The 57,671-nt window shown below is 60.5% G+C and carries 45 protein-coding genes (1 of these 45 running past the window's edge); 25 read left to right on the top strand and 20 right to left on the bottom strand.

Annotation, left to right across the window (positions count from 1 at the left end; translation table 11 throughout):
* The first annotated feature begins 138 nt into the window (after window positions 1-138).
* The 3 genes from ACZYGA_RS06385 (at window position 139) to ACZYGA_RS06395 (ending at window position 2,971) form a co-directional block, all read left to right on the top strand.
* Window positions 139-804 carry a hypothetical protein gene (locus ACZYGA_RS06385; RefSeq protein WP_479398634.1) on the top strand — a complete coding sequence of 222 codons (666 nt, stop codon included), beginning with the start codon at window positions 139-141 and terminating at the stop codon, window positions 802-804.
* A 95-nt stretch (window positions 805-899) separates the two neighbouring features.
* Window positions 900-1,553, top strand: a complete 654-nt coding sequence (locus ACZYGA_RS06390; protein ID WP_479398635.1) for a hypothetical protein — start codon at window positions 900-902, stop codon at window positions 1,551-1,553.
* 71 nt (window positions 1,554-1,624) lie between these two features.
* Complete coding sequence (locus ACZYGA_RS06395) at window positions 1,625-2,971, top strand: hypothetical protein (RefSeq protein WP_479398636.1); 1,347 nt, start codon at window positions 1,625-1,627, stop codon at window positions 2,969-2,971.
* Window positions 2,972-3,095: 124 nt separating this feature from the next.
* On the opposite strand, the gene ACZYGA_RS06400 is transcribed toward ACZYGA_RS06395, so the two are convergent.
* Both ACZYGA_RS06400 and ACZYGA_RS06405 read right to left on the bottom strand, forming a co-directional pair.
* Complete coding sequence (locus ACZYGA_RS06400) at window positions 3,096-3,266, bottom strand: hypothetical protein (RefSeq protein ID WP_479398638.1); 171 nt, start codon at window positions 3,264-3,266, stop codon at window positions 3,096-3,098.
* Between the two features lie 390 nt (window positions 3,267-3,656).
* Window positions 3,657-4,463 (bottom strand): sulfite exporter TauE/SafE family protein, encoded by an 807-nt coding sequence (locus ACZYGA_RS06405; protein WP_479398640.1) that lies wholly within the window; start codon window positions 4,461-4,463, stop codon window positions 3,657-3,659.
* Window positions 4,464-4,842: 379 nt separating this feature from the next.
* Here ACZYGA_RS06405 and ACZYGA_RS06410 point away from each other — a divergent pair, with 379 nt between their 5' ends.
* The 5 genes from ACZYGA_RS06410 to ACZYGA_RS06430 all read left to right on the top strand — a co-directional run bounded on the left by ACZYGA_RS06410 (window position 4,843) and on the right by ACZYGA_RS06430 (window position 10,397).
* The gene (locus ACZYGA_RS06410) at window positions 4,843-5,517 is read left to right on the top strand and encodes a response regulator (protein WP_077376839.1); all 675 of its coding nucleotides are present in this window, start codon (window positions 4,843-4,845) and stop codon (window positions 5,515-5,517) included.
* Window positions 5,495-6,829 carry an ATP-binding protein gene (locus tag ACZYGA_RS06415; protein WP_417285942.1) on the top strand — a complete coding sequence of 445 codons (1,335 nt, stop codon included), beginning with the start codon at window positions 5,495-5,497 and terminating at the stop codon, window positions 6,827-6,829. The genes ACZYGA_RS06410 and ACZYGA_RS06415 overlap by 23 nt, the downstream gene beginning before the upstream one ends.
* A 78-nt stretch (window positions 6,830-6,907) precedes the next feature.
* Window positions 6,908-8,698: a copper resistance system multicopper oxidase gene (locus ACZYGA_RS06420; protein WP_417285941.1), complete on the top strand. Its 1,791-nt coding sequence runs from the start codon at window positions 6,908-6,910 to the stop codon at window positions 8,696-8,698.
* 9 nt (window positions 8,699-8,707) lie between these two features.
* Window positions 8,708-9,490, top strand: a complete 783-nt coding sequence (locus ACZYGA_RS06425; RefSeq protein ID WP_479398642.1) for a copper resistance protein B — start codon at window positions 8,708-8,710, stop codon at window positions 9,488-9,490.
* Window positions 9,491-9,692: 202 nt separating this feature from the next.
* On the top strand, window positions 9,693-10,397 hold the full coding sequence (locus tag ACZYGA_RS06430; protein ID WP_417285939.1) for a c-type cytochrome: 705 nt from the start codon (window positions 9,693-9,695) through the stop codon (window positions 10,395-10,397).
* An 85-nt stretch (window positions 10,398-10,482) separates the two neighbouring features.
* Here the strand turns inward: ACZYGA_RS06430 and ACZYGA_RS06435 are convergent, their stop codons facing one another.
* The 3 genes from ACZYGA_RS06435 to ACZYGA_RS06445 form a co-directional block, all read right to left on the bottom strand.
* Window positions 10,483-11,706, bottom strand: a complete 1,224-nt coding sequence (locus ACZYGA_RS06435; protein WP_479398643.1) for a TauD/TfdA family dioxygenase — start codon at window positions 11,704-11,706, stop codon at window positions 10,483-10,485.
* A gap of 127 nt (window positions 11,707-11,833) precedes the next feature.
* Window positions 11,834-12,925 carry a GlxA family transcriptional regulator gene (locus ACZYGA_RS06440; protein ID WP_404625380.1) on the bottom strand — a complete coding sequence of 364 codons (1,092 nt, stop codon included), beginning with the start codon at window positions 12,923-12,925 and terminating at the stop codon, window positions 11,834-11,836.
* 207 nt (window positions 12,926-13,132) lie between these two features.
* On the bottom strand, window positions 13,133-14,524 hold the full coding sequence (locus tag ACZYGA_RS06445; protein ID WP_176493225.1) for a bifunctional diguanylate cyclase/phosphodiesterase: 1,392 nt from the start codon (window positions 14,522-14,524) through the stop codon (window positions 13,133-13,135).
* Between the two features lie 289 nt (window positions 14,525-14,813).
* On the opposite strand from ACZYGA_RS06445, the gene ACZYGA_RS06450 reads away from it, so the two are divergent.
* The 3 genes from ACZYGA_RS06450 to ACZYGA_RS06460 all read left to right on the top strand — a co-directional run bounded on the left by ACZYGA_RS06450 (window position 14,814) and on the right by ACZYGA_RS06460 (window position 21,657).
* Complete coding sequence (locus ACZYGA_RS06450; RefSeq protein WP_479398644.1) at window positions 14,814-17,231, top strand: DNA polymerase II; 2,418 nt, start codon at window positions 14,814-14,816, stop codon at window positions 17,229-17,231.
* 245 nt (window positions 17,232-17,476) lie between these two features.
* Entirely contained in the window at window positions 17,477-19,234 is a 1,758-nt protein-coding gene (locus ACZYGA_RS06455; protein ID WP_479398646.1) for a multidrug ABC transporter permease/ATP-binding protein, read from the top strand.
* A 359-nt stretch (window positions 19,235-19,593) separates the two neighbouring features.
* Complete coding sequence (locus ACZYGA_RS06460) at window positions 19,594-21,657, top strand: TonB-dependent siderophore receptor (protein WP_479398648.1); 2,064 nt, start codon at window positions 19,594-19,596, stop codon at window positions 21,655-21,657.
* 136 nt (window positions 21,658-21,793) lie between these two features.
* Here the strand turns inward: ACZYGA_RS06460 and ACZYGA_RS06465 are convergent, their stop codons facing one another.
* The 10 genes from ACZYGA_RS06465 to gloB form a co-directional block, all read right to left on the bottom strand.
* A complete protein-coding gene (locus ACZYGA_RS06465; protein ID WP_404625387.1) occupies window positions 21,794-22,981 on the bottom strand; it encodes a DUF1513 domain-containing protein in 1,188 nt (395 codons plus the stop codon).
* 16 nt (window positions 22,982-22,997) lie between these two features.
* Window positions 22,998-24,155, bottom strand: coding sequence for an imelysin family protein (locus ACZYGA_RS06470; RefSeq protein ID WP_479398649.1), 1,158 nt, complete (start codon window positions 24,153-24,155; stop codon window positions 22,998-23,000).
* A gap of 86 nt (window positions 24,156-24,241) precedes the next feature.
* A complete protein-coding gene (locus tag ACZYGA_RS06475; RefSeq protein WP_479398651.1) occupies window positions 24,242-25,714 on the bottom strand; it encodes a di-heme oxidoreductase family protein in 1,473 nt (490 codons plus the stop codon).
* A gap of 206 nt (window positions 25,715-25,920) precedes the next feature.
* Window positions 25,921-27,231 (bottom strand): imelysin family protein, encoded by a 1,311-nt coding sequence (locus ACZYGA_RS06480; protein WP_404625392.1) that lies wholly within the window; start codon window positions 27,229-27,231, stop codon window positions 25,921-25,923.
* A 286-nt stretch (window positions 27,232-27,517) separates the two neighbouring features.
* Window positions 27,518-29,161, bottom strand: a complete 1,644-nt coding sequence (locus ACZYGA_RS06485) for an ABC transporter ATP-binding protein (protein WP_417285952.1) — start codon at window positions 29,159-29,161, stop codon at window positions 27,518-27,520.
* 8 nt (window positions 29,162-29,169) lie between these two features.
* Window positions 29,170-30,279, bottom strand: coding sequence for an ABC transporter permease (locus ACZYGA_RS06490; RefSeq protein WP_417285933.1), 1,110 nt, complete (start codon window positions 30,277-30,279; stop codon window positions 29,170-29,172).
* Window position 30,280: 1 nt separating this feature from the next.
* Window positions 30,281-31,369: a microcin C ABC transporter permease YejB gene (locus ACZYGA_RS06495; RefSeq protein ID WP_084208776.1), complete on the bottom strand. Its 1,089-nt coding sequence runs from the start codon at window positions 31,367-31,369 to the stop codon at window positions 30,281-30,283.
* A gap of 170 nt (window positions 31,370-31,539) precedes the next feature.
* Window positions 31,540-33,435 (bottom strand): extracellular solute-binding protein, encoded by a 1,896-nt coding sequence (locus ACZYGA_RS06500; protein WP_479398652.1) that lies wholly within the window; start codon window positions 33,433-33,435, stop codon window positions 31,540-31,542.
* 371 nt (window positions 33,436-33,806) lie between these two features.
* Window positions 33,807-35,225 carry a LysM peptidoglycan-binding domain-containing protein gene (locus ACZYGA_RS06505; protein WP_404625398.1) on the bottom strand — a complete coding sequence of 473 codons (1,419 nt, stop codon included), beginning with the start codon at window positions 35,223-35,225 and terminating at the stop codon, window positions 33,807-33,809.
* 177 nt (window positions 35,226-35,402) lie between these two features.
* Window positions 35,403-36,191 carry a hydroxyacylglutathione hydrolase gene (gloB, locus tag ACZYGA_RS06510; protein ID WP_404625400.1) on the bottom strand — a complete coding sequence of 263 codons (789 nt, stop codon included), beginning with the start codon at window positions 36,189-36,191 and terminating at the stop codon, window positions 35,403-35,405.
* 420 nt (window positions 36,192-36,611) lie between these two features.
* On the opposite strand from gloB, the gene ACZYGA_RS06515 reads away from it, so the two are divergent.
* The 4 genes from ACZYGA_RS06515 (at window position 36,612) to nudC (ending at window position 39,852) form a co-directional block, all read left to right on the top strand.
* Window positions 36,612-37,457, top strand: a complete 846-nt coding sequence (locus tag ACZYGA_RS06515; RefSeq protein ID WP_404625401.1) for a methyltransferase domain-containing protein — start codon at window positions 36,612-36,614, stop codon at window positions 37,455-37,457.
* Between the two features lie 191 nt (window positions 37,458-37,648).
* Window positions 37,649-38,149 carry a ribonuclease HI gene (gene rnhA, locus ACZYGA_RS06520; RefSeq protein ID WP_240704129.1) on the top strand — a complete coding sequence of 167 codons (501 nt, stop codon included), beginning with the start codon at window positions 37,649-37,651 and terminating at the stop codon, window positions 38,147-38,149.
* A 156-nt stretch (window positions 38,150-38,305) separates the two neighbouring features.
* The gene (gene dnaQ / locus ACZYGA_RS06525; RefSeq protein ID WP_404625404.1) at window positions 38,306-39,079 is read left to right on the top strand and encodes a DNA polymerase III subunit epsilon; all 774 of its coding nucleotides are present in this window, start codon (window positions 38,306-38,308) and stop codon (window positions 39,077-39,079) included.
* Window positions 39,079-39,852 (top strand): NAD(+) diphosphatase, encoded by a 774-nt coding sequence (gene nudC, locus ACZYGA_RS06530; protein WP_077376771.1) that lies wholly within the window; start codon window positions 39,079-39,081, stop codon window positions 39,850-39,852. The genes dnaQ and nudC overlap by 1 nt, the downstream gene beginning before the upstream one ends.
* 118 nt (window positions 39,853-39,970) lie before the next feature.
* Here the strand turns inward: nudC and ACZYGA_RS06535 are convergent, their stop codons facing one another.
* Window positions 39,971-40,288, bottom strand: a complete 318-nt coding sequence (locus ACZYGA_RS06535; protein ID WP_077376768.1) for an SCP2 sterol-binding domain-containing protein — start codon at window positions 40,286-40,288, stop codon at window positions 39,971-39,973.
* A 329-nt stretch (window positions 40,289-40,617) separates the two neighbouring features.
* Between ACZYGA_RS06535 and sohB the strand changes: the two genes are divergently transcribed.
* Complete coding sequence (gene sohB, locus ACZYGA_RS06540) at window positions 40,618-41,712, top strand: protease SohB (protein ID WP_404625406.1); 1,095 nt, start codon at window positions 40,618-40,620, stop codon at window positions 41,710-41,712.
* 263 nt (window positions 41,713-41,975) lie between these two features.
* Here the strand turns inward: sohB and ACZYGA_RS06545 are convergent, their stop codons facing one another.
* The gene (locus tag ACZYGA_RS06545) at window positions 41,976-42,290 is read right to left on the bottom strand and encodes an ArsR/SmtB family transcription factor (RefSeq protein ID WP_077376763.1); all 315 of its coding nucleotides are present in this window, start codon (window positions 42,288-42,290) and stop codon (window positions 41,976-41,978) included.
* 507 nt (window positions 42,291-42,797) lie between these two features.
* On the opposite strand from ACZYGA_RS06545, the gene ACZYGA_RS06550 reads away from it, so the two are divergent.
* Window positions 42,798-44,768: an AMP-binding protein gene (locus ACZYGA_RS06550; RefSeq protein WP_479398654.1), complete on the top strand. Its 1,971-nt coding sequence runs from the start codon at window positions 42,798-42,800 to the stop codon at window positions 44,766-44,768.
* A 120-nt stretch (window positions 44,769-44,888) separates the two neighbouring features.
* On the opposite strand, the gene ACZYGA_RS06555 is transcribed toward ACZYGA_RS06550, so the two are convergent.
* Window positions 44,889-46,490 carry a Na+/H+ antiporter NhaC family protein gene (locus ACZYGA_RS06555; protein ID WP_404625410.1) on the bottom strand — a complete coding sequence of 534 codons (1,602 nt, stop codon included), beginning with the start codon at window positions 46,488-46,490 and terminating at the stop codon, window positions 44,889-44,891.
* A gap of 511 nt (window positions 46,491-47,001) precedes the next feature.
* On the opposite strand from ACZYGA_RS06555, the gene ACZYGA_RS06560 reads away from it, so the two are divergent.
* The 3 genes from ACZYGA_RS06560 (at window position 47,002) to ACZYGA_RS06570 (ending at window position 50,436) form a co-directional block, all read left to right on the top strand.
* The gene (locus ACZYGA_RS06560) at window positions 47,002-48,453 is read left to right on the top strand and encodes an alanine/glycine:cation symporter family protein (RefSeq protein WP_404625412.1); all 1,452 of its coding nucleotides are present in this window, start codon (window positions 47,002-47,004) and stop codon (window positions 48,451-48,453) included.
* Window positions 48,454-48,686: 233 nt separating this feature from the next.
* Window positions 48,687-49,352: a 7-cyano-7-deazaguanine/7-aminomethyl-7-deazaguanine transporter gene (locus ACZYGA_RS06565; RefSeq protein ID WP_077376751.1), complete on the top strand. Its 666-nt coding sequence runs from the start codon at window positions 48,687-48,689 to the stop codon at window positions 49,350-49,352.
* A 76-nt stretch (window positions 49,353-49,428) separates the two neighbouring features.
* Entirely contained in the window at window positions 49,429-50,436 is a 1,008-nt protein-coding gene (locus tag ACZYGA_RS06570; protein WP_404625414.1) for a ParA family protein, read from the top strand.
* An 82-nt stretch (window positions 50,437-50,518) separates the two neighbouring features.
* Here ACZYGA_RS06570 and ACZYGA_RS06575 read toward each other — a convergent pair whose 3' ends face one another.
* A complete protein-coding gene (locus ACZYGA_RS06575) occupies window positions 50,519-51,343 on the bottom strand; it encodes an inositol monophosphatase family protein (RefSeq protein ID WP_404625415.1) in 825 nt (274 codons plus the stop codon).
* A gap of 508 nt (window positions 51,344-51,851) precedes the next feature.
* On the opposite strand from ACZYGA_RS06575, the gene ACZYGA_RS06580 reads away from it, so the two are divergent.
* Both ACZYGA_RS06580 and ACZYGA_RS06585 read left to right on the top strand, forming a co-directional pair.
* The gene (locus ACZYGA_RS06580; RefSeq protein ID WP_255304417.1) at window positions 51,852-53,111 is read left to right on the top strand and encodes a pyridoxal-phosphate-dependent aminotransferase family protein; all 1,260 of its coding nucleotides are present in this window, start codon (window positions 51,852-51,854) and stop codon (window positions 53,109-53,111) included.
* Window positions 53,108-54,442, top strand: a complete 1,335-nt coding sequence (locus ACZYGA_RS06585; protein WP_479398656.1) for an allantoate amidohydrolase — start codon at window positions 53,108-53,110, stop codon at window positions 54,440-54,442. Before ACZYGA_RS06580 ends, ACZYGA_RS06585 begins: the two co-directional genes overlap by 4 nt.
* Before the next feature lie 25 nt (window positions 54,443-54,467).
* Here ACZYGA_RS06585 and uraD read toward each other — a convergent pair whose 3' ends face one another.
* Window positions 54,468-55,001, bottom strand: coding sequence for a 2-oxo-4-hydroxy-4-carboxy-5-ureidoimidazoline decarboxylase (gene uraD, locus ACZYGA_RS06590; RefSeq protein WP_404625419.1), 534 nt, complete (start codon window positions 54,999-55,001; stop codon window positions 54,468-54,470).
* Between the two features lie 293 nt (window positions 55,002-55,294).
* On the opposite strand from uraD, the gene uraH reads away from it, so the two are divergent.
* The 3 genes from uraH to ACZYGA_RS06605 all read left to right on the top strand — a co-directional run.
* On the top strand, window positions 55,295-55,651 hold the full coding sequence (uraH, locus tag ACZYGA_RS06595) for a hydroxyisourate hydrolase (RefSeq protein WP_136937878.1): 357 nt from the start codon (window positions 55,295-55,297) through the stop codon (window positions 55,649-55,651).
* 9 nt (window positions 55,652-55,660) lie between these two features.
* Window positions 55,661-56,908: a urate hydroxylase PuuD gene (locus ACZYGA_RS06600; RefSeq protein WP_479398657.1), complete on the top strand. Its 1,248-nt coding sequence runs from the start codon at window positions 55,661-55,663 to the stop codon at window positions 56,906-56,908.
* Window positions 56,909-57,003: 95 nt separating this feature from the next.
* Window positions 57,004-57,671 carry the start of a methyl-accepting chemotaxis protein gene (locus ACZYGA_RS06605; RefSeq protein WP_479398658.1) on the top strand. It continues 1,414 nt past the right edge of the window, so only the first 668 of its 2,082 coding nucleotides appear in the window; it begins with the start codon at window positions 57,004-57,006; the stop codon falls past the right edge of the window.

Genomic DNA, 57,671 nt, shown 5'->3' on the forward strand with positions numbered 1-57,671 from the left:
ATCAATAATTCAATATGTTAGGAGACCTGCGCCTGCTTGGGATAAGATTGTTGAACGCTGTGCTCGTTAAATTCAATATACGAGCGTACTGTCTAATACCTGTTAGCTTTTTCTGGGTCTCGTACCTTAAGGTGAAGGATGCAAAAAGAATATCACTCCCAAATTGAAAAAGAGTTTGCGGAATATCTTGTCACTCTTGGATATCCCAGAGACTCAATACTATATGAGCCTGCTTTTTTGGCTTCTGATGGCAGATGGCAATATCGCCCCGACTTTTTAATCGTTGATCCGGTTAAGAAGGAGAGGTTGGCGATTATAGAAATAAAAGGATCTGTCCAAATAAATGCTGAAAGAACCTATAACCAATTGAAGGCCTACAGCAAGTCAGTGAGTGAGGACAACATCCCTGTTTTCCTGGTTACGCCATCAAACAACCCAGTGTCCCCTTTCGACCTGTATATCTTTGACATTGATGGTGGGCTTATTCCTACTGATTTCGCTCTCTTTCCTACATTTCGAGCCCTAACTGCAGAGGACGCCGCAGATCGAAAGAACGGGTTGCGGACAGAAAAGGTCGACGCCGTTGAGTCGTTTCAGAAAGTTTCGTGGTTGTTGGCGTTTATCGTTTTTTCTATCGTAGTAGCAGATTTTTTCTGTGTGCAGAATGAAATAGTGTTACTTACGACCGAGCGGATGGCACTGATAGGTGCTGTAGTGGCTCTGATTGTTTTTCCCTTTGCCCAAAAATTTAAGGGGCTAGGAATTGAGTGGGAAAAGGCTACAAAAGATGATCATGGCAGCTAACAATCGCAGTCACTGCGACGCTTTTCCACTACGGCTTTTTCTTCATTATATAGGTCGCGCGTACTGCGGGCTTTATATTACAAGGAATATGGATAATGGAGTTTGTTAAAAAGTCCATAGCTTATATTTTTAGCGCCTTCGTAGGCGCCCTTGCATTGTTGGCATCAGTTGATCTATTTCCTTTGCTGACTGGCGTTGATACTAAAATTCTAGTTGCAGTAATCACCGTTGCAGGGACATTCATTACTGGCTTCGTGCTGGCTATCCTTAATCACAACAAAGCGAAAGTTAGAGAGATGGAGGGTCATAAAGCCATCTCGGAGAGAGAGTTACACGCTCAGAAACAGATTCGGGAAAGAGAGATAGAAGAGGCCCATAGGGAGCGAAAAGTACAAATTTACTTGGAGTTTGTACAAATGATTTCTAGTTTCATCCAGGGCGAGAACCCGGAAAACAAGAAAAAACCACTTTCTCAGCAGCAGATTCTCAATAAAATTGAAACATTCCAGAACGGAATCCTGCTATGGGGTGGCCCCGAGGTGCTAAAAGCATATTTGCACTATCGAACGGTAGCGAGCCAAGGTAACAAGGTCTTATTCGAATCTATTGATCAATTATACAAGTCCATTCGACAAGATATTGGTCTGTCTAACCAAGGTCTAGACGATATGGAAACTATCAGACTTTATCTGAAGAACCCTTCGGAGCTTAAGTTAATCGACGACATTACCAGTGCAGACAAGGGATGAGCTTGACGTCGCGCCTCTACTGCAAGCGTTAGTGATATAGTGAGCGTAAACAAAGATATTTTGGAGACGAAATGAATCGATGGAAAGAAGCCTTTGAGAAACATCCCGTACATGAAACTCTCTCGTGGCTCGATAATGCAGCTAGTTCAAATGCTGAAAACCTTTCTGAAGGCGAGGTTGAAGAACAGCGCCGTCTTAAAAAAATCATTGATAGGTACCGGACTGTCTTATCGTCGATTGATCCCGAAATAGTGCCGGTAAACCAGTTGGATGCATTAAATAATCAGCTACGCCATCAGAATATTACAAACCAAGTAAATACTTACCTAAAAAATCGAAATCCATCGAGTTTAGTCTCGGTTAATGATCATGTCTCCAAGCATCTTACCCCGTTATCCCTATTTCAGTCTCTTTCTGAAAGTTATGAGTTACAGGACAAAACTTCTTATGTAGATAGCGTGGTAGATAGCACAATTAATGGTTTAGCAGCCAAGAAAGTGGCGTTAGAGGAGCAGCTAGATCATGTCGAGTCATTAACGGAAGAGCAGACCAAAAAGCTAGAAGCATTTTCGGAAGAGATAAAGAAGAAGCAGCTAGAATTAACCAATCTTTCCTCAGATTGGCAGAATCAATTTTCTGCTTCACAGGAATCCAGGAGCCAGGAATTTAGTAAGTGGAGAGACGCCTTTTCCTCGGAGAAAAGCAAGGATGTTCAAAATATAATTGATGAATATAGTGAGATTCTTGATGGACAATCGGCTAGGAGTAAAGATGAGTTGGATAAGATTATCGTAGATTCGGAATCAAAGCACCAGTCGATACTAGGTCTATATGAACTAACTGCTGGAGATAGTGTTGGTGCGGCATATATTAAAAGTGCCGATGACGAAAGGGGGCAGGCGAATTTATGGAGGGGGGTGTCAGTTGTTTTTATAGTAATTACGGTTATATGGCTAGTATTTTCATTTTTCTATAACGCAGAAAAATGGAATATATTAGGCTCTAATACAGATGTCGTGGCTTCCCAAAACTATAACCCTTCTCAGGAGTCAAGTGAAGAGCTCTTGAATGTTCCTGATGTGGAAACGAAAAATAAGGACTTCCCTTGGCACATTATGCTAATTGCATTCTCGATATCTGGGGTTCTGTTGTGGGGGGCGGCTTACTCCGCTCAGCAATCAACCAAACATAGGAACAACGAGAAGCGAGCCAGATGGTTTGCGTTGGAAGTGAAAGCTTTTGACCCATTTATAAGCTCGTTGGAGCCTCAGCAGCAACAGGAACTCAAGAGGCAGTTAGCCGAGCGGATTTTTGGTCAAAATTCAACCGCAGATGAGGACTCCAAGGTGGTCGATGAACACGCGTTGAGAGCGGTTACTGACGCATTTGGAAAAGTGCTTTCAAAGTTGCCAAAATAATCACTAACAATCGGCTGCACGGCGAAGGCTCTTCCGCTGCTCCACAGCTCTAAATCGGCGCGTGAGCCAGGCGTTTTACATCAGGAAAATCTTAATGGCCGCTTCGGGCCGCAAGCGGCCCCGCCTACCATCCCTCCTGCGGGCAGTGGAATGATTTAGTCCTCGGTTTCACGAGCCAATATTCCACAGTCTTGGCACCATACTCTTCTTTCCACGCTTTCAGAGTCTTTTGGTCGCCACCGCGTGTTAAGCGACCTCTCCGGTATTTGGGGGCTTGTAAATTTTCAGCTTGCACTCGGCGCGGTTGACGTTTGTCGCTCTACCAGTCTTAGCGGCAGTGAGGGCGGGAATACTGGGCGAGGTCATCGAGCAGGCTGGCGAGGAGAGACATCTCGTCGGGACTGACTGGCATCCTATGCAGATAGCCAATGGTGGGAATGGGGCTCAGCCAGCCGACATGACGCATGTGCCGCCTGGCGGGCACGCAAGGCGACCGTGACAGAGAGGCTCTGCCCAGACGGATATGAGGATCAGGGGCTGAAGTGGGTGGGTGCGCTGGCTATGCGCATTCACACTCGCACTCTCTGGCCATCGGTATGCACTTGCAGAAGGGGCACGTTACCTCAGCCAGCACTGTGGTGTCCCCCGCAATAATGTCGCACCTCAGACCCTGCCTGGTGGCGGGTCAATGATTGATCAGAGAGACGCTACCCAGCCAGGCAAGCCTGAGCGCCAGCAATGACAGCGCCCATTTGAACAGGCCATCGAAGTGCCGGTTGGAGACACGATCCAGAAAACGCAGTCCAAGGCGGGTACCGATCAGGCCCGCACCGATCATCAGCACGATCAGGGGCAACCACTCCCGGAAGAGAAACCCTGCCATGCCGAAGATGAACGCCTTGGTCAGATGCTGCGCGACCATGCAGGCCGCGAAAGTCGCCACCTTGGTATGGCGCTCGCCGCCGCCTTGCTTGATGAAGCTCGCGACCAGTGGGCCGCTGGCACCGATCAGACTTGAAAGAAAGGTGGTGATGGCACCGGCGATCAAGGTGCCCGTGCGGCTCAAAGCTCGCTTGGGTAGTGCCGGCCCCCAGCAGGTGAACAGCACGAACAGCGCAATGGAAAGCTCCAGCACCCCTTCAGGCAAGCGGATCAACACCCAGGCTGCCACCAGCGCACCCAGCGCCACACCCGGCAGAAAGGCCAGCAGCCGGCGCATGTCGATATGGCGCCAGGTCATCGCCATGCGCCCGCCGTTGGAACCCAGCTGTACCATCCCATGGACAGGAATCAATGCAGCGGCAGGCATCAACTGCGCCATGATCATGATCAGCAACGTTCCACCGCCAACCCCGACAGCAGCGGACAAGGCTGACGTCAGCAGGGCAAGTAGCAGCAACGCGCAGACGATAGGCAGCGAGAGTGGGAAATACTGCGCGAGGCCATCGAGCAGGCTTGCGAGGTAGGGAATATCGGCGGGATTGGCGGGCATTGCAGGCATCCTGTGCAGATAGCCAATAAAGATGGATAGGGTCTCAGGCAGACGACATGATGCATGACCTGCCTGACAGGCTTGCAAGGCTACCGTGACAGAGAGGCTCTGCCCAGTATCTCAGGTGTCACCTGAGGGTGTTGCAGGCCCCCATGGAAGATTCATCCGCTGATAAGCTGGCAAGTGTCGGCTGACTTGGACATCAGAGAGGTGCTTTCCAAAGGCAATGGTGTAGTGTCCGGTGCCTGTCATTGCCGTGGCTGGCGCTTTTCAGCCAGCACTCAGCATATACCTACAGGATGGGGGGCTTTTCTGCAGATGTTGCGCTTGCCATGGGAGCGGTGTTCAGTGAAGGTCAGTGGGATAAAGGAGGGTAGGCATGAAGCTGTTGTTGCTTGAGGATGATGACCTGCTGGCAGAAAGCCTCGCTGAACTGCTGGAAGATAATGGCTATCGACTGGATGTCTCCACGAGTCTGCATGAAGCACAGGCTTTCATGGCGACGGAACAGTATGCATTGGTCGTTCTGGATCTCGGGCTTCCGGATGGTTCGGGGTTGGAATTGCTGAAACGCTGGCGACAGTCTCACGTGGATATTCCCGTGCTGATTCTTACGGCACGTGATACCTGGGAGGACAAGGTTGTGGGGTTGCGCAGCGGGGCAGATGATTATCTGACCAAGCCATTTCATGAAGCCGAGTTGCTGGCGCGACTTCATGCGCTGCTTCGGCGTCGCCAAGGGGGAGGCCATACGTATCTTGAGGTCAGCGGGATTCAGCTGGATGAGGAGTCGCAACGTGTCCGTTGCGACGGCGAGGATTGGTCGACCTTGACGGCTACCGAATTCCGTTTGCTGCGCTACCTCATGCATCATCCAGACAGAGTGCATTCCAAAGTGCAGTTGCTGGATCAGCTCTATGCACTGGAGCAGGATGCCGCTGCACCCAACCTGGTGGAAGTCTATATCGCTCGTCTTCGCCGCCGCGTGGGCAAGGACTTGATACAGACCCGTCGCGGACAGGGGTACCTGCTTGTTTCACATCGATCGTCGTAGCCTTCGTTTTCGTCTGCTGACACGCCTGGGAGGGGCATCCCTCGCTGTAGTGTTGTTTGCCTGGTATCTGCATGGGGTCTTTCTGCACGAGCTGGCGAAGGATTTTCTTGGTGAGCGTCTCAAGGATGAGGCATCTCACATCGTCACCTTGCTCAAGAAAGATGAGCGTCCTGTTGCCCAGCTAATGGTGGCGGCACGCGAGGAGTCTCTGAGCTTTCATCATTTCTATGTGTTGCGAGTCGGGAACGAGGTCAGTACTTCGCTTCCTGCCATGCCGACGGAGATGCTTCCCTTGCTTGAGGGCAAGGGGGATGCGTTGTTCATGCATCAGCTGCAGCAGCAGCCTATGTTGGCCTATCGGTATGGCTTTGATCTGCGCGGGCAACGGGTGCAATTGTTGATTGCCGAGAATTTCTCGCCAGTGGAGAAGGGCTTGACCCGAGTTCATTGGTGGATTGGTGCCAGCGCCTTGTTGTTGTGGGGAATTCTCGTGTCACTCAATCTGCTGGCGGTAAGACGGGGTCTCAAGCCCTTGAGTGGCTTGCGTCATCAGTTGAGTGAACTCCAAACCGGCCATCGAAAGCGGATTGCCCTCACGGTGCCGTCGGAGCTGGATACGCTGGTGTCGCAGCTCAATAAGCTACTGGATGAATTTGATCGCCGTCTGACTCGCTCACGAGAGTCCGTCGCCAACCTGTCCCATGCTCTAAAGACACCTCTGGCGGCATTGACGCAGGTGTTGCGGGGCACACGCCCGATCAATGAGGTACGTCGTGGCAAGATGCTGCAACGTGTCGAAGCGATACACTCCCAGCTGGAGGCCGAACTCAGGCGAGCCCGTATTGCTGGCCCACGTACGGGCCAGACCACGCGCCCTGCTGAAGAGGCCAGGCGATTGATCGAGATGTTCCAGGGACTCTATCCGCAGCGCACCTTCTTGCTGGAATGTCTGAACTTGCCTGTTGAGCATGCTGATGGCTGGGTGAGTGTCGAGACACAGGATTTCACCGAAATGCTCGGGATATTGCTGGATAATGCGGGCAAGTGGTCTGTCAATCAGGTGCAATGCCGAGTGACGATAGAGAGTGACCAGGTCGTACTCTGTATTGAGGATGATGGTCCTGGGGTGCCGCAGGAACAACTGGCCCATCTTGGCGAGCGTGGATGGCGACAGGACGAAACTTACCCAGGTTATGGGTTGGGGCTCTCCATTCTTTCGCATCTCGTCAAGCAATACGCGGGTTGCGTGAGCTACTCATCAGGAGCAGCAGGGGGATTGAGAGTCAACGTGCATCTGCCAACACGTAAATAGTCTCTTCATTCAGGTTCGTTTCAGCTTGCCGTGGCTTCATCCATGTCATGACTTATCATTCATGACCCGGGGGCAACAATGGCCATGGCATCAGGAACGTCTGATTTCTCTGTATCTCGTCGTCAATTGCTGAAGGGAGGTTCTGCCCTGGGGCTAGGTACAATGGCGCTGGGAATGGCACCTGCCTGGGCCAATCCCTGGGGGCGAACATCGACGTATTCTCAAGGGGTTGTGCATGGCCCCGAAGTCTCGCTTGTCATTCGTCGTGAAGATTTCGACATCGACGGGCAGTTCGCGCGTCCCATCACGATCAATGGCAGCAGCCCCGGCCCCATGGTGCGTTTGAAAGAGGGGCAGGATGCTGTCATCAAGGTGACGAACCTGATGGATGAGCCGACCTCCATCCATTGGCATGGCATCATACTTCCCCCGGAAATGGACGGCGTGCCGGGTATCAGCTTCGCGGGAATCGCACCAGGCGAGACCTTTACCTATCGGTTTCCTGTCACGCAGAGCGGTACCTACTGGTATCACAGCCATTCAGGCCTTCAGGAGCAGGAAGGCCATGCTGGGCCCCTGATCATCGATTCAGCGACTCCCGAAGCCTTCACATATGATCGTGAGCATGTCCTGCTGCTCACTGACTGGACGTTTGAAGATCCCAAGACAGTCTTTCGCAATCTCAAGACCATGGAGGGGTATTACAACTTCCAGGAGCGGACTGTCGATGATTTCTTTGCGGATGCTCGGCGTAGAGGGCTGGTAGAGACGATCGAGGCACGCAGCATGTGGGCTGAGATGCGCATGAGTTCGCGGGATATCGCGGATGTCACCGGCAGCACCTATACGTATCTACTCAATGGTCAATCGCCTGAGGAAAATTGGACCGCGCTCTTCAAGCGTGGGGAAACCGTACGTCTGCGTGTCGTCAATGGCTCGGCAATGAGTTACTTCGATTTACGTATTCCAGGTTTGAAGATGATCGTGGTCGCTGCAGATGGCCAGCCAGTGCAACCGGTAGAAGTGGATGAGTTCCGCATTGCCGTGGCGGAAGCCTACGATGTGCTGGTGACACCGGAAGACGACAAGGCGTACACCATCTTCGCCGAAGCCATGGACCGCAGTGGCTATGCGCGAGCCACGCTGGCACCTCGCCCCGGGATGGAGGCGCCCGTACCTGAACGACGACAGATCGCTGATCGCGGGATGGAGGCCATGGGCGCTCATGCGGGTATGGATCATTCGCAGATGGCCGGCATGGACCATTCGCAGATGGCCGGTATGGATCATTCGAAGATGGCCGGTATGGACCATTCGCAGATGGCAGGCATGGATCATTCGAAGATGACGGGCCTGCAAGCCGATGTAGCCAAGGATGGCATGCTGATGGCGGGTGCTGTTCAGCAGGGGGCTCGTTACGACCAGGCAGGCATCGGTCTGGATCAATCGCTGCGTCGTGTATTGGTCTATCAGGACCTCAAGGCCCATGCGCCCTGGCCGGACAGACGTGGCCCCACGCGCGAGATGGAGCTGCATCTGACCGGCAACATGGAGCGCTATATGTGGTCCTTCGATGGCAAGAAGTTCAGTGAAGTCAATGGCCCGATTCACTTCAAGAAAGATGAGCGACTTCGGCTCATCCTGATCAATGACACCATGATGGAGCATCCCATACACCTGCACGGCATGTGGATGGAGTTGGAGAATGGTCAAGGAGATCTGATTCCTCGCAAACATACCTTGAATGTCAAACCGGGTGAGCGAGTGTCAGCGTTGATCACTGCAGATGCAGAAGGTAGCTGGGCTTTCCATTGCCATCTTCTGTATCACATGGACGCAGGTATGTTCCGTGTCGTAAAGGTTTCTTGAGGAGTCATCATGTCAATCAGTCATCATTCATTTTGTCTTGCCAGCGTGACGGCGTTTCTGTTCTCCAGTGCTGGTGTCTCTCAAGCGTTCGCTCAGGATGGCTATGATGCCCCGCAGTCATGGCCATCACCCATGGCAGAACATCTCCAGTGGAGTGCAGCATTCGATCGCCTGGAATATAGCCTTCCGAATAAGGGCGAGGACTCACTGGTATGGGATTTTCAGGCCTGGTATGGCGGAGATACCCATCGTGTCTATCTCAAGTCAGAAGGAGAAAATACCCAGGGCGATGGCGAAGACGCCGAGTTTGAGTCACTTGAGCTTCTTTATAGTCGCCTGATTGCCGATTTCTGGGAGTTTCAGATTGGAGGTGGCTATCAGGGCGGCGTACTCAGCGATGATCATGATGAAAGCGTGTATGGGGTCTTCGGGCTTCAAGGGACTGCACCCTACAGAATCGAGACGGATGCAGCAGTCCAATATCGAGAGGGAGGCATCGTCACTGCCAGTCTGGAACTTGAACATGATATACGCCTGACGCAGCGCTGGTATCTACAGCCACGTAGTGAAATCGTCCTTGCTGCCAATGAATCCAGACAACAGGCTATCGGGTCGGGTCTCAATTCTGTGCGAATCGGCTTGCGTGCTCGCTATGAGGTGACTCGTAGAGTAGCTCCTTATGTAGGTATGTATTGGCAGCGGGAGTATGGCGAAACTGCTGATATGCGGCGTGAGGAAAGCGAGACGGTAGAAGATACGGGTGTCGTGATTGGGATCCGCATGATGTTCTGAAGCACGCTGGCGGCGGTGTTCAGTCATCAGGTTACGCCTCCGCGACGGTGACCAGCATTCGTGGCATTCGTGAAGACCTGCTCATGATTGGATACTGCGCCTTTCCTGAATTTCAGGAAGCATGACGAGGCAAGGCCCCATTGTCTGCATGGTGTCAGACGATCTGTTCATTGAATATGCTTGCTTGACCAAGGGATATGACATGAAAAAAATGCTATGGGGAATGTGGCTGACGTTTATGATGCTGGCAACTCTTGGTGCGGGGGCGGTTTATTCCGGGGTCATCAGTGTGGCCGCGGATGACCCGCACTGGGGTTGGGTGTACGAAGTATTTGAAACGGCGCGTGATCGCTCCATCGAGTTCCACTCCAGTGCTATCCAGGCTCCCCTGCTTGATGATGAAGCCATGATTGTCGCCGGTGCAGGAAATTATGCCTCGATGTGCGCCTCCTGCCATCTGGCACCTGGTGTGTCAGAGACAGAACTCAGTAGGGGGCTTTATCCCAGTCCCCCGAATTTCGCAGCATCTACCATGAGCGGTGAGCCTCATGAGCGTTTCTGGGTCATCAAGCATGGGATAAAAGCCAGCGGAATGCCGGCATGGGGTCAGAGCATGCAGGATGAGTACATCTGGCAGATGGTCGCTTTCATGGAAGAACTTCCTGACATGAGTGCTGCGCGTTATACGGCCCTTGTGGCAGCAAGTGATGGTCATCAACATGGCGGAGGTGAGACTACGCTATCGCAGTCATCGCACCATGCTGATGGGGTTGGAGAGTTACCCCATGATGATGGGCATCATGATGCTTTGCAGGAAAGCCCTGCTCAGGAAAGTCATGGTCTGAAAAGCAACGGTGATGAAGATGGTCATTCTCACGCCGCGCATGATCAGGAGCATCAACATTGAAATCGCGTGCGATACTGGGCAGCCCCAGGCTTGTATGGAAACTTTCGGGGCTGCCATTTCTTTATGCCATCTTGATGTTCGAATATCAGACCGTAGGCGTTGCCTCGACCCGCTCCGCGCGCTCGGTACGCTTGAGCATGCGATAGCGCGAGCGTACCTCGTCACGCTCCAGGTAGCAGCCCTGCAGCCAGCGGCTGCCGCTGTCGCCTTCGAAGGCATCGCGGGCGTGCAGAAGGCGGCGATTGTCGAAGATGACAAGGTCACCTGGCGCGTAGGTGAAGCGCAGGGCGAAGCGCGGCTCACGCAGCATGCGCTGCAGTTTCATCAGGGCATCGTAGGCGATTTCGGTCTGCTCGAACGGTGCCATCATCGGGCCCCGCAGGAAGTCGGCGATCCGCACTTCCAGCAGCTCTCCCGCTTGGCCCAGCACGATCATTGGTGAATGCCAGACGTGATCGGTATTGCGCGAGGTATTGGCGTAACGCCAGTGCACCGTGGTGAGGGTCTCGTAGGCCTCTGGGTGTTCTTCCTTCAGTGCCGTGGCGATGGCGAAGCCATCCATCATCACCGCCATGCCGCCTTCCACGCTGTTCTCGATGCAATGCAGACACTGCAGGCCCGGCTGGTATTCCCGGGTCGGCAAGTCTACATGCGGTGGCAGCGCGATGGAGGTGTAGGCGTTGGAGTCTGGGTTCTGGATCGCGCGGACATTGAAGAGGTGACCGAAGTTGGTGGTGCGGATCGAGCCGATGCGCTCGGCGACCTTCTCCAGGGCGCCGGACTCCGCCGGCAGATTACGCAGACGCACCAGTCCCTTGCCGAGCAGCTCGTGCAGGGCCGGATTGAGGATCTCGGACTCCTGCTGGCTGCCATGCTCGGCACTGGCCAGGCGGGCGGCGTCGATGGTCGGGGGCTGTTCCAGCTGTTCACCATGCCAGAGAGCATGCGGCGGCAGTTCTGGCGGCAAGACACTCTGGTTGTCGTAATCATTGGCACGCAGGAAGCCCGGGTGGATGCGCAGGCGGCGGTCTTCCGGCGTGAACAGCACGCTGAGCGCACCGTCCTCATCGATGCTGGCCTTGGCGATCTCCGGCCATGCTGGCAGCTGGGAGAGATCCAGTATGCGTTCGCGTGTCGCTGGATTGATGGTGGTGTCATCCGCGGCGTTCTCGCGCAACCAGACACTGTGGAAACGACTGACGCGTCCGTCGCTCCAGCTCACGCTGAGATAGCGCGCTTCGTGGGTGACCTTCACGAGAGTCTCGTCAATCGGCCAGCTGTCGTAGTCGGGTGTCATCGGGAGCGCCATGGAGAGTCCTTCCTTCTGTCGGTGATCAGTTCCCCGACAGAATGGCAGTCCATGTAGGTGTCTTCTGTGCCCAATTCGACACCATCTGTGCCCAATTCGACATCTGGTGGGCGCGTGGCGTGTCAGCTCATGAGACGGGACGCGGTGGCTGGCGTCGTGCCTGTGTCGGGGTGATCCCGAAGCGGCGACGAAAGGCGCGGGTGAAGCTCGAGTGCGATGTGAATCCGCAGGCCAGGGCGATATCGGTGATGCCGTGGCGGGTGTCATGAAGCAGACTGCGCGCATGCAGCAGGCGACGTTCTCCCTGATAGGCCTGAGGCGTGCATCCCAGCCCTTGCTGGAAGCGCCGCTCCAACTGACGCCATGAGAGCCCGAGCTCCTCGGCCAGTGCCTCGATGCTGAGTGGCGCCTCCAGGGTGTTTTCCATGCGCGTGATGGCACGTCTGAGCAGCGGATCTGCCAGGTCTGCCGATTGTTGACTGAGGCCGCGCTGCCGGCTGGCGGGCAGTCGTCCCTGATCGAGAATCAACTGATCGCGTACCGCCTGATAGAGCGTCTGGCCATGCTGGCGGCGGATCAGCTCCAGGCTCATGTCCAGCGGGGCGCTGCCTCCGGCGCAGAAGAAACCGTCATCACTGATTTCATAAAGAGACTCCACGGCATCCACCTCATCGAAGCGTTGGGTGAATTCCGGCAGGCTCTCCCAGTGCAATGTGACTGTCTTGCCCGTCAGCAGGCCTGCACGTGCCAGCACGAAGCAGCCGGTGTCCACGCCCCCGAGCTGGCAGCCGCTGCGGGAGCGCTGCTCAAGCCATTGGAGAGTACGATCTTCCAGATAGGCTTCCGGGGCAAAGCTGGTACATACGACCAGCTTGTCCACCGAGGGGAGCTCGTCACGTGCCGTGTCCACCGGCAGGACCATGCCGTTGGAGGCCTTGACCGGTGCGCCATCCTGACTGGCGAGTGTCCACTGATACAGGCGTGTCCCGCGCAGGCGATTGGCGATGCGCAGCGGTTCGATCATCGAGAACAGCGCGACCATCGCGAAACCCGGCAGAAGTAAGATGCCCAATTGGTGGCGCTCGTGCTGAGTCGGCGAGGCGAGCGCTGCCGTCAGGGGCGCGATGCCGGTGGGCTGCGCTGACAGAACGCCATCTTCCGCCAGGCCGACGGCGCTGCGGGAATCAGGGGAGGAGGCATGGGAGTCGTGTGATGACATGAACGCTCTGGCAATGAAGGCGTCGGGTGGCTTGGCATCGAGTCGAAGCCCATGACATTAGCCTGTTCGCTGGCAGAGCGCGAGGCGTCAGCCAATCCCCGCTCGATCGCTCGCGGGTCATCAGGGGGAGGGCGGTTGGCGGGAAACAAGAGGCCCGAGTGTGATCTCGGGCCCGTTTGGCGTGAAGGCAGACAGCAAGACTTTCTGTCACACCATCCTGAGGCAGTTCCGCCCATCTTCCTTGGCGGCATACATGGCCTCGTCCGCGCGAGCGATGAGCTGCTCGCGCGTGGCACGCTCGCTGGGTGCAAGACAGGTAAGTCCGATGCTCAATGACAGTGGCAGGCGTTGTCCAGCGTGCTCCAGGACACTGTCCTTCATGCGCTGACGCAGCGTATTGATGCGTGTGGCAGAGTCGCTGAGCAGTGAATTGGGCAGGATGGCCAGAAATTCCTCACCTCCCCAGCGGGCGAGAGTATCCCCGGGCAGCAGAATGTCCTCGGCGAGGACACTCAGCTGCTGCAAGGCAAGGTCACCGGCGTCATGGCCGTAGTTGTCGTTGATCTTCTTGAAGTGATCGAAGTCCAGCAATGCGACGCACAATGGTTGGTCGACCTGGGAAGTCGACAGCGCGGTGATGCTCTCCTCCAGCACTTTCTGAGCATGACGTCGGTTGTAAAGGCCGGTCAGCGGGTCAGTGATCGCGACCTTCTCGAGCGCCTGATGGGCTTCCTTCAGAGCATTGATGTCATTGGCACGCGCGACTTCATGTCCGGCCCACAGTGCGATGAGGCGCACCAGCTCGATATCCTGCGAAGTGAAGGGTTTCACCGGATCGGGGCTCGAGAAGTTGAAGGTACCGTAGCGTTCACCATCCACGATCACCGGCGCGCCGATGTAGGCTTCCAGATTGAAGTTGGAGTAGCAGGGATGGTTTCTGATCTCGCTGCTTGCCACATGGTGGAAGGCTTGTACGCTATCGGCCTTGTAGACGTGATCACAGTAGGTATCGCTGAGGGAGAAACTCAGTCCCGGTGCCAGCAGGTCTTCCGGATGGCAGGCACGCTGGACGACGTAATCACCATCCGTGATGCGGCTGAAGATACCGATGGGCAGGCCAAAATGGGCACATCCCAGTTTCAGGAGTTCATCAATGCGATCATTGAAGGATAGCTGGCGCGAAGAGGTGATGGCGTGGAGTCGGTGCAGGGTGTGCTCTGCTGTCACGCGACGAGAGACATCGCGGATCAGGCCGAACATGAAGGTGTTGTCGCTGGACGGGTCCTTGATGGGGCCGCCGAGTGTCTCGCCATAGAAGAAGCTGCCATCCTGGCGTCGATAGCGAATGACCCGCCCCTCCCTGGGGGGCAGGGCATCGGTGCGGAATTGTCTCGTGCCCTGGCGCTCGAATTCATCGTTGGAGGCATACAGTATGCGTGTCTGCTGGCCGATCAGCACGTCACGCGGATAGCCGAATGCCTTTACCGCGCTGTCGTTCATGTAGGTGATGTGTCGCTGATCATCCGCAAGCAAGATGATATCGTCGATCTGGCCAAGCATCTGGCCCAGCAGGGTTTGAATCATCTCAAAGCGTTGCATGACGCATGCTCCTTGAGTCGTGCCGGTATCTTGGGAGGGGCATTCCTTGCCGCAGTCGTCATTCACATCGCTGGGAAGGCACGGACGTTACCGTCATCAAGCAGTGGCGTCGCGACGGCTGTTGCACGTTACTGAATTCATCTTAACGTATGGGGATACAGTCGCGTCTTGATCTCATCCCGCTCGGCATTCGTATATTCAACGTAAGGGTATTGCAGTGCCAGAGGCCGTATCGTCAGGTTCCCCCCAACCGTCCACTCGCCAGGATGACCTCGAGCCGGACACAGGCGTGAAAGCGACTCCCACCACGGCTCATCAGGGCTTCGTGATGACGCGACACTGGCGGGATACGCCGGAAGGTGTCGTGATCAGCGTCTGGATTCGCACCGAGGATGGCGGGATGCGAGTCCAGACCCAGCCCCAGGAGGTGGTCGCTTTCCTGCCAGCTGAACAGCAGGTGCTGGCGCAGACTCTGGTCCGCTTCCAGCCCGGGGCCGAGTTGCGCCCGTTGGCACTGGAAGACTTTCATCATCGTCCGGTGGTGGGGCTTTACTGTCGCGAATACCGCACGTTGGGGCAGCTGGCACGTCGTTTGAAAGCGATCGGTGTCGACGTCTATGAGGCGGATGTCCGTCCGCCTGATCGCTATCTGATGGAGCGTTTCATCACGGCGGGCGTCACGGCGCGTGGTGAGCGTCACGCCGATGGCAGTCTGCACAATGCACGCCTCATGCCGCTTGACGGCTACCGTCCTCCCCTGCGCTGGGCATCGCTGGACATCGAGACCGATGCCCGGGGCAACCTGTATTCCATCGCGCTTGAAGGCTGCGGCCAGCGTCAGGTCTACATGCTGGGCCCGGCGAACGGTGAGACGACTGCCCGATGCGACTTCGGGCTCGAGTATCGGGACAGCCGGCGTGAATTGCTGCAGTGCCTGATCGACTGGGTGGCACGCCACGATCCGGACGTCATCATCGGCTGGAATGTCATCCAGTTCGATCTTCGCATGTTGGTGCGGCTCTCGGAGGCCGAGAATCTGCCTCTGCGCCTGGGGCGCGATGGCAGCACGATGCAGTGGCGAGCGCATTCGCGTCAGGCGGAGCATTATTTCGCCGAGATTCCCGGCCGGTGGGTGGTGGACGGCATCGAGGCGCTCAAGTCGGCCTTCTGGCATTTCGAGTCGTTCAGCCTCGAGAATGTCTCGCGTGACCTGTTGCAGGAAGGCAAGGCCATCGATGATCCCTATTCCCGTCTGGACGAGATCTTGCGCATGTTCGCCGAGGACAAGCCGTCGCTGGCGCGCTACAACCTCAAGGATTGCGAGCTGGTCACGCGTATCTTCGAGCAGACGCGGCTGATGGAATTTCTGCTGGCGCGGGCCAGTGTCACCGGACTTGAAGCCGACCGCAGCGGTGGCTCGGTGGCGGCCTTCACCCACCTTTATCTGCCGCGCCTGCATCGACTCGGCAAGGTCGCGCCCAATCTGGGAGATGTGGTGGGGGAGGACAGTCCCGGCGGCTTCGTGATGGACTCCCAGCCCGGACTCTACGACTCGGTACTGGTGCTGGATTTCAAGAGTCTGTATCCCTCCATCATCCGGACCTTCCTGATCGACCCGCTGGGGCTCATCGAAGGGTTGCATGAGTCGGATGATGTGTCGTTGGGCCAAAGCGTCCCGGGGTTTCTCGGTGCGCGGTTCTCGCGTGACAAGCATTGTCTGCCCGCCATCGTCGCAGAGATATGGCAGGCGCGGGACGCCGCCCGGGCGGCAGGCGATGTGCCGCTGACGCAAGCGCTCAAGATCATCATGAACGCCTTCTATGGCGTGCTGGGCTCACGCGGTTGCCGATTCTTCGACCCGCGTCTGGCCTCCTCGATCACACGGCGTGGCCATCAGATCATCCAGCAGACGGTGGCGTTGATCGAAGCACGCGGCTACACCGTGATCTACGGTGACACCGACTCCACCTTCGTCTGGCTTGGCGAGGCGCACACGGAGGAGGAGGCCGGTGAGATCGGCCGTGAACTGGCCGCCCATGTCACCGCCTGGTGGCAGCGGCATCTCAAGGACAGTCTGGGGCTCGACAGTGCTCTGGAGCTCCAGTTCGAGACCCATTATCAGCGTTTTCTGATGCCCACCATCCGGGGAGCAGAGGAGGGCAGCAAGAAGCGCTATGCAGGCCTCCGGCAGACGGGGGAGGAAGGTGGGAGCGAGCTGGTGTTCAAGGGGCTCGAGTCCGTGCGCTCCGACTGGACGCCGCTGGCCAAGGTATTCCAGCAAGGCCTGTACCGTCGCATCTTCGAGGGAAGCCCCTACCAGGAGTATCTCAAGCGCTACGTGCAGGAGTCTCTGCAGCGCCATGCTCAAGGGACTGACAGCCACTCTGACGTGGATGCGCTGATCTATCGCAAGCGCCTGCGGCGACGTCTGGATGACTATCAGCGCAACGTGCCCCCGCATGTGCGGGCAGCGCGTCTGGCGGATGACGAGAATCGTAGGCGCGGCCTGCCGTTGCGTTACCAGCGTGGCGGCTGGATTCGCTACGTGATTACCACTGCCGGGCCGGAGCCTGTCGAGTACCTGCGCTCTCCCATCGATGTGGAGCATTATCTGAGTCGTCAGCTCAAGCCCGTTGCCGATGGCATTCTTCCGTTCGTGAAGGATGATTTCGATCGTCTGCTGGATCGCCAGATGACGCTATGGTGAGATTCACGGCCACTTGAGTGGCCCGTGACCGCCGAGCGCCATGAGCGGGGGCGGTCCTCGCGGGGACAGGTGCAGAGAGCAGGATCGCGCGACGGCACCTACCGCTGTCATTTCGTAGTGATAATATTTCTTATTATTTCTTGCATTAAAGTATGCGCGCCGTAAGATTCCTGTCGGCGCAGTCACATGAGCTGCGTCGCCGCCTTCTGGTGGCGGTCTGATTGCCATGGTGCCCGGGAGCAGGTGTGACGTTACTGAAAGTGGTTCTTGCCCATTATCGCTGGTCCTTTCTTGGTGTGATCTTTCTGAGCCTTGTCAGTGCAGGGCTGGGAATCGGTGTCATTGCCTATATCAACCAGCGACTCATCGCGCATTCTGCCACCGCCCCCCTGGACGAGGGGCTTGCGGCCCATGTCGGGGTGCTTCCGGAGTTTCTCGGACTGATTCTGCTGTTGTTGGCGATTACCCTGGGGGCACAACTGGCGTTGACGACGCTGGGGCATCATTTCGTGCACGGACTGCGCGGGCGTCTGGTCAAGCAGATCCTCGATACCGATATCGAGCGGCTCGAGCAGCTGGGCAGCGCCAACCTGCTGGCGAGTCTGTCCAGTGACATCCGCAACATCACCCTGGCGTTCGTGCGCCTGCCGGAACTGGTGCAGGGCATCGTGCTGACCCTCGGAGCCGTGTTCTATCTTGGCTGGCTATCCCCCGGCATGATGCTGGTCACCGCCATCTGGGTGACCTTGACCATCATGGGGGGCAGCTGGCTGGTCACGCGAGTCTATCGCCACCTGGCCGAGGTGCGTGAAGCGGAGAGTCGCCTTTACGCCGACTATGAGGCGGTCATCGATGGGCGCAAGGAGCTGGCGCTCAATCGACCCCGTGCGCGTGACTATTTCGACACCCGCTATAGCGTCAATGCCCGTGAGTATCGCCATCACGTCGTGCGCGCGGATACCTACCACCTGAGCGCCGTCAACTTCTCCAACATCATGATGCTCGGCGCCATCGGCATCGTCTTCTATCTGGCCAATGGCCTGGGCTGGGCCAGTGGTGAAGTCGCCGCAACCTTTTCCCTGACGCTGCTGTTTCTGCGCACGCCCTTGATCCAGGCCGTGGGGGCATTGCCGACTCTGCTGGGGGCGGATGTGGCCTTTGCCAAGCTGCGCAAGCTGGCATTGGCACCGGTCAACGCCGATTTCGCGTCTCCTCAAGATGCACCGCCGCAGGGACATGCGTCAGCCGCAGACACGTCGGCCGGGTCTGACTGGCAGACCCTGAGTCTGCAGGGTGTCTGCTTCCGCTACGCCGGCCGCGAGACCCTGGGACAGGACATTGCGCACAACGACGCGCAGGCCTTCTGCGTCGGTCCGCTGGATCTTACCCTCAGGCGCGGAGAGCTGGTCTTCCTGATCGGTGGCAATGGCAGCGGCAAGTCGACCCTGGCCAAGCTCTTGACCGGCCTCTATCGGCCGACATCAGGCTCACTTCTGCGGGACGGGCACCCGATAGGAGAAGACGAGCGGGAAGCCTGGCGTCAGCAGTTCTCGGCGGTCTTCACTGATTTCCATCAGTTCGATCGCCTGCTGGGTCCGACCGGTGAGCCGGCAGATCCGGCATTGATCGCACAATGGATCGACTACCTGCAGATGCGCGAGAAGCTGGTGCTCGAGGAGAACCGTGTGATCAACACCGAGCTGTCTCAAGGACAGCGCAAGCGACTGGCGCTGTTGATGGCCGTGGCAGAGCGTCGCGACATCGTGTTGTTGGATGAATGGGCGGCAGATCAGGACCCGCAGTTCCGTCGTATCTTCTATCGCGATCTGTTGCCGCGTCTGCGCGAGATGGGCAAGACGGTCTTCGCCATCAGTCACGATGATCATTATTTCGCGCAGGCGGACAGGTTGTTCGAGATGCGCGCCGGCACGTTGCAGGAGTTGTCGGGCGCCCAGCGTGATCGCATCAGCCAGGATGCCGTCGCGCGTCTGGATGAAGCCTGAAACAACCCGTTCGGGCTGGCGGCGGGGGCGGCCGCGGGATGCCGCGGTCGCTCATTTCCTCCGACATCACCAGACAGGCAGTGGCAGGACGTGAGCCCCGGAGGCGGTCTCATGTGATGTATCAGGGATGATGCCCGGCTGCAGCGTGAATCGCCCCTCGGGGTACTGCAGTCGGTCAGACGCGCCATTCTCGGGATTGCATGCTGGTGCATGCAGAACGGTGTGTCACCACGGTTCACATTAGATGAATACGAATCATCCTGATTCCATTCCGTATTCGCCATGAGCGTGCCAGTGAGAGACGCCACGAGACGGAAGGGGAGATTGACCACACAACGATCGTTGCAAGGGAACACGACATGTCCAGACATCCAACATCACGGCAGACACCTGTCCGGCCGGCACTCGCCTCTCTAACGCATGCCATTCGGCTCTGTATCGCGGCGGGACTCCTGTCACAGTCGGCCAGCGCGCTGGCCGCCGAGACCGATGACACCATGGTCGTGGTCGGCACGGCACTGAAAGTCGATGCGCCGCTGGTGGAGACGCCGCGTCCGGTCTCGACGGTCAATCGCGAAGAGCTCGACACGCGCAACGTCCAGCAGCTCGATGAAACCTTCCGTTACCGTGCCGGCGTCCTGTCTGGCCATTATGGGTCCGACAACAATACCGACTGGTTCAAGGTGCGTGGCTTTGATCAATCCACCTATCAGGATGGCCTGCGCATCTACCGTGAAGGCTTCTATCAGTGGTTGCCGGAGACCTGGGGCCTGGAGCGGGTCGATCTGTTCAAGGGGCCTTCCTCCATCCTCTATGGTGAGGCGCCTCCCGGCGGGTTGATCAACGCCATCAGCAAGCGCCCCACCGATGAGCCGCAGAGCGAGATTCAGATTCAGGTCGGCAATCGCGGTCTGCGCCAGACGGGGCTTGATACCAGTGGGTATCTGAGCGAGTACGGGGATGTGCGCTATCGTCTGGTCGGGCTGTACCGCGAACGTGATGGGGATCTGGATCATACCGAGAACGAGCGCTACTACTTCGCGCCGAGTCTGACCTGGGACATCTCTGAGGCAACCCAGCTGACGCTGCTCGCCAGCCTCCAGAAGGATGATGGCGTCCCCACCAATGCCTTCAAGCTGGCCTATGGCACCCATGATGATACGCCGTTCGGCAAGGTGGACCCGCAGACCAACTACAGCGAACCGGGGTATGACAAGGATGAGCGTACCCAGACCTCCCTGGGCTATGAGCTGCGCCACCAGCTGAACGACACCTGGGCGCTGGAGCAGGATTTCCGCTATAGCCAGCTGGATCTCGACCTGATCAGCAGCTACATCCTCTATCAGTCCTCGGCGCGCGAGGGACAGCGGGGGCTGCTGTACCGCGAGGGCACCATCGACAGCTATACCGTCGACAATCGGGCCATCGGCAAGTGGTATGGCGAGCGCACCGAGAACACCTTGCTGCTGGGCGTGGATTATCAGAATCTGAGCCTGTCGGGCAAGGAAGCGGATGACTATGCCTTCGGCGATCCGATCGATCTGTTTGACCCGCAATACGGCAATTACACCGCCTTGAGCGATGACCAGATCACGCGGCGCGATATCGACAAGGAGCAGATCGGCCTCTACGTGCAGGATCAGCTGCGCATCGATGACAAGTGGGTGCTGCTGGCGGGCGTGCGCTACGACCAGGCCGAGACCGAGAACGTCAATCAGACGACGGGGTCACGTGAGCGCTCCGATGATGACGAGATCAGCTGGTCGGGCGGGGTGATGTACCTGAGTGACTTCGGCCTCAACCCCTATCTGAGCTATACCGAATCCTTCGAGCCGATCAGCGCGACCGATGATCGCGGTTCGCTCTATGAGCCTCGCGAAGGACGCCAGTGGGAACTGGGCGCCAAGTATCAGCCCGCCGGCTGGGATGGCTACGTGACGGCGGCTGTCTTTGACCTCACCGAAGACAATACGCTGGTCACGACCGGCGGAATCCAGGTGCAGGAGGGCGAGCGTCAGTCGCGTGGCTTCGAGCTGGAAATGGTCGGTTATCTGACGGACCATCTCAAGCTGACCTCGGCGTATACCTATACCGATGCACGCCTGGAAGACGATGTGCGTGCCCCGCTGATACCGCGCCACCAGGCCTCCAGCTGGCTGGATTACGCCTTCGAGCGTGGTGCCCTGGAGGGGCTGCGTCTTGGGGCGGGTGCCCGTTATGTCGGCGAATCGGTAGATGGCGATGCCACCGTGTCCGACTATCTGCTGTTCGATGCGATGGTCGGGTATGACTTCACCCGCGAGCTGAGCGCTCAGGTCAATGTCAGCAACCTCACCGACAAGGAATATGTCGCCAGCTGCAGCTACTGGTGCTACTACGGGGAATCCCGCAGCATCATTGGCAGTCTGAGCTATCGCTTCTGATTCCTTGCGCCTTTGTATCATGTCCTTTTGAACGACAACGCCCCGCAGGCATCCGCCTGCGGGGCGTTGTCGTTTCCTGCCGCGTGCCACACTCTCGCCCGCGACCTGGAGCACGGGTCATCCCGTGATGCGCCGTCTACATCAACGCCAGATGGTTGTCCCAGTGGGTATTGGCCAGGCGCACCGGCCCCAGCGCCGGCAGCCCGTCCTCATCGATCAGCAGCCATTCTCCGCGACCATTGCTGACCACGAACCCCGCGGGAGTCTCCTGAGTGGCCGGTACTGCCAGCGCCCCCGCACAGTCGGCGAAGTCCAGTGTCGTCTCAAGCTCGCCGGTCTCGAGGTTCCACAGCGTGATCAGGTTGCCCCGGGGGGCAGTGGCCACCGCCAGGTGGCCCTCGGGGGCGATGGCGATGCTCGCGATGTACTGCTTGAACTGAGGGACGTATTCCGGCGGTAGCGGCAATTCCTGCAAGGTCTCGCTGGCGGGGCGCTTCATCACCACTAGGGGGTGATGGTCCGAGGCAGGTCCCTGATACTGATACCCCGCGACGATGGTGCCATCGCGGCTGACATCCAGATGACGCAATGACAGCTGATGATGCGATGGCTCGCCTTGCCAGTGAATCTCGCCCGAGACGCGATCCAGCAACGTCAGATTGGACTGCATCGACTCCAGATTGAGCTTCACGCGACCGGTCTCCGGGCGCGTGAGAATTCCGCCATTGGCGATGATCAGCTGCCGACCGTCCGGATGCAGACGGATCTCATGCGGGCCGATCCCGCCACTGGCGAACTCGCCAAGTCGCGCGAAGTCGCGATGCATGTCGTAGATCCCGATACGGCCTTCCCCGGAGGTGATGGCGTTCTCGGTGGTGTAGAGCAGACCGCCATCCGGGCTGAACACGCCATGTCCATAGAAGTGGCGGTCCGGCGCGGCTTCGATGCGCGTGATCCGCTCACCGGTCTCGAGATCGAAGACATTGATTTCGGTGCCGGGGCGCCGGGCGAAAATCAGCGCCCAGGGCTTGTGAGGATGGCGGGTGGCGCCATGGGCGCGTTCCTTGATGGGCTGACGCCAGCGTTCCTGTCCCTGGTAACTGGTACAGCTGGCAAAGTGCTGCCCCGTGTCATCGTCACAGGCCGAGATGGCCACCCCGGCTGGCACATGGCCTCGAGCACTGGCGGCATTGTTGCCACCGGCCAGTGCCGCGCCGCCGGGTAACCCCAGCAGCGGGGTGCAGGCCAATGCCTTGAGCAGTCGCCGGCGCTGACGTGCCTCCGTTGGATGGGTATCCAGCATGCCATGTCCTGTCTTGCTCACGTGCTTCACTCCCGAATCAATCGCCATCGGTACTGTTGAAGCCCAGAGACAGGCCGAGTGCCGGGTTGAGCGTGTCAGCGAAGCCTGCCTGCAGGGTCTCGAGGTGGATCATGGCCTGCTGCAGATCGCCATTGCGCGGGTCGTCGCGCAACATGCCAGCAAGATCCGCCGGCAGGGCGGCGAAGGCGTCACGCGCATCGGCAAAGTCTCCGGTGGTGGAGGCCACCATGCGCGGGTCGACCTGCTGATTCAGGTAGCCCTGAATGCCTGCGACCTCGTCATTGCCGAGCCAGAGCGTCTCCATCATCGCAAGCGTCGCCCCGATGTTGGCAAGCCCCATACCGCCACGCCAGGACTCTGCCGCGTAGGGGTTGGCCGTGCCGCCGTTGTCGAGCCCGATCGGGCGGCGCAGCTTGCGGTCCTTGATGGCCTCAAGCTGCACGGTCATCGCGCGTACCAGGGAAAGCACGGCGTCACGTGGATCGCTGAAGGCGCCAGTGCCATCGGCCAGTTGTGGCGCGAACTGCTGCCACTCTTCGAGCAACGTCTTGCCGGTGCTGGCGGCGTAGGCGGTGTTGGCCGTCATCAGCTCACACCGCCGCGTGTTGGCGGTGAGGGGCGAGTCGGCATAGCGGGCATCGAACAGTTGATATTCCACACTGCCCAGCCCCTGCATGACGATGGATTGCTGCGCCAGGCCATCGGCCGTGATCGGGGCATCGCCAGCGAGCAGGGCGCGTGTCTTGCCTGACACCAGATCCTTCTTGTCTGGCCAGAAATACAGCTGCCATTGGCGAGAATTCTGCAGGATAGGCCCCATCTCGACCCAGTTGACCTGATTCAGACCCAGCATGGCGCTGCGCCAATCCTCCTTGAGCGTCTCGAGCGTCACGTCACCCTTGGCGGAGCAGAACGCCTGGCTGTGCTGCGAGAGTTGCGCCAGGCGGTTGGCGAGCTGCTGGTGGGCTTCGCTCAAAGTGTCAGCGGCAAACTGGCTGACGGCGTCCGCGCTGGTGGTGTTGGCGCTAGAAGAGTCCGATGCCGCCAGTGTGCTCGTCGACAGCAGTGCGGTGCCCAGCAGGGTCATGGCGGAGGTCATCAGCGGCAGGGGCGAGGGCTTGCGCGTGAAAGGTTTCATCGGGATGGCAGCAGAGGTGAAGGTGTCACGGGACATGTCGCGGGATTCCTTGTCAGAACGGCACGCCAGGCGAAAGTCGGGGGCGTGCCAGAGTCGGCTGGCGGGTAGAGGCTGAGAAGAGATCAGAGCGATTCCAGGAAGCGCAGCAGCGCCTGCCGCTGGTCAGTCGGCAACGCCACGACCTTGTCTCGACTGGCCCTGGCTTCCCCGCTATGCCAGAGCACGGCTTCAAGCAGGGTGCGGGCGCGTCCATCATGCAGGAAGCCCGTCGCGGGATTGACCGTCTGCGCCAGGCCGATCCCCCAGAGTGGCGGTGTGCGCCACTCATTGCCGGTTGCCTCGAATTCGCGGCGATCATCTGACAGGCCATCGCCCATGTCATGCAGCAGCATGTCGCTGTAGGGCCAGATCGTCTGGTCAGCCAGTTGGGCGGCCACACCACCGGACGCGGTCGTCAGGCGTGGTCGGTGGCAGCTGGCGCATTCAAGCTCCCGGAACAGTTGCTCGCCTTCGCGCACCGTCGGGTCGTCGAGGTCACGTCGTGTCGGCACGGCGAGATTGCGCGAATAGAACGCCACATTGTCCATGACGTTGTCTTCCACCTCGATGGTGCCCCCGTTGGGCAGGTCTGCGCATTTCTGGACCGGCGTGCAATCGGTGGAGCTGACCAGATTCGATGTCAGGCCCATGTCGCCGGCGAACGCCTTGGCGCTTTGCTGGCGAACGTCGGGTTGGCCGGCCTTCCAGCCAAAACGCCCCATGACCTCGTGCTGCTCGGTCAGTGACCAGACGGTATTGGCGCGACCGCTGATGCCATCGCCATCCGCATCCTGCGGGTCGGCCCACTCGAGCAAGGTCTCCTCGCTGACCGCCTCGAGCAGCCCGAGGCCTACCATGCCCGGGGCAAGGCGCGGTGAGAGTGCAATGGGGCCAGGGTCGCCGAAGCCAGCCTCGACCAGGGAATAGCGCGGTTTGCGCAGCAGAACGACCTCTCCATCCGCCAACGGGACGGGCATCTCTTCATGGACGACCTGCATGCGGCCTTCGCGCTCGATACCGGGCACCGCGGCATTCTGCAGCTGAGTGCCATAGACGGGGTGCGGCATCACTCCAGCGATGCGGCGGAATTCACGCTCCTCATCGCTCCAGCTGTCCTCGTGGCTGTCCGGCATGCCCAGGCGCAGGAAGAGGCCCACCGAGGGGTCGCTCTCGGCCGGCAGACTGCCGCGTCCATCCTTGACGTGGCAGTTCTGGCAGGCATTGGTGTTGAACAGCGGGCCAAGGCCATCGCGAGCGGTGGTGCTGGCGGGCGCGATCACCCATGGGCTCTTGAAGAAGCTGTTGCCGACGCTGAAGGACAGACGTTGATCGAAGCTCAGGTTCTTGGCCGGCAGGGAATAGGCATTGGTATCGTGCTTGCGCACGCTGCCCTCGCCACCACTCTTCGCGGTGTCCTGCAGTGGCAATGCGGCCAGATAGGCGCTGACGGTCAGCGGTGTCTGGGCGGCCTGTGCCACGCCCTGGGGCAGGGCGGTCAGTGCGATGGCAAGCGACAACGCGTGAAGGATCGGGTGTTTCGGGATGACGTGTGGCATTGATGTAGGTCCTGGCTTGCGCGGTCAGGCTGCGAGTCCATCAATGGCCTTCGGGCAAGGCACTCTGAAGAATTAGCAGGCGCGCATAAAATGCTGGCACGAAAGCATCAACGCCCGAACCTGTACGAGACAGGTTCGGGCGAGGGGGCTGCGCGGCCATGGGCGGTTTCATCACCGCCCATGGCCTGGCAATCTCGGGTGAGTGCCTAGAATTCGTGATCCGCGGTATCGGCCTTCATTCCGCTGATGCCGACGTCGTTGGCAATCTCTTCGATCAGGCGCGTCTGCGCGACCAGGTCTTCGATGCTGGCATTGATGATCTCGGCACCCTCGGCATTGCCCGGGGCGATCATCTGATCAAACTTCATGCCGTCTTCGGCGTCTGCCGTATCCACCATCACCTGCAGCTGGCCCATGGTGGTGTCCAGCGCCTCGTGCATCTTCTCGGCCAGCTCCGGGTCATTCTGGGCGACGAGTGCGTGCAATGACGGGCCTTCGAAGGTACGGCCATCCAGCGTCACGTACGTGCCTTCATAGACGTTCTGGATGCCCTTGGCATTGTAGAAGTGCGAGTAGTGGGTGTTGTCGGAGAAGCAGTCGTGCTCGTCCTCGAAGGAATTGGCTTCCAGCGCGACCTTCATGCGCTCACCGGCCAGCTCGCCCAGTGACAGGGAGCCCATGCCGAACAGCATCTTCTCGAGGCCTTCACCGGCCGGCAGGGAGGTCAGCTCGGCGCGATAGTTGCCCTTGTCGCCCTGTGCCCACTGGCCGACCATGTATTCCAGGTCATTGATCAGCAGGTCGTTGGCCGCCAGCAGGTAGGCGCCACGGCGGTCACAGTTGCCGCCGGTGCAGTCCTCTCCCTTGGCATAGTCCGACGCCGGACGCTCGCCTGCGCCAGACTCGAAGCCATGCATGTCCTGGCCCCAGAGCAGGAATTCGATGGCGTGGTAGCCGCTGGCCACGTTGGCCTCGAATCCGCCCAGCTCGTTCAGGGAGGCCAGCAGCTCCGGGGTGATCTCGGTAGTGTCGATCTTGTCGGCACCGATCTGCACGCTGTCGTTGGCGATGATGTTGGCGCTGGCGCCCGGGTTGCCCAGTTCCGCCTGATAGCCGTCGCCTTCGACGTAGTCGATCAGGCCTTCATCCAGCGGCCAGGCATTCAGCTGACCTTCCCAGTCATCGACGATGGCATTGCCGAAGCGGAAGACTTCACTCTGCTGGTACGCCACGCGCGCCTGTTTCCAGGCAGTGCGAGCCGCGGCAAGCGTCGCCTCGGACGGAGCTTCGATCAGCGCGGCGTTGGCGGCGCGCAGGGCATTGGCGCTGGCCAAGGCATCGCTGTAGGTGGCATGGGCCACGTTGGCGTACTGGTCAACGACGGCTTCAGCGCTCACCTTGCGATCATCGTGTGCATGGCCTTCATGCGCCTGGGCGGTAGAGCCGATCAGTGCCACGGAGAGCGCGATGGCGGCAGCCAGCGGCTTGCGAGCGATAGGACGGAAATGTGCGGACATGAGGTTCCCTTGAACAGTCTTTTATTATGCAGATCGCGTGACGCGATGTCGTGAAGGCTCGACGCGACGGTGACAGGTGTCATGTCGTGCGCGGTGTCGCGTGGCCCACCTCTGACGGAATCATATTGAGAACCTTTATTATTTGCAATCGTCCAGAGTCAGTCAGGCAACTCAGCAGTGCGTTCCGTGCAATGCAGGATGCCTGTCTTCTCGAGACTCGCCACATGAGGGACGAGGCCTCCGCTGCCTTGGTGGCGGGCGCGCCCTTGAGTGGCAAGCGGACCTGTCACGTCAGTCCTGCCGCCTGGATCAGGGCCCGCGTGTAGTCCTCCCTCGGATTGCCCAGTACCTCGGCAGTCGTTCCGCTCTCCACCAGCTTGCCTTCGCGCAACACCATCACGCGGTGGGCCAGAGCCCTCACCACGGCCAGATCATGACTGATGAACAGGTAGCTGAGGCCATGACGCTCCTGCAGGTCGCGCAGCAGGGCGATGAGTTGCTTCTGGACACTGCGATCCAGCGCCGAGGTGGGTTCATCCAGTACCAGCAGGTGAGGTTCGAGAATCAGGGCGCGGGCCAGCGAGATGCGTTGGCGTTGGCCGCCGGAGAACTCGTGAGGGTAGCGGTCGGCGCACTCGGCAGGCAGCTCGACCTCGCGCATGACCTGCGTCACGCGCTGGCGTACCTCGTCCTCTGAGAGCTCAGGCTGATGAAAGCGCAGGCCTTCACTGATGATGTCCGTGACGGGCATGCGCGGCGAGAGCGAGCCATAGGGGTCCTGGAAGACGATCTGCATCTGGCGTCGCTTGTGACGCAGGGCGTTGCGATCCAGCGTATCGATACGGGCATTCTCCAGACGAATCTCACCGCGTGCGGCCTGCAGCTTCAACAGCGCCAGGGCGAGGGTGGTCTTGCCGGAGCCCGACTCGCCCACGACCCCGAGGGTCTCCCCGCGCGCGAGGGTCAGATCCAGCGGCTGAAGCGCGATGAAATCCGCTGGACGTTTCTGGAACAGCTTGCGAGGACGCGAGAAGCGCACCTCCAGATCACGTGCTTTCAGAACGGGCGTGCCCGCATCCTCAGGGTCGAGTGGCGCGGCCACCCCTTCAGGCTCGGCGGCCAGCAGTTCGCGGGTATACGGGTGGCTGGGAGAATCGAAGACCTCTGACACCGGCCCTTGCTCGATGCATTCGCCTTCCCGCATCACGATGACGCGGTCTGCATGGCGGCGGACCAGATTGAGGTCATGGCTGATCAGGATCATGGCCATGCCCTGGTCTCGCCGCAGTCTGTCGAGCAGAGCGAGGATGTCCTGCTGCACCGTGACGTCCAGCGCCGTGGTGGGCTCGTCGGCGATCATCAAAGGCGGCTGATTGGCCATCGCCATGGCGATCATCACGCGTTGGCGCTGACCGCCAGAGAGCTGATGCGGCCAGGCCTCGAGGAGTTCTTCCGGGCGAGGCAGCTGAACCTGCTTGAGCAGCTCGATCACTCGCTGGCGTGCCGCATGGCCACGCAGGCCCTGATGCAGCCGCAGGCTCTCGCTGATCTGGTCGCCGACTCGGGCCAGGGGGTTTAGGGATGTCATCGGTTCCTGGAACACGAAGCCGATCCGGTTGCCGCGCACGCGTTGCCATTGGCGGCTCGTCAGGGCTGACAGATCCAGCCTCTCTCCCTCGAGCGTGGTGAACTCCCGCGTGCCGGTGACATGGGCATGCCCCGGCAGCAGGCCGAGACTTGCCAGCAGGCTTACTGACTTGCCCGAGCCGGATTCGCCGACGATGGCCAGACATTCGCCGCGCTTCACGTCCAGCGACAGATGCCTGACGACAGGTGTCTTGCCAAAGCGGATGCAGAGATCGTCCAGCCGCAGCACGCAGTGATCCCGGGAGCGCGGCTCGGCGTTGGCCGCTGTCGTGGCTTCATGCATTGACTGACTCATGCGTCCTGCTCCCGGGCACTGATATGACGTGGGTCGAAGGCATCGCGCAGCCCTTCACCGATGAAGACCAGCAGGGTCAGCATGATGCCGAGACTGAGAAATGCCGTCATGCCAAGCCAGGGGGCCTGGAGATTGTTCTTGCCCTGCGCGACCAGTTCGCCCAGCGACGGGGAGCCTGCCGGCAACCCGAAGCCCAGGAAGTCCAGCGCGGTCAGGGTCGTGATGGCGCCCGTGAACAGGAAGGGGATGAAGGTCAGGGTGGCGACCATCGCATTGGGCAGTACATGACGCCACATGATGAGACGTGAGGGCAGGCCCATGGCGCGGGCCGCGCGCACATACTCCAGATTTCGCGCACGCAGGAATTCGGCGCGCACGATATCGACGATCCCCAGCCACGAGAACAGCAGCATGATGCCGGTCAGCCACCAGAGATTGGGTTCCACGATGCTGGCCAGGATGATCAACAGGAACAGCACCGGCAGTCCAGACCAGATCTCGATCAAGCGCTGCCCGATCAGATCGACCTTGCCGCCGAAATAGCCCTGAACACCACCGATCAGCACGCCCAGCACGATGGAACCGGCGGTCAGCACCAGAGCGAAGAGGACCGACAGGCGGAAGCCGTAGATCACCCGCGCCAGCACGTCCCGTCCCTGGTCATCCGTGCCCAGCCAATGACGGGCATTGGGAGCCGAAGGCGCGGGCGACCCCAGGTTGAGATCCAGGGTGTCATAGGAATACGGGATCAGGGTGTTGAGCATGAAGCCCTGCGCCGCGATGGCGTCGATCACATAGGGATCGCGATAATCCGTGGCGGTCGGCAGGAAGCCGCCGAAGGTCGTTTCCGGATACTCCTTGAGCATCGGCAGGTAGAGCTCGTCCTGATAGGAGACCAGCAGTGGGCGGTCATTGGCGATCAGTTCCGCCCCGAGCGACAGAATGAACAGCATGCCGAAGATCAGCAGTGACCACCAGGCGCGCCGGTTGTCACGAAACGCCGTGATACGCCGCCGCGTGATGGGCGACAGGCGCGAGCGGTGCGGGCGTTCCGGCACGTCCTGGACGACGTTGGTCTCCCCTTGAAGGGGTGTGTCGTGACGCATCTCAAGCCTCCCGGGTCGCGAAGTCGATGCGCGGGTCGATCCACACATACATCAGGTCTGATACCAGTTTCAGGATCAGGCCAATCAGGGTGTAAAGGTACAGGGTGCCGAAGATCAGCGGATAGTCGCGCTGCAGTACCGCCTCGAAGCCCAGCAGGCCCAGGCCATCGAGAGAGAAGATGACCTCGATCAGCAGCGAGCCGGTGAAGAATATGCCGACCAGCGCCGCCGGCAGCCCCGCGATGATGATCAGCATGGCGTTGCGGAAGACATGTCCGTAGAGAATGCGGTTCTCGCTGGCCCCCTTGGCGCGTGCCGTCAGCACGTACTGCTTGTGGATCTCATCCAGGAAGCTGTTCTTGGTCAGCATCGTCAGGGTGGCGAAGCTGCCGATGGCGGAGGCCAGCACGGGAAGGGCGATGTGATGGAAATAATCGAGGACCTTGCCAAGCGTCGAGAGCTCCTCGAAATCCGGGGAGGTCAGCCCCCTGAGCGGGAACCAGTCGAGATAGCTGCCGCCGGCGAACACCACGATCAACAGGATCGCGAACAGGAAGCCCGGAATCGCGTAGCCGACGATGACGACACCCGAGGTCCAGACATCGAAGCGTGAGCCATGCACCAGTGCCTTGCGAATGCCCAGTGGTATCGACACCAGATAGACCAGCAGCGTCGTCCACAGGCCCAAGGAAATCGAGACGGGGAGTCGCTCCAGCATCAGGTCGATCACCGGGCGGTCGCGGAAGAAGCTGTCGCCGAAATCGAACTGCGCGTAGTCGACCACCATGTCGCGGAAGCGCTCCCAGGCGGGCTTGTCGAAGCCGAATTGCTGCTCCAGCTCGGCGATCAGGGCCGGGTCGACTCCCGAGGCTCCGCGGTAGGTGGAACTGGTGCCGGAGCCGCTGGTGACGCCATCGCCACCCCCACTGTTCAGCCGTGTGCTGGCCCCGGCGCTGAGGCCGTCAAGACGCGACATCAGCTGCTCGATGGGCCCGCCGGGAGCCGCCTGGACGATCAGGAAATTCAGCAACAGGATTCCAAGCAGTGTCGGAATCATCAACAGGACTCGGCGCAGAATATAGGCACCCAAGAGCAATCTCCCTGCGTGTCATGCGGCCGCCCTGTGCGGGGCGGTCCGGATGGCATCGTGTTCATTCATGGTTGAGCAATCGCCGGGGCGAGCCTTGCAGACGCCCCATGTCGGTCGTGCTGGCCAATGCCGAGGGATGCGCGGCAGTTGGCCATCTTCACGCGAGTGTTTCAGTCGTCTGACTCGTCATCAGCCTCAGCCCCGGGGACGATCCACCAGCTGTCCAGGCTCAGCAGATACTCCGGGAACGGCTGCGGATAGCCGAACTTGTCCCACAGCGCGATGCGAGTCGCCGCGAGATGCCACTGCGGCACGACATGGAATCCCCAGCGCAGCACGCGATCCAGTGCTCGTGTGGCGCTCAGCAGATCTTCGCGGGTCTGGGCCTGGATCAGGGCATCGGTGAGTGCATCGATGACCGGACTCTTCAGGCCGATCAGGTTGCGCGAGCCGGCGACATCGGCGTAGTCACTCGTCCAGTACTCGCGCTGTTCGCTGCCGGGACTGTTGGACTGGGGGTAACCGCCGACCACGACATCGAAATCGAAGCTTCGCCGACGATTGATGTACTGGTTGACGTCGACGGTGCGGATACGCGCCTGGATGCCGATGCGTGCCAGATTGCGAATCCACGGCTGGATGACCCGTTCGAACTGGGTGTCGTAGTTGAGGACTTCCAGTGTCAGCGGCTTGCCCGTCTCGTGATTGACCAGCTGGCCATCCGCGACGCGATAGCCAGCGTCCCGAAGCAGGTTGAGTGCCTTGCGCAGCCGCGGGCGCAGTTCCGTGGGCTCATCGATGGGCAGCGGGTCGCGGAAGACGGCGGCGGGCAACTGGTCCTTGAACGGCTCAAGCAGGGCCAGTTCCCGTCCTTCAGGCAGGCCATTCGCGGCCATGTCCGAATTCTCGAAATAGCTGTGGGTCTGCTGGTAGGCGCCGTAGAAGAGATTGCGGTTGACCCAGTCGAAATCGAAGACTAGTGCCAGGGCTTCGCGTACCCGCGGGTCCTGGAAGCGCGCGCGGCGTTCATTGAGCACGAAGCCCTGCATGCCGGCAGGATTGCTGTCTGGCACCTCCAGCTTCTTCAGACGCCCGTCTCTGAGCGCAGGCGTGTCATAGGCCGTCGCCCAGTTCTTGGCGCTGCTCTCCACATGCAGGTCAATGCTGCCGGCCTTGAAGGCCTCCAGCGACACGCTCTGGTCGCGGTAATAGTCATAGACCAGTGTCTGGATGTTATGGCGTCCCTTGTTGACGGGTAGGTCCTTGCCCCAGTAATCCGCGACACGCTCATAGCGTACCTGGCGTCCGGCATCCAGCGAGGCCATGCGGTAAGGCCCTGAGCCAAGCGGGAGTTCCAGCGTGGCGCGGGTGAAATCACGTGTCTTCCAGTAATGCTCGGGCAGGACCGGCAGCTGACCGATGATCAAGGGCAGCTCGCGGGCGGCGTCGGGAGCCATGTCGAAGCGAACGGTATCGGTGTCGATCAGGCTGACGCGAGTGACATCGTGGTAGTAGCTCTTGAAGAAGGGCAGGCCATCCTTCATCAGCAGACGATAGGTGAAGACGACATCCTCGGCGGTGACGGGTTCCCCATCATGAAAGCGTGCGCGGGGATCGATATCGAACTCGATGGCACTGCGGTCTTCTGCCAGTCGGATCCCGCTGGCCAGCAGGCCATATTCAGTGAAGGGTTCATCGGCAGACTGGGTGAGCAGGGTGTCATAGATCAACCCGCCGAAATAATTGAGCCCTGCCACCGAGTTGCCCTTGAGGATGAAGGGGTTGGTGGAGTCGAAGCTGCCGATGGCGGCGCGAGTCATACGTCCGCCGATGGGGGCGTCAGGATTCACGTAGGGGAAGTGAGTGAAGCCTGCCGGATGTGCCGGTTCGCCATAGATGGCCAGTCCGTGCACGGTCGGCACGTCCAGGGGGGCCACGGGAGTCTTCTGATCAGTGGTCCGCGATGAGGATGCATGCGCCGGTACAATGGCGGAGAGAATCAGAGCCCCGAGGCACAGTGCACGAAGTAGGCGTGCATGCCGAGGGATAAGAGAAGCAGCCTGCATCAAAGGACATCCTTGAATGGGGGATCATGGCGCGAAGGGCCAGGTGACAATGTCGGGTGGCACTGGTGGACACAAGGCAGGCAGGTCAACTCACTGCCACGGGGTCCGCAAGCATCGACCCCGCCAAGAGTATCGAAGTTCCCCGTTATCGACCATTGTTCGACCACGATGAGGGCGACTGACTGGTGTCAGTGCCGGCGTTTCAGTGTCTGTTGTTGCCTCGTGGTGCCGGTCACCGAGTGCCGGCCACCGAGTGCTGGAGGAGTCCAGGCTGACAGGTGCCTGATATCAAGACGCCCCCGCCATGGAGCATGGCGGGGGCGTCTTGATGTTGCGTACGTGCTGCGCAGGAGCTGCGCAGGCGATGGCGCTCAGTTGGCGCTGTAGAGCGTCAGCATCTGGCCCGGACGCAGATAATCGGCGGAAGAGAGCTTGTTCCAACGCGCGATCTGGCGGGTGGTGACATTGTGACGTGCCGCAATCACCGACAGCGAATCGCCACGCTTGACGCGCACCTTCTTGAGGCCGTTGGCTTCTGCGAGTTGCGCCGCTGCCACGCCGCGAGTGGCGTCAGGCACCAACAGAGGCTGACCGACCCGGATGGTGTTGCCGCTCAGGCGATTCTTTTGCTTGAGCTCCGCCAGTGTCAGTCCACTGCGACTGGCGATGACCGATAGGCTGTCGCCACGCTGGACACGGTACTCCGCCCAGCTTTCGCGGGTCTCTTGCGGCAGGGTCTCAAGCTTGCTGAGGAAGGTGTCACGTGCCGTGGCCGGAATCACCAGCGAGCTGTCTCCCGGGCTTGTCGCCCACCGCTTGTACGCGGGATTCAGGGTGCGCAGCTCGCTTTCGCTGATGCCAGCCAGTCTGGCGGCAACGGAAAGGTCAAGCTGGCCCCGGGTATCGACGGCGGCGATTTCCGGGGTGTCCGGAATCGCCGGCAGATTCAGACCGTACTCTTCGGGTTCACGGATCACCGCAGCCAGCGCCAGCAGCTTGGGCACGTACTCCATGGTCTCGCTGGGCAGCTTGATGTTCCAGTAATCCTCATCCCCTGAGCCGGCACGTCGGCGCGCGCGGTTCACGGTGCCGGCGCCGGCGTTGTAGGCGGCCAGCGCAAGCTCCCAGTCTCCGTCGTACCAGCGCTCGCCCTGGGACTGCAGATAATCCAGTGCGGCATCGGTGGCCATCAGGACGTCCTTGCGGCCGTCGTACCAGCGGTTGCGGGTCAGGCCCATGGCATCGCCGGTCTGGGGCATGAACTGCCACATGCCGGTGGCGCCGCCGGGGTGGGCGGCATCCGGATCATAGGCACTCTCGATGAAAGGCAGCAGGGCAAGTTCGGCCGGAAGGCCGCGCGCCTCGGTGCGACGCGTCACGTAACGCAGCCAGGGGCGAGCCTGTTCGGCGATACGCTCCACGTGCTCCGGGTGCTCTTCATACCAGTCGATCCATTTGCGTACTCGAGGGCGTCCGGTGTCCTGCTGCAGCTGATAGCCGGCACGCAGGCGCTCCCACACATCATCGTAGCGCGCGGGCACCGCATCGATGGCTTGCATGAAATTCAGAGGAGCGCTCTGATGCACGCTGGTGGGTGTCAGGTCGTCGAGCGCCCGAGAGCTTGCATTGGCAGGAGTCGCCATCAGCGGCAGGCACAGGCCGGCTCCGAGGGAGGCGAGGCGAATCAGGTAACGCAGACGTTCAGCAGTCAGTGGCAGGCGGGCCGGCGTGTCGGCGGCAGATGTCTTGATGACAGAGGTGTCGTCGGTACGGAGGTCTTGCTGATGCATTGACGGAGTACTCTTTGGCGAGCCAGCGTGGGATGGGCACGACACGGGCTCAGCATGCCGGACATTCCGGCGCAAACTGTGACTGCGGGGGCTGATCGGGATCACGAGAACCCGACCCGCTGTCACGCGAGACGCCTGCCCATCTTCAGGTCGTGGGCAGGCGCGCGGTCAGCGGGTCTAGAAGCTGTCCTTCCACTGGCGCAGTGCCGTGAAGGCTGCCAGTGACGTGAGAGGCTCGTCCTCTGAGGCAGTGAGGCGCCCTTGCTGGAGCAAGCGTTGTTGCAAGGTGGAGTCATCGCTGCGCAGGAAGGGGTTGATCTGTCTTTCACGCGCGATGCGACTCGGGAGGGTCGGGCGGCCGGTCTCGCGGGCGCGCTTACACTCGGCGATCACCTGATCGCGTTGCGTGTTGTCAGGCTCCGCCGCGCGGGAAAATGCCAGGTTGGCCAGGGTGTACTCGTGAGCCGGGAAGACGAGGGTGTCTTCCGGGAGTGATGCCAGGCGCGTGAGTGACTGGTGCATCTGCTCTGGTGTGCCTTCAAACAGACGGCCACAGCCCGCGCTGAAGAGGGTGTCCCCGCAGAACAGCAACCCCGGCATGCCGGCACTCACGAACGCGATGTGGTCCAGTGTGTGGCCGGGCACTTCCAGGACATCGAACAAGCGTCCCTGCACGCGCACGCTGTCACCATCGGCGACACGCACATCGATCCCCTCGATGGCCGGGTTGTGCGGGCCGACCACGCGAGGGCGGTAGCGCTTGATCAGCTCGGGGAGGCCGCCGGTGTGATCCTGATGGTGGTGAGTGATTAGAATCGTGTCCAGAGTCAGGCCGCGGGTTTCCAGGACCTCGATCACCGGCGTGGCATCACCCGGATCGACGACGGCAACCGTGTCGCTGTCGTCGCTCTGGATCAGCCAGATATAGTTGTCCTGAAAGGCCGCTATGGGCGCAACGCTCATCATGGTGGTCAGGTACTCTTGTCGTGTCGGTATCCCATTGCGTGACGGGGGAGGCTGCCGGTGACGTGACCGAATGAAAGAACTTGGCAGTTCCGTCCCGCTGGCGATTGGCGCAAGCCTTCGCCAGGCATATGGTGGATACGATGTCTTCAAGTGATGTCGAGGCCATTGCTCACGGAGGTTTTGGCGTGGCATCGACGATGCGATTTCTCATCGGACAGCCCGGGGCGTTCATCGCCGCTCTTTTCCGGGGTGTCTGGCGTTGACAGCGCGCAAGCGGCTGACGTATCGCCATGCAAAGGCGTAGAGCCTGCCGAGCAAGCGGGTAAGTGTCAAACCTCTTGTGGTGTGAGAATGTAGAAGTATGTGACATCTTGCTTGCGCGTGGGGCGCTCCCCCATGAAAGAGACGGGAGATGCAGGGATGTGGAAAAGTCGTTCACGCGGGGCGGATTCCGCTGCGCAACTCACCCCGGAAGCGCGTCGGCGACAGCACGCGCGGCTGCTGGGCGCCCACGTGCGAGCGATGCGCGCCTTTCTTGAAGGGGCGGACGGCAAGGACATTCTCATCGCCGAGCGCGAGATGTTGACGCCGCTGTTCGAGCGTTGCTTCGGCTTCCACAGTCTGTGTCTGGGGCCGGGAGACAATAACCTGCTCTCCTTGTCTCCCATCCGGCATGCCATCCATTGGGCGCCGGAGCCCGCCCTGGCCCAGTCGCCATCGACCCTCATCTGCCCGCTCACTCAGCTGGCCCTGCCAGATGAAAGCATGGACATGGTGATGATCCATCATCTGCTGGAGGTCGCGCCGGAGCCCCATCGCCTCTTGCGCGAAGCGGCGCGTGTCCTGCGCTCCAGCGGTTGTCTGATCATCGTCGCCTGGCAGCCGATGTCCGGGGAGGGTCTGCTGCGCCTCGACCCCCGGCGGCGGCACATCACTCCCTGGGAAGGCAGCTGGCGCACTCCGGCGGCACTCAGGGACTGGTTGGCCTTCGTGGACTTCGAGATCGAGCGTATCGACTACGCGGGATTTCACCTGCCTGGCTTGCGCCTGCGCCATGGTTGGCTCGAGCGGATGGGACGCCGTTACAACCTGCCTCTGGGAAGCCTGATGCTGATACGGGCCCGTCGCAATGTCGGGTACGTGCAGCCTCTGAATGCCAAGCGCTCACGCGTGGCGATTCCCGGTGTCGCCATCGGGCAGGTGACCCGCCTGCATTCGCGCGACAATCATGACTCCCGTTCGTCGGATGACTCGGGCAAGGTGTGAGCCGTGCAGGCCATGTCGCCACGCCGTCCGTGTCGCCGGATGGGCTGACATGGACTGTAAGGACACACAGGTCGCTTTGCCGCTATCCGGCATGAGCGGTTAGAATGTCGCCCTGGCAGCAAGTCCGCGTCGAAGTGACGTCGCGTCGTGTCATTGCCTGTGTCCTGTCCTTTCTCCAAGAGTGTTCCCCTGTGAGTCACAGTGTCTCCTCGTCCGATCTCGCCAATGATGCCTCCTCAGCCGCCCCCAGCCCTCGGGTGGTCATCCACACCGATGGTGCCTGCCGAGGAAATCCCGGCCCGGGAGGGTGGGGAGCCATTCTCGTCAGTGGCAAGCATCGCAAGGAACTCAAGGGCAGCGAACAGGACACCACCAACAATCGCATGGAGCTGATGGCCGCCATCGAGGCCCTGAAGGCGTTGACCCGGCGCTGTGACGTGGTGCTGTGGACGGACTCCGAATACGTCAAGAATGGCATCACCAAGTGGGTCCATGGCTGGGTCAAGCGCGGCTGGAAGACGGCTGCCAAGCAACCGGTCAAGAATGAGGCGCTGTGGAAGGCGTTGCTGGAACAGAGTCAGCGTCATGATATCGAGTGGCGCTGGGTCAAGGGTCACAGTGGCGACGAAGGCAATGAACGTGCCGATAGCCTTGCCAATGAAGCGATCGATGAGATGCAGTCACGCCGTTGAGCACGCGGCTACTGGCCCGGCAGCTCAGAGTCAGGTGCCACCGAGTCACAAACCTCAGCGTCAGAAGCACCAGCGTCGGATACATCAGGACCAGTGTCTTCAGAGCCAAGTTCACCCGGACCCGTTCACCAGGTCCCGTTCACCAAGAGGTCTGAGATGCGTCAGATTATTCTCGATACCGAAACGACCGGTATCGACCCGAAGGAAGGCCACCGTCTGATCGAGATCGGTGCGGTGGAGATGATCAATCGCCGTTTGACGGGGCGCACTTATCACCAGTACATCAATCCGGAACGATTGATCGATGAAGAGGCGATCGGCGTCCACGGCATCACCGATGAACGGGTAGCCAATGAGCCGGTCTTCGCGGACGTGGCGGATGCCTTCTGGGAGTTCATCAAGGGCGCCCAGCTCGTCATTCACAACGCGCCCTTTGACGTCGGCTTCATTGATCATGAATTCGGCCTGATCAATCCACGGCGTAGCCAGCCGTTGGGGCCGGTGGCGGAACACTGCGCGATCCTCGATACCCTGAAGCTCGCCCGCGAGAAGCACCCCGGTCAGCGCAACAACCTGGATGCGCTGTGCAAGCGCTACGATATCGACAATGGGCACCGCGTGCTGCACGGTGCCTTGCTGGATGCGGAGATCCTCGGCGACGTCTATCTGGCGATGACCGGCGGTCAGACGGCGCTCGGGCTGGACGACATAGACGATGGCGATGAGGGAGAGGGCGGCATTGTCGGGGTGCGTCGCCTTCGGGCGGACCGCCCGCGTCTGGTCACGCCCGGGCTCTCGGCGCTGGAGCTTAAGCGCCATGCTGCCTGGTGCGAGGAAATTCGTGCCAAGACAGAATGTGCCTTTGACAAGGTGGCGATCGACGCGCTGGGCAGCCTTGACGGCAGAGGCAACCCGGGAGGCGCTGTCTGATGCTGATACGTGATCTGTCACGAGTGAACCAGCGTCAGGGGTACCTGATTCGCATCGGGCGCGACGGGGTCGCCCCGGCGCCCGATGGCGGCATCATTCAACCGCCATGCGACTGGCCATCCGGCGCGATTGCACTGGGAGAGTGGCAGGGGGCGCCGATCGCCGTGCTTGGCGAGAATGGTTCTTCCGAGTGGCCAGGCGCTCGGCAATGGTTGCATTCACTGCCCAGAGAGCAGTTCCCGCTGCTCTCAAGTGCCCTGCAGGTGCTCAAGTGGGCGCGGGACCATCGTTTCTGTGGACGTTGTGGCAAGCGAATGAAACGTCTGGAACATGAGTTCGCGATGCACTGTACCGGCTGTCAGCATCGCAGCTATCCGCGGATCTCACCCTGCATCATCACGCTGATCACGCGTGGGCGTGAGTTGCTGCTGGCACGCAGTCCGCGTTTCGGGCCCGGCATGTACTCGACCCTGGCCGGTTTCATCGAAGCCGGGGAAAGCGCCGAGGAAGCGGTGAGGCGCGAGGTCCTGGAGGAGGTGGGTGTCGAGGTCGGGCGCGTGAGTTACTTCCAGAGCCAATCCTGGCCATTTCCTCACTCCTTCATGTTGGGATACTACGCCGAATATGCGGGCGGAGAGATCGCCATTGATGGCCATGAGATAGAGGATGCCCAGTGGTTCACACCTGAATCCTTGCCTGGCTTGCCGCCGAAGTTCTCGATCTCGCATGCCTTGATCGACAACTTCCTGCGCTCGGTGGCCAGCGGCCGCTGACGCCTGGCACTTCGGGCTGTCAATGAAAACGCCCCTGCCAATGGCAGGGGCGTTTTCATTGACGGTATCGCTCATCGAGCGATACCGATCAGCAGAGGTCGCATCCGCTGTTCTGCCGTCACTTGTTCGGGAAGAGAGAGGTCAGCTTGGTGGCCAGCATGATGTTGCCGGTCGCTTTCAGGCGGCCCGTCATGAAGGCCTGCATGCCGTCGACTTCGCCCTTCATCACGCCCTTGAGGGTATCACTGTCAGTGGACAACGTGACGGACGGGTCGTCGTGCTCCCCTTCGCCCACGTCCAGGGTGCCATCCTTGACGACCATGTAGTAGTCATCACTGTCGGTGATGTTGAACTGGAAGACGTCGTTCATGCCCTTGGCGGCGTCCGGGTTGAAGCGACTTTTCAGCATCTCGATGACGGCGTTAGCGTCTGCCATGGCATTATTCCTTTTCAATGGTGAAGGCTGGGAAAGTGGATATGGGGGTCAGCACTTTCAAGGCTGTGCATCAGACTATTTCAAACGATCGTTCCAATCAAGCGCCGAAGATGATCTCTTCCGTTGCAGCGGCCCTTGCGCTGACCGGATCAACCGGCGTTGTGCCACCCTGTCTCGCAGCGCCGTGCTCGCCTTGCAGAGAGGGTCATTTGCCCCCATGTAGCAGGAATCTCACAGCTGGCCTGGTGGCCGCTAAAGTCGTTGTCCGTCAGACAGATCCGTGCAGGTCGCGGTGTCCGACGACATCCATGTCGTTCAGGAGCAAGTGCATGCAATGGTTATCGGAATATGGCCTCTTTCTCGCCGAGGCAGTCACGGTGGTGGTGGCCATTGGGGCAATCATCCTCATGATCGTGCGTGCCCGTCACGGGGACAGTGTTGAGCGCGAGGCTCGCCTCAAGATTCGCCCCTGGCATGAGCGCATGCAGCACCTCCAGCGGGAATTGGGGCAGGCCGGGTTGGAAGATGCCGAGCGCACCGCCAGTGCCAAGGCACGCGCCAAGAAGGAGAAGCAGGAGGCCAAGTCTCTTAAGAAGGCGCTCAAGGCCAAGGCGAAGCGCAAGCCTTCAGATGACGTTCAGGATCAGGACTCCACTGCCGGGCGTCGGGTGTTCGTGCTCGATTTCGTCGGCGATATCAAGGCGACGGGAGTGGAAAGCCTCGCCGAGCAGGTCACCGCGCTGGAAGGCGTGCTGACCGACAAGGATGAAGTGGTACTGCGACTGGAGTCTGGTGGTGGCCTGGTGCACGCCTACGGTCTGGCCGCCGCACAGCTGGATCGTCTGCGTGCGGCAGGAGCGCGTCTGACGATTACCGTCGACAAGGTGGCCGCGAGTGGCGGGTACATGATGGCGTGTGCCGCTGATCACGTCGTGGCGGCGCCGTTTGCCGTGATAGGGTCCATCGGCGTCGTAGCACAGGTGCCCAATGTGCACCGTCTTCTCAAGAAGCACGATGTCGATGTGGAGATCCTGACGGCTGGGCGTTACAAGCGAACGCTGACGATGCTGGGGGAGAATACGGAAGAAGGGCGTGAAAAGTTCCTGTCTGACCTGGCACGCACCCATGATCTGTTCAAGCAGCACGTCGGTAGCCGTCGTCCGCAACTGGATGTGGAGGCCGTGTCACAAGGGGACATCTGGTATGGCAGCGAGGCGATCGCGATCGGTCTGATCGATGAGGTGGGCACAAGTCAGGCGCTGCTGGCCGGCTATCTCAAGCAGGATCTCAAGATATTTGAAGTCAGTCTTGAAAAGCCGCGTCGCATGATGGATCGATTCGGGAAGGGGATGACGCTGAGTCTGGATCGTGTGCTTGACCGCGTGCTGGAGCGCAATGTCGAGTCACGCTGGCAGCAGCACTGAGACCTTCGCGAATCGAGACCTGCGGAAAACAGGATCTGCGCGAATCGTGATCTGCAGGCGCCAGGCTCTGCACGAATGCAAGTCTGTGGGCAATGGCGGCCATTCCCTGGCCATCCGTCAAACGAGGAGTGAGGGAGGTGCGAGAGACCTGGTGATGTTGCGGGTCTGGCTCAGCCTGGTCATGGCATCGCGTCGCGACATGGCGTGACCGGATGATCCGATGGCTTCCCTCAAGGGCGTCAGTCTTCGACTGGCGCCCTTTTTCAGCGATAGAGTTGTTGAAGCGTGCGGATCACGCCTGCAGCGTTCGGGCCCAGCAGTGAGTAGTAGATGGTCTGTGACGCCCGGCGAGTCCGCACCATGCCTTCGCGACGCAGAATGGCCAGATGCTGCGACAGGGCTGACTGGGAAAGTTCGAGACGTGAATTCAGTTCACTGACCGACATTTCGCTTTCACTGAGCAGGCAGAGAATTCGCAAGCGATTTTCATTGCCCATTGCCTTCAACAGGGCAGTGGCTTCCTCGATCACGCGATCACCTGCCTGGTGTAACGTGATGACATCATCTTGCGCAGGCATGGCGGGTTTCCTCGCGGTTGAGACCTTGGCATTCATTGGTGAGCTCCGGTGCTGTCTGGGGGATTCCATCATCAGATTGGCCGTCCTTGTGGTGTCAGGCATGAAGTATCCTTGTTTTAGTGAATCATCAATAACTCCGCGTGCTACGTCCAAGGCAATATTAAACGATAAATCATCGAGGGTGGTCTGATCAGGGGTGGACTTTTCCTTTTCCTGACGCTGGTCGACATACGGTAGTTCGTTTCACTGCGTGTCGATGACGTCATACGACAAACTGACCAGAGTTGGATGCCTCATCTGACATTCACACGGTCGGGTTTTGGCCTAAGGTTCTGATAGTGCGCAAGCGCGTCACCTGCCATCAGCGTGGTGGGACACTTGGGGTCGCCAGCTGCCGGCATCTTCCAGGCGCAGTCCCCGAGTCGAAGGCGCGTAAGACGTGATACTGCTTTCTGATGGCAACGCCATGCCATGAACCCCGTGCCAGCATCGTCAACGAGGTAAGCCATGCCTGAGACCGCCAAGCGATCCGCACGCGAGCACTACGAATCACTTGTCTCGCGTGCCAATCAAGCGCCAGAGGACTTCTGGGCTGAGCAGGCCAGGCGCATCGTCTGGTTCCGTGATCCAGCGACCATCCTGGCCTGGGATGCCCAGGAGCACGCCCGTTGGTTCATTGATGGCGAGATGAATATCTGTCATGCCGCGCTGGATCATCACGTGGCCAATGGCCGCGGGGATCAGGTGGCGCTCTACTGGGACTCTCCCGTCACTGACAGCAAGTGCCAGTACACCTATCGAGAGCTTCGCGACGAAGTGGCCAGGCTGGCGGGTGCCCTGCGTGACAAGGGCGTCGAGAAGGGTGATCGCGTGATCATCTACATGCCGATGGTGGCGGAGGCCGCGATGGCGATGCTGGCCTGCGCACGCCTGGGGGCGGTGCATTCCGTGGTCTTCGGAGGATTCTCCCCCAAGGAGCTGGCCGTACGGATCGATGATGCGACGCCCAAGGTCATCCTGGCGGCCTCCTGTGGCATCGAGGTCGACCGTGTCATTCCCTACAAGCCGTGGCTGGATGAGGCGATCGAACTTGCGACGCATACGCCAGAGGCCTGCCTGATCCTGCAACGTGAGCAGCAACGAGCCACCCTGGGGCCGCGAGACCACGATTGGCAGGAATGTCTGGCGCATGCCCAGGCCACGGAAGTGGTCAGCATGCTGGGAAGCGAGCCGCTCTATATCCTCTATACCTCAGGCACCACCGGGACGCCCAAGGGCGTGGTGCGCGATCACGCCGGCTACGCCGTGGCACTGCATTATTCCATGGAAATTCTCTACGGGACCCGCCCGGGGGACACCTTCATGGCAGCCTCCGATATAGGCTGGGTCGTTGGGCATTCCTATATCGTCTATGGCCCGTTGCTGATGGGAGCCTCGACGGTCATGTATGAAGGCAAGCCGGTCAGGACGCCGGATGCCGGGGCCTTCTGGCGCTTGATCGAGGAGTATCGGATCAACTGCTTCTTCACGGCACCGACCGCCTTCAGAGCCATCAAGAAGGAAGACCCCGACGCCAGCCTGATGGCCTGGCGTGACCTGTCCAGTCTGCGCAGCCTGTTCCTGGCGGGGGAGCGACTCGATCCTCCCACCTATCATTGGTTGAATGACCTGCTGCCAGTGCCGATCGTGGATCACTGGTGGCAGACGGAAACCGGCTGGCCGGTCGCGGGAAATCTGCTCGGTCTCGACATGATCACTCGGCAGGCGAGTGGTCCCCGAGCGCCGGTCGAGGCACGCGCGGGCAGTGCGACCTGGCCGTTGCCCGGTTTCAATGTGCAGGTGCTCGATGGTCTGGGGGATGAGGTCGAACCCGGAGTGCAGGGCAACGTGGTCATTCAGCAGCCGCTGCCGCCCGGGTGTCTCACGGGGCTCTATCACAATCCCGCGCGTTTCCACGCCGCCTACCTGGCGGCGTACCCCGGCTACTATCTGACGGGAGACGGCGGCTATCTTGACGAGGACGGCTACCTCTTCGTGATGGGGCGCATCGATGATGTCATCAATGTGGCAGGGCATCGCCTGTCCACCGGGGAAATGGAACAGGTCCTCGGCTCACACGAGGCAGTGGCGGAATGTGCGGTGATCGGCATCGAGGATTCGCTCAAGGGCGAGATGCCGCTGGGACTGGTGATCATCAAGGATGCCTGGCGCGGTGACGAATCTGCTCTTCGTCAGGCGCTGGCGCAGCGTGTGCGCGATGAGATAGGGGCGATCGCCTCGCTCAAGGACGTACTGATCGTCGAGCGGCTGCCTAAGACACGCTCCGGCAAGATTCTGCGCAAGATGATCCGTCAGATCGCCGCGGGAGAGCAGTACCAGATTCCCTCGACCATCGATGACCCGGCGAGTCTGGAGGATGTGCGTGAGGCATTGAGCGAGGCAGGCGTCGGTCTGGCCGGGCAGGCGCGCAGTGCTTGAGTGACGTGAGCATTGCCGGTGAGTGAACGCTTGGGCGCAGATCGCGCCTGCCGCAAACACAAGGCCCCCGTCATGAATCATGGCGGGGGCCTTGTGTTCTTGCGTGGAGCGATCAGTCCATCAGGTGCGTGCGACCACGGGGTTGGCGCGTTCCCGACGGGCAAGCCAGGCGATGCTGACGACCAGCAGCCCTGCCAGACTCAGCCAGCCGAACAGCGTGCTGTCGGTCAGGCCCATCACCAGGTACGCCAGCAACGAGATGCAGGCGCCCAGCAGCGCGTAGGGCAACTGGGTCATGACGTGATCGATGTGATGGCAGCTCGCGCCCGTCGAGGACAGGATGGTGGTGTCGGAAATCGGTGAGCAGTGGTCACCGAAGACCGAGCCCGCCAGTACGGCACCCATCATCGGCAGCATCATCGCGATCTCGGTGGCTGCCGCCATGTCTCCGGCGATCGGCAGCATGATGCCAAAGGTGCCCCAGCTGGTGCCGGTGGCGAAGGCCATCAGACCGGACAGCACGAACAGCAACATCGGAAGCCAGGTGGGGGAGACCACGCCATCCACCAGCGTCGCCAGGTATTCGCCCGTGCCGAGTGAGCCGATGATGCCGGTCAGCATCCAGGCGAACACCAGGATATAGACGGCCGGCAGCATCGAGCGCGCGCCCTGGACGATGGCACCGATGCTGCGGCCAGTGCCCATGCGGTGACGCAGCAGCATCATCACGGCGGCGAGCAGGCCGATGGCACCGCCGATGATCAGCGATCCTGCGACATCGGTCAGTTCGAAGGCACGCACCAGGCCGAATGCCTCACCCTTGGCGGCAAGCGCACTGGCGCCGGTCTGCACGATCATGAAGAAGGTGGCGATCACCAGCACGATGATCGGAATCAGCAGATCCACGGGGCGGCCACATTCCGACTCTTTGACATGGGGGTTGCCGGGAGGATTGCCACGGCTGGCGTCAAATAGCTCGCCATCACGCGCGGCGATGGCATGCCGGCGCATGGCACCGAAGTTGATGTCGAACCAGGCCGAGGCGATCACCAGCACCAGCGCCGCAATCGCGTAATAGTTGAGCGCGGAAAGCTCCAGGAAGGCACCGAAGGGGCTGACATCGGTGATGTGGTGCGTGGCCAGGATTCCGGCGATCAAACTGATGATGTAGGCACCCCAGCTGGAGATGGGGGTCAGCACGCATACCGGTGCGGCGGTGGAGTCGATCAGATAGGCCAGACGAGCCCGCGACAGGCCCTGGCGATCCGTCAGGGGGCGGCAGATGTTGCCGACCGCCAGGCTGTTGAAGTAGTCATCGATGAAGATGAAGACTCCCAGCAGGACGGTCATCAGCTGCGAGCCGCGACGGGTAGTGACCCGTTCACGCGCCCAGTTGCCGAAGGCGCGCGTGCCGCCGGCCAGAGTGATGACACCGACCATCGCCCCGAGAGCGAGCAGAAACAGCAGGATATAGACATTCCAGCTGTTGAGCGTGACATCGGCCAGTTGACCGCTGTCCGGCAGCTCGACGAAAACCGCGACCAGCTGGCGCCATAGATAATCCAGCGTGGTGAGCGGTGAGAAATCATTCAGCAGCAGAGCGCCAGAGACAATACCCAGCCCAAGGGAGAGCATGACGCGACGTGTCAGTATTGCGAGGCCGATGGCTATGATCGGGGCGAGCAGCGAAAGCGGGGACGCCGCGTAGCTGGTCAGTTCCATGTATCACCTGTTTTCAAAGGCAGGCGCCGGGACAATGCGCGCTGCCGGGTGCCGTAATGGCTGTTAGGGTGCGTGGGCGTCAGGGAAGAGCACCGTCCTGATGTGGCGCATCCGACCGGCCGCAGTCGTGGTGTCGCAACTGGGGGAGGGCGTCGCTGATGCGCCGAACACGTCCTGCAGGATCAGGCTGACCGATGCCTGCAGGTGGGAAGGGGGCGCATTATGCCCGAGAGGATCAGACAGCGAAACATTGCCTTGTGCATCTAAAGTCTAGGATGCAGTGAAAAAGACCGACATTTCGCCGGTTCCCCACTAGAGTCCCGCTGTGAAACGCCAATGTTCAGTATGCTCTTCTTGCTAATCCGTGTCGGATATGAAGAATGGCGCTCACCAAAGCATGTCGAGCAACCCTTTCGTAGTGGTTGCTCGCTGCCAGCGGCAGGAAGGCCATGGCTTTTCACGCCGCCTGGCAGCGTCGACAAGATCAAAAACCCGCCAAAGCGAGACCGACATGTCGGAAACAACGTCCATCATTCCAGCGCCGATTCTGGCGTTGATCGATGCAGGCAATGGCCTGCTGTGGGGCAGCGTATTGATCTACCTGCTCATCGGAGCGGGTCTTTTCTTCACGGTCATGACCAAGGGCATCCAGTTCCGCTACTTCGGCCACATGTGGAAACTGCTGGCCACCTCACGTCAGGGTAGCGAAGGCGGGATCTCCTCCTTCCAGGCGCTGGCCACCTCCCTGGCGGCACGTGTCGGTACCGGTAACCTGGCCGGTGTCGCCGTGGCGATTTCCCTGGGTGGCCCGGGTGCCATCTTCTGGATGTGGATGACGGCACTGGTGGGCATGTCCACCAGTTTCATCGAGTCCACCCTGGCCCAGGCCTACAAGGTGTCACACGATGACAATACCTTCCGTGGTGGCCCGGCCTACTACATCGAGAAGGGCCTGGGACAGCGCTGGATGGCGATCCTGTTCTCCGTGTGTCTGATCATCGCCTTCGGTCTGGCCTTCAACTCCGTGCAGTCCAACTCCATCGCGCTGGCCATGGAGCAGGCCTTCAGCGTGCCGCCGTGGATCATGGGCGTGATTCTGGTCGTGGTGATGGTGCCGATCATCTTCGGTGGCATGAAGCGCATCACGCGGACCGCCGAGCTGATCGTGCCGATCATGGCGCTGCTCTATCTGCTGCTGGCCATATTCGTCGTGGCGATCAACATCACCGAGCTTCCGGCGGCACTGGGCACCATCTTCCGCAGCGCCTTCGGTCTTGAGCAGGCAGCAGGTGGTGCGCTCGGCTACACCATCGCGCAGGCGATGATGAACGGCATCAAGCGCGGCCTGTTCTCCAACGAAGCCGGTATGGGCTCTGCGCCGAATGCCGCGGCGATGGCAACCACCCGGCACCCGGCTTCCCAGGGCTTCGTCCAGATGCTGGGCGTCTTCATCGATACCCTGGTCATCTGCACCGCAACCGCTGCCATCATCATCATGAGCGGCACGCTGGGCAACGATGGCGGCAAGGATGGTATCCAGATCACCCAGGCGGCGTTGACCTCGCAGGTCGGCAGCTGGGGGGGTGGCTTCGTGGCGATCGCCATTCTGCTGTTCGCCTTCACCTCGCTGGTGGCGAACTACTCTTATGGCGAGTCCAACATCGAGTACATCTCGGGCAAGAAGAACGCCAAGCCGGTCATCATGATCTATCGCTTTGCGGTGCTGGGCATGGTGATGCTGGGCGCAGTCGCCAGTCTCAAGAACATCTGGAACTTCGCTGACCTGTCGATGGGGGCGATGGCGCTGATCAACCTGATCGCCATCCTGCTGCTGTCGCCGCTGGCCTTCCGGATCTTCAAGGACTACGACCGTCAGCACAAGGCCGGTCAGGAGCCGACCTTCGACCCCGAGAAGTTCCCGGAGCTCAAGGGCAAGGTCGACCCCGCCATCTGGAAGAAATGAGCGTCACCCATGAAAGCCCGCGGTGCGGAATGAGGCGTCCACCTCTCCCTGACCGCCCGGTCAGAATCTCCGTGAGTTGACATGCCAATGGCCGCGCATCGTGATACGATGCGCGGCCATTCTGGTTCTCGACGGCGAGATATCGCGCGAGATACCGTCAATCGTCAGCTGTTATGCCGTCTGTCAGGGTTCCCTCACCCCTGCTGTTGGCCTGGAACCAAAAAGGACCTCAGATGCTCCTCCTCACCGCGAGTCAATCGCGTCGTGCGCTCGTCGCACTGTCCCTGTTTCATATCCTGATCATCACGGCCAGCAACTACCTGGTGCAGTTGCCGATGACACTGTTCGGCTTCCATACCACCTGGGGTGCCTTCAGCTTCCCGTTCATCTTCCTGGCCACTGACCTGACCGTCCGGCTGTTCGGCAAGGTACATGCTCGCCGCATCATCGCGCTGGTCATGCTGCCGGCATTGCTGGTCAGCTACATGATCTCGGTGATCTTCCATGGCGGCAGCCTTGCCGGGATCGAGGCGTTGGGCGAGTTCAATCTGGTCGTGGCACGCATTGCGCTGGCGAGCTTCATCGCCTATGTGATCGGCCAGCTGTTGGATATTCAGGTCTTTGATCGTCTGCGTCGCAATGCTCACTGGTGGGTCGCGCCCATGGCATCGACGCTCTTCGGCAATCTCGCCGATACCTTCGCCTTCTTTTCGGTGGCATTTCGCAATGGCCCGGACGTCTTCATGGCGGCACATTGGGTCGAGATCGCCTGGGTGGACTACGCCATCAAGTTGATCATTTCGCTGCTGCTCTTCCTCCCGATGTACGGTCTGTTGCTTGGCTGGTTGACGCGTCAACTGCTGGCGAGAGGCTTCATCGCCGGGCGTGAAGGCGCCTGATCAGTCCGACATCTCCCTGTACTCGAATTGCCGCCACGATGTGGTAGCCTTGAGAAAAACAGGGAGTTGATCTGCAATGAAAATCGCGGCGGTGTACAGCATCAAGGGCGGTGTCGGCAAGACGGCTTCTGCCATCAACCTCGCGTATGTCGCTGCCAACAGTGGTCTCAGAGTGCTGTTGTGGGATCTGGACCCTCAAGCCGCCGCGACTTTCTATGTGCGGACCAAGCCCAAGCTCAAGGGCGGCGTCGAGAAGCTGATCAGCGGCAAGCAGAACCTGTCACGCGTGATCCGGGCGACCGACTATCGCAATCTGGATGTCCTGCCGGCCGAGTTCTCCTATCGCAATCTCGATCACATTCTCGAGGAAGAGAAGCGCTCTCGCCTGCGCAAGGTGTTGAAGCCGGTGCGTGACGATTACGACCTCGTCATCCTGGATTGCCCCCCGAGTATCTCGACCCTCTCCGAGCAGGTCTTCGCGGCCGCTGATACGCTGCTGGTCCCGATGATTCCGACGGTGTTGTCACTGCGCACGCTGGAGCAGCTCAATGCCTATCTGGCCGAGATCGATCTCGATGTGCCTGTCTGGCCATTCTTCACGCTGGTCGATCGTCGCAAGACCTTGCACAAGGATGTGATAGAGTCCCTCAAGCAGGACCATCCGCTGCAGCTCAGTGGGCATATTCCTTACTCCAGCATCGTCGAGCGCATGGGAATCGAGCGCAAGCCGGTGCCGGTCTTCTCGCGCAACAGTGCTCCGGCGGCAAGCTACCGAGAGTTGTGGAAGGAAATCGGCCAGCGTCTCGGGCTGCTCAAGGAGCCGGCAGCTGGTGAGGGGAAGGCAGACGCAGACGCGAGCATGCCTGAGACGAGCACGACCGCTGGCACGTCCACTGCCAATCAGTCCGCTCAGCCCTCGGACAAGCCGGAGGTCAGCACCGACTCCAAGGCCAGGACAGCCAAGTCGTCCACCGCGAAATCGTCTGGCAAGCCCTCTGGCAAGCCTTCTGACAAGTCTTCCGGCAAGCCCTCTGGGAAGTCGGGAGCCAAGCGCAGCAAGAAGGGCGGCAACCTCGGCGATTGATGCCCAGCGTCTCGCTGAGGGACGCCCACAATGCAAGAAGCCCCGCACTGGCGGGGCTTCTTGCATTGTGGGGGAGGGTGACTCAAAGCCCGGGCAGGCCGGAACTGGCATCGGCATCTTCCAGCAGGCGCTTGAGCGGTGCATGCAGGGCCGGTGAAGCTACCACGATATTCTCGCCATACAGCTCCTCGGGGATGCCGTCCGGGCAACGATAGAGGTGACCGGTACGTGCGCCGGCTTCGCGGGCAATCAGCAGGCCCGCCGCAAAGTCCCAGGGAGAGACGCTCTCATAGTAGGCATCCAGGCGGCCGCAGGCGACATCGCAAAGATCCAGCGCGGCGCTGCCATTGCGCCGGACATCCTGACATACCAGCAACATGGCGGAGAGACGTTTGAGCAGGGGAGGACGGCTGTCCCGGTTATAGGGGAAGCCGGTCGCGACCAGTGCGCGGCTCATGTCTTCGGTCTCGCTGACCGTGATGCTCTCGCCATTCATCCAGGCTCCCTTGCCGCGAATGGCGGTGAAGGTCTCGCCGAGGAAGGGCGCGTGAACCACTCCCATCTGGATCTTGCCACGCTCGCACCAGGCGATGGAGACGGCCACATGGCGCAGCCCGTGAGCAAAGTTGACGGTGCCGTCGATGGGGTCGATCACCCACAGGCCTCCCTTGGTGCCGATGACGTCGCGCTCGGGCGATAGCTCCTCGGTCAGGCGTGCATCTTCAGGGAATTCGGCCTCGAGCGCCTCGGCAAGGAAGGTGTCGATCGCCACATCGATGTCCGTGACCAGCTCATCGCCTTTCTTGTAGTGGTGCGCGAACCCTTGCTCCTCGCGCGCTTTCACCATGCGTTCTCCCGCGTCTCTGGCCAATTGCATTGCACGTTCCAGGCGTTGTTCCAGCGTCATGTGGCTCTCCAGCAGCGATGATCAGGTCAGATGAGTTGACGCTCATCCCTCCGGTGACCTCCTGTATAACAGACTCATTTGGTGAGTTCAGCCTCGAGGGAGGGAGCGGGCGCACGAAAGGTGTGCTCAAGCATCCGATTCAGGCGTTGCATGCCCCTTCATGGTGCTTTCCCTGCAAGGCGTGCACTGCCAGCGGGAGGTGGCGAGGACCGCTTCAGCGATTATCCCGTTATCTTGAGGGGGCGTTTACTCGTCACGCTTCCTGAAGCATCCCGCTTGGGGCCCTGACGAAGACCCGGCCAGCCCCGGCCAGTAGCGGAGAGCCTGTCCCCTGGCCGGCATGACGTGTCTGACCGGGGCTTCGTCAGGACAGGCCGGTGGGATCTGAGTATTCAACATCCGTTTCATTTTTTGATTTCTGGCGCACTTGTTGCAGTAGTCTGGTCATGGCGTTCGGCAAGCCGCCGAACCTTCCCGCATTCAATGCCCTGAAGCACAAGGAGCGAACGTGACACCGATCCCTGACCAGATTCATCCCCCGCAGCGCCTCCTGATGGGCCCGGGCCCGATCAACGCGGACCCACGTGTGTTGCGTGCGCTGTCAGCGCCATTGATCGGCCAGTACGACCCCGCGATGACGCATTACATGAACGAGACGATGCAGCTCTATCGCGGCGTCTTCGAGACCCGGAACGCGGCGACCCTGTTGATCGATGGCACATCACGGGCCGGGATCGAGGCGGTGCTGGTCTCGTTGATCCAGCCGGGGGAGCGTGTACTGGTGCCGATCTTCGGCCGTTTCGGTCATCTGCTGCGCGAGATTGCCGAGCGCTGCGGTGCCCAGGTGCACACGCTGGAATGTGAGTGGGGCGAGGTCTTTCGTCCCGAGCAGATCGAAGCTGCCATTCGCGAGGTGCAGCCAACGCTTCTCGCGCTGGTACAGGGCGATACCTCGACCACCATGTGCCAACCGCTCGAGGAGATCGGTGCCATCTGTCGCCGTGAAGGCGTGCTCTTCTACAGCGATGCCACGGCCTCGCTGGCGGGCAATCCGCTCAAGACGGACGAGTGGGGGCTGGACGCCGTCACCGCTGGCCTGCAGAAATGTCTCGCCGGTCCGTCTGGCAGTTCGCCGCTGACGCTGTCGCCGCGTGCGGTGGAGGTGGTGCATGCACGTCGGCACGTCGAGGCCGGGATCAGCAGTGGGGGCGATCGACTGGCGGAGCCGGGCGCGCGTATTCGCTCCAACTATTTCGATCTTTCCATGGTGCTCGATTACTGGGGAGAGTTGCGCCTCAATCACCACACGGAGGCCACCAGCATGCTGTATGGCGCGCGCGAGTGTGCGCGACTGCTGGTCAACGAGGGCATGGACAACGCCATCGCGCGACATGCGTTGCACGGTCAGGCGATGGTCGAGGGACTCAAGGGGCTGGGGCTTGCGCTGTTCGGTGACCAGGCACATCGCATGAACAACGTCAGCGCGGTGAGGATTCCGGATGGCCTGGATGGCGAGGGGTTGCGTCGCAGCATGCTGGAGGATTTCGGCATCGAGATAGGCACCAGCTTCGGGCCGCTGCACGGCAAGGTCTGGCGCCTCGGCGTGATGGGCTACAACGCGCGTCGCGACACGGTACTCACCACGCTGGCGGCGCTGGAGCAGACTCTGCGACGCGGTGGCGTCCAGTGTGTCGCCGGCGGTGGTGTCGGCGCGGCGCTGGACTTTTATCAAGAGCATCAGGACCAGCCGGCGGGAGAGCGGCCATGACCATTGATGTGTCCCGAGCGCGCACGACAGTGGGCATCGCCCCGCTGGAAACGGCGGCGGACGTGCTGGCAGCCTGCGATGCCCTGGCGGCGATTTCACGCAGTGACAGCGGGGTCGATCGCCGTTATCTGACGCCTGAGCATGCGGCGGCCAATGCCACCACGGAGGCCTGGCTCAAGGCGGCAGGACTTCACAGCTGGCAGGACGGGGCGGGCAATCAGTGGGGGCGATGGTGCCCGAAAACGCTCTCCAGCGAGAGCGAGGTGCCGCGGCTGGTGATCGGCTCCCATCTGGACAGCGTACCGGACGCCGGTCGTTATGACGGGATTCTGGGCGTGCTTCTGGGCGTCGCGGCGCTGACTCACTTCCAGCAGCGTGCTGAACAGGAGGGTGCCGGCTTGCCATTTGCGCTCGAGGTGGTCGGCTTTGGCGATGAGGAAGGCACGCGCTTCGGCGCGACCCTGCTCGGCAGCCATGCCATCGCGGGCAGCTGGCAACCGGGATGGGAGCTTCTGGAAGATGAGGAGGGTATCAGCCTGGGGGAGGCGCTGACCGCCTTCGGGCTCTCGGGGCAATCGGCGGCCAGTGCCAGCCTGCAAGCGACTCCGCCGCTGGGCTATCTGGAAGTGCACATCGAGCAGGGGCCGGTGCTGGAAGCCGAGAATCTGGCGCTGGGCACCGTGACGGGTATCGCTGGGGCACGTCGCTTTGCCGTCAACTTCGCCGGTCAGGCCGGCCATGCCGGCACCACACCGATGGCACTGCGTCAGGATGCGCTGTGTGCCGCGGCAGAGTGGACACTGGCCGTCGAGACCCTGGCGCGTGAGGTCCAGACAGGCAAGCGCGCTGACATGCCGGATCACTCACTGGTGGCCACCGTGGGGTGTTGCGAGTTGCGTCCCGGTGCGGTGAATGTCATTCCCGGCGCCGCGGCGTTGAGTCTGGATATCCGTGCCCTGGACGATGCACAACGTGACCGGGCGCTGGAGGAGCTGCTGCAACAGGCCCATCAGATCGCCGAGCGTCGCGGCGTCACCTTCCGTTGCGAGCAGACCCACGCCGCGAATGCCGTCGCCTGTGATGAAGGGTTGATGCAGGCAGTGGATCTCGGTATCGCCGCTACCGGACAGGCGCCTTTCCGGCTGCCCAGCGGTGCCGGCCATGACGCCATGGCGGTGAGTCACCTGTGCCCGGTGGGCATGCTGTTCCTGCGCTGTGAGCGGGGAATCAGTCACCACCCTGCGGAGGCGGTGACGGAGGCGGATGTCGCCAGAGCACTGGCGGCCTTGATTGCCAGCATCGAGGCAGTGGCCGCCAGATATTCGTGTTGATCATCGGCGGCCAGAAGGCGGCTGCCTAGCTCGCGTCCAGCAGGCCCGGCAGTCGCACTGCGGCAATGGCATCGATCTGATTCAGGGCTTCCTGAAATTCCGTCTCGGTGGATTGCGGCAGGCGTCGTTCCAGTTCGGCTAGGATGCTTGAGGCGCTATGGCCCTTCACGCAAATGATGAAGGGGATTCCGTGACGGGCCTGATGGTCGGCGTTGGCCTTGAGGAAGCGTTCGCGGGTGGCGTTATCGAGCTGGTCCAGCCCCGCGCCACGTTGTTCGCCTTGAGAGGCGGGCGTGAGACTCTCGAGCTTGCCGGCCGCCAATTCCGGGTGGGCGTCGATCAACTGGCGGCGCTCGGTCTCGCTTGCTCGGCGTACCGCCTCGGCACAGGCGCTCAGCAGGGCTTCGGTACTGGCAAAGGGGCGCTCTGCAGCGGCGCGTTCCACTACCCAGTCGGAGTGCTCATAGAGGCCGCTCAAACGACGAGCAAGTGCTTCTGGTGGCAGGGCGTTGAGGGTGTCCAGCATTGCCAGATATTCCATCGGGGTTTCGATTGGCATGTGCCTTGCTCCAGAGAAGAAAAGAGAAAAAGACGTGAAGAATCCATTGCTTGCAAGGCACATGCCGCCGCCAGACAAGCCGGGACTCGCCCTCGAGGCAGTGCGTCTGCCGGGGAGACGTGTCCCCTGCACCTTGACCGTCAGGTCAGATTAGGCGAGTGCACTCCTGCGGTGCAATGCCACCAAAGCCCTGAGCCGTGACATGCCGAGCGCCATGCATCATTGATCGGATCAGCGGCTGCATCACGGACAACGCGTCAATGTCACATGCTATCCATCACAAGGAAATGACCATGCCCAGACTTACCACGCATGTGCTCAACCAGGCTGAAGGCATCGCCGCCAGTGGCGTCACCATTCTCCTGGAGCGCCAGGATGCGCAGGGCAACTTCCAGCAGGTTGCCCGAAGCATCACCAATCAGGATGGCCGTGTCGAGGCGCCATTGCTGGAGAACGCGCCATCGAGTGACGACGATCACTCCGGCGTCTACCGCCTGACGTTCCAGATAGGGGACTACTTTGCCGGGCGTCCGGTGGGCAAGGGCATGCTCGGGCGGGTGCCGGTCGAGTTCACGCTGGAGGCCAGCGGCCACTATCACATTCCGCTGCTAGTCACTCCGTGGGCCTACAGCGTCTACCGCGGCAGCTAAGGAGCCGGCATGAGCGCATATCTCCTCGATTGGGCAATGCTGCTGACACGTTGGCTGCATGTCATGGCGGGTATCGCCTGGATTGGCGCCTCGTTCTTCTTCATCTGGCTCGACAATCGCCGCCAGCCTGCCCGTCATGCCCTCGATGGTCGTCCGGGGGGCGAGCTCTGGGCAGTGCACGGCGGTGGCCTCTACCATCTGTTTCGCCATGACGGCGTCAGTGAGACGCTGCCCAGCGAGATCCACTGGTTCAAGTGGGAGGCCTACGTCACCTGGCTGTCCGGGATGGGGTTGTTCACGCTGATCTACCTGCTGCAGCCGCAGGCCTATCTGATTGATCCGCGCGTGTTCGAGATGAGCGGCAGCATGGCCGTCGGTAGCGCACTGGGACTGCTCCTCGCAGGCTGGCTGGGCTACGAGGCGCTGTGTCGCAGCCCCCTCAAGCGCAGCGCTGCGGCGCTGTTCGTCGCGGTCGGTGTCTGGTTGACGCTGGCGGCCTGGTTCGCGACGGAGCTGTTCTCCGGGCGTGCTGCCTTCCTGCTGATGGGCGCGCTGATGGGCAGCATCATGGCGGGCAATGTCTTCAACGTGATCATCCCGGGTCAGAAGGCGCTGCTTGCCGCCGCGCAGCGTGGCGAGACCCCGGACCCGATCCACGGTCAGCGCGCCAAGCAGCGCTCGGTGCACAACACCTTCATCACGCTGCCGGCGGTCCTGATGATGATCAGCAACCATTACCCGCTGCTGTACGCCAATGACTATCGTCTCGGCGTCATCCTGCTGCTGCTGGTGACAGGGGGGCTGATTCGCATCGCCACGGTGGATCACCACAAGGGTGTCAAGCGACGTTGGGTGCCGGTGGGAGCCGTAGCGGCGCTGATCGGCGTGATCGTGCTGTGTGCACCACGCGCTCAGCCCGCTCCGGCAACGGCCGCAAGCGCCGCGTCTTCACCGTCCGTGGCGGCCAGCAACACCGCTGACAATGCGGTGATGGGAGAGAATGAGGCTCTGCGCGAGAAGGTCCGACATATCGTCGAGCAACGCTGTGCCGGCTGTCACAGTGATTCGCCGACGTTGATCGGGCTTACCGCGCCGGCGGCAGGGGTCGCCTTCAATGGCTGGGAGGACATCCAGCGTCAGTCACTGCGCATCCACCAGCGCACGGTGGTCGACAAGAGCATGCCGGTGGCCAACATGACCCAGATGACCGATGCCGAGCGTCAGATGCTGGACGACTGGTGGCAGGCGACACGCTGAGAGAGTGCCGGGTCAGTTATGCATGTCATCGCTACAGTTGTGGGGCGTTCGGCCGATAGTCGTGATACTCCACTCACGGATCGGAAACGCGCGCAATGATGACAACAAAAAGGCGACTGGCCCGCGCCAGCGTCGGCAGCAAGTTGGCCTTGCTGGTGCTGGGGTTGATGATGGTGGCCTTCATCGTGCTGGGACTGGTGTTCTCCACCGCCAGCAAGCATCAGGTGGAAGAGGGCACGGAACGTGCCCTTGCCCAGCAGCAGCAACAGATCACCAATACCATCGAACTGTTCGATACCACCATGCAGGCCAGCGTGACGCGCATGCTCAATGCCTTCCTGGCCACCATCCCGGACAATTTCACGCGGATAGAGACACGCCGCCTGCCGATCGGTCAGCGAGATGCACCGGCGCTGCTCAATGCAGGTTTCATGCTCAATGATCAATCCGGCTATCTGGCCGATTTTGCCAAGCGCACCGGAGCCCCGGTCAGTTTCTTCGTGCGCGATGGTGATGATTTCGTGCGCATTGCCACCACGCTCAAGACCGAGGATGGCTCGAGCCTGCTCGGGCTGACGCTGAGTGGTGGGGTCAAGGAAGCACTGAATGCCGGCCAGCCCTATACCGGCATGCTCTATCTCGCCGGCCATCACTACATGACGCGCTATCGCCCGATCACCGACTTCAATGACAACGTCATCGGAGCCTCCTTCATCGGAGTGGATATCGGAGCGCAGATCGATGAGCTCTACGCCACCATCAC

The sequence above is a fragment of the Cobetia sp. BL01 genome (genome assembly GCF_056493605.1).

Excerpts from the sequence above, each read along its gene's own strand:
- uraD (WP_404625419.1), bottom strand. The coding sequence starts at position 55,001 with ATGCCAATCGAAACCCCGATGGAATATCTGGCAATGCTGGACACCCTC.
- ACZYGA_RS06490 (WP_417285933.1), bottom strand. The coding sequence starts at position 30,279 with ATGCGTCACGACACACCCCTTCAAGGGGAGACCAACGTCGTCCAGGAC.
- ACZYGA_RS06420 (WP_417285941.1), top strand. The coding sequence starts at position 6,908 with ATGGCCATGGCATCAGGAACGTCTGATTTCTCTGTATCTCGTCGTCAA.
- ACZYGA_RS06550 (WP_479398654.1), top strand. The coding sequence starts at position 42,798 with ATGCCTGAGACCGCCAAGCGATCCGCACGCGAGCACTACGAATCACTT.
- ACZYGA_RS06390 (WP_479398635.1), top strand. The coding sequence starts at position 900 with ATGGAGTTTGTTAAAAAGTCCATAGCTTATATTTTTAGCGCCTTCGTA.
- ACZYGA_RS06545 (WP_077376763.1), bottom strand. The coding sequence starts at position 42,290 with ATGCCTGCGCAAGATGATGTCATCACGTTACACCAGGCAGGTGATCGC.
- ACZYGA_RS06385 (WP_479398634.1), top strand. The coding sequence starts at position 139 with ATGCAAAAAGAATATCACTCCCAAATTGAAAAAGAGTTTGCGGAATAT.
- ACZYGA_RS06535 (WP_077376768.1), bottom strand. The coding sequence starts at position 40,288 with ATGGCAGACGCTAACGCCGTCATCGAGATGCTGAAAAGTCGCTTCAAC.
- ACZYGA_RS06405 (WP_479398640.1), bottom strand. The coding sequence starts at position 4,463 with ATGCCCGCCAATCCCGCCGATATTCCCTACCTCGCAAGCCTGCTCGAT.
- sohB (WP_404625406.1), top strand. The coding sequence starts at position 40,618 with ATGCAATGGTTATCGGAATATGGCCTCTTTCTCGCCGAGGCAGTCACG.
- ACZYGA_RS06470 (WP_479398649.1), bottom strand. The coding sequence starts at position 24,155 with ATGTCCCGTGACACCTTCACCTCTGCTGCCATCCCGATGAAACCTTTC.
- ACZYGA_RS06515 (WP_404625401.1), top strand. The coding sequence starts at position 36,612 with ATGTGGAAAAGTCGTTCACGCGGGGCGGATTCCGCTGCGCAACTCACC.
- ACZYGA_RS06410 (WP_077376839.1), top strand. The coding sequence starts at position 4,843 with ATGAAGCTGTTGTTGCTTGAGGATGATGACCTGCTGGCAGAAAGCCTC.
- ACZYGA_RS06395 (WP_479398636.1), top strand. The coding sequence starts at position 1,625 with ATGAATCGATGGAAAGAAGCCTTTGAGAAACATCCCGTACATGAAACT.
- ACZYGA_RS06500 (WP_479398652.1), bottom strand. The coding sequence starts at position 33,435 with ATGCAGGCTGCTTCTCTTATCCCTCGGCATGCACGCCTACTTCGTGCA.
- ACZYGA_RS06570 (WP_404625414.1), top strand. The coding sequence starts at position 49,429 with ATGAAAATCGCGGCGGTGTACAGCATCAAGGGCGGTGTCGGCAAGACG.
- ACZYGA_RS06475 (WP_479398651.1), bottom strand. The coding sequence starts at position 25,714 with ATGCCACACGTCATCCCGAAACACCCGATCCTTCACGCGTTGTCGCTT.
- ACZYGA_RS06485 (WP_417285952.1), bottom strand. The coding sequence starts at position 29,161 with ATGCATGAAGCCACGACAGCGGCCAACGCCGAGCCGCGCTCCCGGGAT.
- ACZYGA_RS06600 (WP_479398657.1), top strand. The coding sequence starts at position 55,661 with ATGAGCGCATATCTCCTCGATTGGGCAATGCTGCTGACACGTTGGCTG.
- ACZYGA_RS06440 (WP_404625380.1), bottom strand. The coding sequence starts at position 12,925 with ATGTCATCACACGACTCCCATGCCTCCTCCCCTGATTCCCGCAGCGCC.
- ACZYGA_RS06480 (WP_404625392.1), bottom strand. The coding sequence starts at position 27,231 with ATGTCCGCACATTTCCGTCCTATCGCTCGCAAGCCGCTGGCTGCCGCC.
- ACZYGA_RS06435 (WP_479398643.1), bottom strand. The coding sequence starts at position 11,706 with ATGGCGCTCCCGATGACACCCGACTACGACAGCTGGCCGATTGACGAG.
- ACZYGA_RS06505 (WP_404625398.1), bottom strand. The coding sequence starts at position 35,225 with ATGCATCAGCAAGACCTCCGTACCGACGACACCTCTGTCATCAAGACA.
- ACZYGA_RS06445 (WP_176493225.1), bottom strand. The coding sequence starts at position 14,524 with ATGCAACGCTTTGAGATGATTCAAACCCTGCTGGGCCAGATGCTTGGC.
- gloB (WP_404625400.1), bottom strand. The coding sequence starts at position 36,191 with ATGATGAGCGTTGCGCCCATAGCGGCCTTTCAGGACAACTATATCTGG.
- ACZYGA_RS06430 (WP_417285939.1), top strand. The coding sequence starts at position 9,693 with ATGAAAAAAATGCTATGGGGAATGTGGCTGACGTTTATGATGCTGGCA.
- ACZYGA_RS06555 (WP_404625410.1), bottom strand. The coding sequence starts at position 46,490 with ATGGAACTGACCAGCTACGCGGCGTCCCCGCTTTCGCTGCTCGCCCCG.
- ACZYGA_RS06585 (WP_479398656.1), top strand. The coding sequence starts at position 53,108 with ATGACCATTGATGTGTCCCGAGCGCGCACGACAGTGGGCATCGCCCCG.
- ACZYGA_RS06460 (WP_479398648.1), top strand. The coding sequence starts at position 19,594 with ATGTCCAGACATCCAACATCACGGCAGACACCTGTCCGGCCGGCACTC.
- ACZYGA_RS06425 (WP_479398642.1), top strand. The coding sequence starts at position 8,708 with ATGTCAATCAGTCATCATTCATTTTGTCTTGCCAGCGTGACGGCGTTT.
- ACZYGA_RS06565 (WP_077376751.1), top strand. The coding sequence starts at position 48,687 with ATGCTCCTCCTCACCGCGAGTCAATCGCGTCGTGCGCTCGTCGCACTG.
- ACZYGA_RS06575 (WP_404625415.1), bottom strand. The coding sequence starts at position 51,343 with ATGACGCTGGAACAACGCCTGGAACGTGCAATGCAATTGGCCAGAGAC.
- ACZYGA_RS06560 (WP_404625412.1), top strand. The coding sequence starts at position 47,002 with ATGTCGGAAACAACGTCCATCATTCCAGCGCCGATTCTGGCGTTGATC.
- nudC (WP_077376771.1), top strand. The coding sequence starts at position 39,079 with ATGCTGATACGTGATCTGTCACGAGTGAACCAGCGTCAGGGGTACCTG.
- dnaQ (WP_404625404.1), top strand. The coding sequence starts at position 38,306 with ATGCGTCAGATTATTCTCGATACCGAAACGACCGGTATCGACCCGAAG.
- uraH (WP_136937878.1), top strand. The coding sequence starts at position 55,295 with ATGCCCAGACTTACCACGCATGTGCTCAACCAGGCTGAAGGCATCGCC.